Source organism: Ruegeria sp. F12 (assembly GCF_056533885.1).
In genome coordinates this window covers 1-55,477 of sequence record NZ_JBQFOV010000019.1, presented here as the reverse complement: position 1 = coordinate 55,477, position 55,477 = coordinate 1, and the positions used below count along the sequence as shown (strand labels likewise).

Here is a 55,477-nt window from a genome sequence, read left to right as displayed (position 1 = left end):
GCTGCCGGGCCCAAAACCCAAGAAGGGTCGGCGAAGCCGGGCCGCCGCGGGTGCGGGAGCCTCTGCGCTTTCAGACGATCAGGTCAGGTCCTTATAGCTGATCTCACGTGCATCCGCGCCCGGACCGGCCTTTTCGCGTCGCATGATCAGGCGGTTCAGCGCGTGGATATAGGCTTTAGCCGAGGCAACGACGGTATCGGTGTTGGCCGATTGACCGGTTGCAATCATGCCATCCTCTTCCAGCCGCACCGAGACTGTGGCCTGGGCGTCTGTGCCTTCGGTCACCGCGTGCACTTGGTACAATTGCAGATGCGCCTTGTTGGGATAGATCGCACGGATTGCCTTGAAGGTCGCATCAACCGGCCCATCGCCGTGTTCTGTGGCGATGATGTCCTTGCCGTCCATCTCAAGTTCGACCGTCGATTCCGCCTGACCGCCTGTGCCGCAAGTCACTTTCATCGACACCAGTTGCAGATAGTCGTCATGCTCATCCATGGTCATCAGCGCGATGAGATCGTCGTCAAAGACTTCTTTCTTGCGGTCGGCCAGATCCTTGAACCGAACAAAGATGTCCTTCAGCTGGTTGTCGCCCACATCAAAGCCCAGGGTTTCCAGCTTGTCACGCAAGGCCGCGCGGCCCGAGTGTTTGCCCAAGGGCAAAGACGTGCCGGACAAACCGATATCCTCGGGGCGCATGATTTCGAAGTTTTCGCGGTTCTTCAGCATCCCGTCCTGATGGATACCGCTTTCATGTGCAAAGGCGTTCTTGCCGACAATCGCCTTGTTGAACTGCACGTTGAAGCCCGACACCGTCGCCACACGGCGCGAGATATGCATGATCTTGGTGGTGTCGATGCCGGTATGCCAAGGCATGATGTCATTGCGGGTGCGCAGGGCCATGACGACCTCTTCCAGCGCGGTGTTGCCGGCGCGTTCGCCCAGGCCGTTGATGGTGCATTCGATCTGACGCGCACCGCCCGCGACGGCGGCCAGCGAGTTCGCTGTCGCCATCCCGAGGTCGTTGTGGCAGTGTGTGGCGAAGATCACCTCATCCGCGCCCGGTACGGTCTCGATCAGGCGTTTGATCAGGTCGGCGCTTTCCACCGGCGCAGTATAACCTACCGTGTCGGGGATGTTGATCGTGGTCGCGCCCGCCTTGATCGCAATCTCGATCACGCGGCACAGGTAGTCCCACTCGGTCCGCGTGGCATCCATCGGCGACCACTGCACGTTGTCGCACAGATTGCGTGCATGGCTGACCGTTTCGTGGATCTTCTCGGCCATCTCGTCCTGGGTCAGGTTCGGAATGGCGCGGTGCAGCGGAGAGGTGCCGATGAAGGTATGAATGCGGTTCAGGCGTGCGTGTTTCACCGCCTCCCAGCAGCGATCAATGTCTGCGAAATTGGCGCGGGCCAGGCCGCAGATGCGGCTGTTTTTCGACCGCTCGGCAATTTCGCTGACGGCCTTGAAATCACCTTCAGAGGCGATGGGGAAGCCTGCTTCGATGATGTCGACGCCCATCTCGTCAAGCAGTTCGGCAATTTCGAGCTTTTCGTTATGGGTCATGGTTGCGCCGGGGCTTTGTTCGCCGTCGCGCAAAGTGGTGTCAAAGATCAAGACGCGGTCTTGGTCGGTCACATTGGTCATGGGAATCTCTTTCTTCTTCTGTCCTAAAGCCTATGGCGCGCGGGCGTCCTCCTCTGAGCGGGCGCGCCGGATGGCACGCTCAGAGGCGGATTAGGATCAGTAGGCCACGCAGCCACGCACCGCGAAGGGCGGTGTCGGCAACAAGGATATCTGCGTGGTTGATCATGGGATTGAGGTTATACAGAGCGGAACGCGAATGAAAAGACGGAATTTACAGGTCTTACACGCGCAGGGACGTTTTTTGCGATGCGTTGAAGTAAGCGCTTGGGCTGCTAGGTGATTGGCTATGAAAAAAGCACTCATCATTGGCGCGTCGGGCGGGATCGGATCGGCGCTTTGTAGGCGGTTGGAGAAACAATCGGTCGCGGTAACAGGTTTGTCCCGGTCTTCGGATGGGTTTGACCTGACCAAGCCAGACACTGTCAGTACCGCTCTGGCAGCGCTTGAAGGACCCTATGACCTGATCTGCGTCGCCTCGGGTGCGCTTGAAATCAACGGGGCTGAGCCGGAAAAGACGATCCGCGCTTTGTCAGCCAACGCGATGATGGATCAGTTTGCTTTGAACGCGGTGGGGCCAGCTTTGGTTTTGGCACAAGCTGCGCGGTTGTTGCCGCGGGACCGGCGGGCCGTCGTGGCGGTGCTGTCGGCGCGGGTCGGGTCGATTGGCGACAACCGTCTGGGCGGGTGGATCAGCTACCGCGCGGCCAAAGCTGCTGTGAATCAGATCGTTCACACCTCGGCGATCGAACTGGCGCGGACACACAAGCAGGCGGTATGCGTTTCGCTGCATCCCGGCACGGTGCGCACTGAGTTCACTCGAAAATACGCAGGACGCCACGCGACCGTTGAACCAGACGAAGCCGCGCAGAATTTGCTGTCAGTGATCGAGGCGCTGGCCCCGGACGATACAGGTGGTTTTTTCGATTGGGCCGGGCAGCCGGTGCCTTGGTGAACCTAGCCGTCCGAAGGCGCGTCGGATGTGGTGTTTTCGGCCGGTGCAGCCTCGGGCTCGGCGGCGGTTTTGCCCGGTAGGACACCGTTTTCCCACACGCCTGATTCTTCTTGGCCGTTGGCATAGCGCATGGTTCCGTCGCCGTGGCGTTTGTTGTCCAGAAAGCCACCCTCATAGACGTCGCCCGTGGCATAGGTGGCGATCCCAGTGCCGCTGATTTTGCCACCCGCCCAATCGCCGGTATAGGTAAACCCACGGGGAGTGGTGATCGTTCCGAGCCCTTCGCGGACGCCATCTACGAATTCGCCTTCGTACACGGTTCCATCAGGGAAGCTGGCGCGCCCTTTGCCGTGGCGGGCGCCCTCGATCCAATCGCCCTCGTACGTATAGCCGTTGGCAAAGGTCAGAACGCCGGTGCCGTGGCTGAGGCCGTTTTTGAACTGACCCGAATACACGACACCGTTGGGATAGGTTGCTTTGCCGGAGCCTTCGAAGATGCCTGCGATCCAGTCGCCCTCGTAGATGATGCCGTCCGGGTAGGTGTGCAGCCCTTTGCCATGGGGCAGGTCGGCGCTGAAGTCACCCACATAAGTGGAACCGTCGGGATAGGTCATCTCGCCAAAGCCTTCGATCTGCCCGTCCTGCCATTCGCCGGTATATTCAAAACCGTCCGTGCCCACGAACCGGCCTTTGCCGTGGCGGCGGTCGTCGGTGTAGTCGCCCTCATAGGTCGCACCATTGGCGTAGGTGGCCTTGCCCTTGCCCTGACGCCGCCCGTCGACCAGATCGCCTTCGTAGACGTCACCGTTGGCCTGTACCATGCGCCCCTTGCCGGTCATGCGATCCTGCACCCAGTCCCCGGTATAGGTCATGCCGTCGGCCACTGTCAGCGTACCCTGTCCATGGCGCACACCATTGTCGATGTCGCCCTCATAAACGCTGCCTTGGGTCGAGGTGATCTTGGCCTTGCCCTGTTTCGCGCCCTCAACCCAGTCGCCCTCATAGATATATCCGCTGGGGTCGGTCAGAGTTCCTTTGCCGTGGTACTGCGCCTGCTTGAACCCGCCTTCATAACGCGCGCCATTGGCATAGGTGGCAATGCCTTGCCCGTTGATCGTGCCATCAGACCATTCGCCCTCATAGCTGCCACCATCGGGATAGATGATCCGGCCGCGCCCTTCCGGCTGACCCTTTGCAAACGCGCCGTCATAGATTGACCCGTTCGCATAGCGGGCAATACCCCGGCCTTGAATTTCACCTTCGGACCACTCGCCCTCATATTCGAAGCCGTCGGGCAGGCGATAAGTGCCGGTGCCGTGCCGTAGCCCGTTCAGGAAAGTGCCTTCATAGACGCCGCCAACCTCATCATCCGCAATGATGACCTGCCCATCCTGCGCACTGGCGGGCAAGACCAACAGGGCCATCGCGGTAGCGGCGATTGAGGTGCGGATGACGTTCATAGGGTTTTCCTGCCTGCCGGTGGTTGTTCTACAGCGCAAAACTAAGATACCGCCGGGGGCAGGGCAACGGGTTTTGCCGCATTTGCCTTTTCCTCGCGGTGCGATCTGGTAAATGGCATAAGAACTGACGAGGGCAAGAGGGCACCATGGCCGACCGTTTCCGCATCACTCTGGCGCAACTCAACCCTGTTGTAGGGGATATCGAGGGCAACGCGGCCAAGGCCGTCGCGGCATGGGAACAGGCGCGCGACGCAGGTGCCGATATGATTGCCTTCCCCGAGATGTTCATCACTGGCTACAACACGCAGGATCTGGTGATGAAGCCCAGCTTTCACCGCGCCGCCATGGCCGCGGTCGAGGCATTGGCCGCCCAATGCGCTGACGGCCCGGCGCTGGCGATCGGCGGGCCATGGGTCGAGGATGACAACCTGTACAACGCCTACCTAATCCTCAAGGGCGGCAAGGTCGGCAGCAAGGTGCTGAAGCATCATTTGCCGAACGAAACGGTCTTTGACGAGGTTCGCCTGTATGATTCCGGCCCGTTGGGCGGGCCGTATTCGGTGGGCAATACGCGGATCGGCAGCCCGATTTGCGAGGATGGTTGGCATCCGGATGTCGCGGAAACTCTGGAAGAGACCGGGGCCGAGTTTCTGTTGATTCCCAATGGCTCGCCCTATTTCCGCAACAAATACGACGTGCGCCTCAATCATATGGTGGCGCGCGTGGTCGAGACCGGCCTGCCGCTGATTTACCTCAACATGGTCGGTGGGCAGGACGATCAGGTCTTTGACGGCGGCACGTTTGGCCTGAACCCCGGCGGCGCGCTGGCCTTTCGGATGCCTGTGTTTGACGAGGCCGTTACCCATATCGATCTTGAGCGGGGCGATGAGGGGTGGCGGATCGGTCCGGCCGAGGTCGCGCCTCAGCCCGATGAATGGGAGCAGGACTATCGCGCGATGGTGCAGTCTTTGCGCGACTATATGGGGAAAACCGGGTTCAAAAAGGCGCTGCTTGGTCTGTCGGGCGGGGTTGATTCCGCTTTGGTTGCGGCGATTGCGGTGGATGCGATTGGGTCCGAGAATGTCCGCAGTGTGATGTTGCCGTCGGAATATACCAGTCAGGGTTCATTGGACGATGCAGAGGCCGTCGCCAAGGCACTGGGCGTGCATTATGACTACGTGCCTATCTCGGACAGTCGCGCCGCTGTGACGGACACTTTGGCCCCGTTGTTTGCCGGGCGTGACCCAGACTTGACCGAGGAAAACGTCCAGTCGCGTCTACGTGGGCTACTGTTGATGGCGATTTCGAACAAGTTTGGCGAGATGTTGCTGACCACCGGGAACAAATCCGAGGTCGCGGTGGGATATGCCACGATCTATGGCGACATGAATGGCGGGTACAACCCCATCAAGGACCTTTACAAAACCCGTGTCTTTCAGACCTGCCGCTGGCGCAATGAAAACCACCGCGACTGGATGATGGGGCCGGAGGGCGAGGTCATTCGGTCCTCGGTCATCGACAAGCCCCCCAGCGCGGAATTGCGGGCGGATCAGAAAGACAGCGACAGCCTGCCGGACTATCCCGAGCTGGATGCAATCCTTGAAATTCTGGTCGACGGCGAAGGCTCGGTCGCGGATTGCGTTGAGGCCGGGTTTGATGCCGCTACTGCGCGCCGGGTTGAGCATCTGATCTATATCAGCGAATACAAGCGGTTCCAGTCAGCCCCCGGAACGCGGCTGACCAGCCGGGCTTTCTGGCTGGATCGCAGGTATCCAATCGTAAATCGCTGGCGCGACCCGTCCTGAGTCGCCTGCCGCTGCGGCGCCTGCAGATCGTATCGTATCTGTAATCAATGCCGCGGCTAGGGTGGCATTGTCTGCAATTCGTCGTGCGATGGGTTGCAAGTTGATCTTTTCTCAAGGGCTTGCTTGAGCGCGCGCCATTTTTCCGACACATTTTTGCTTGATTATCGCCCTAGCTGGGGCCGGTGTGACACATCCGAGATTGGGTGTCTGTGTTAACGATTTGGTATCGCTATGTATGAGGAATATGACAAACCTCTTCATGCTCCGCCGCCGTGGAAGACAATGGCAGACAAGGGGCAGGATCTGAACGAAGCCGAGGTGGATGCCGCCATCGCCGGTATTTTGAGCGCGGCTGAGCCGCCTCTGCCTAAAGTTACGCCTACCGAGTTGCGCGAAGAACTGGTCGATGTTGACCTGCCCTTGCTCAAAGCTGCGGAGGATGAAGCCGAGACTCCGGTTGTCGGCTTTACCCAGGTTCTGCGTCAGAAATGGGCCGAACTATGCGGTGTGGCTTAGTCTGAATATCCCCGAAAATGGCGTGATTGACACAGGTCGTTTAAATCTGTGATCTGCGCCGAATGTCGTATTGCCTTGGGCCCAATCCCGCGCCTTCATTGCATTTCATAGAATGCAGTATGAGCGGTTGATGCCCGGCCCCAAACCAACCCCCGTTGAACCTGATCTGAAACTTCCCAAAGTGGTAGACGTCGTCGTGATCGGGGGCGGAATCATCGGCGCGGCAACTGCATTGGAGCTGTCCGAACGGGGCGTCTCGGTTCTGTTGTGCGAAAAAGGCCAGATTGCAGGCGAACAGAGCTCGCGCAACTGGGGATGGGTGCGATTGGGGCTGCGTGACCCGCGCGAAATTCCGTTGATGTGCGTGGCGCAAAAGATTTGGGACGGGCTGGACGAGAGGACCGGGCGTAAAACCGGGTTTACGCGATCAGGTATCCTGTTTGGCGCCTCCGGCGCGCGGGATGCGCAAAATCTTGAACGTTGGACGCGACATGTCGATGGGTTGCAGATTGGCGCTCGGATGGTATCGGGGGCAGAACTGGACGACTTACTGCCCAGTCATCGGACCGATCTGGAGTGTGCCCTGCACATGCCCCGCGACGGCCGTGCCGAGCCGCAATGGGCGGCCCCCGCCATCGCCGAGGCCGCGCGCGACAACGGCGCAGTGTTGATGACCAATTGCGCTGTTCGCAGTGTTGATGTGCAGGGCGGGCGCATTGCGGGTGTTTTCACTGAACGCGGTCGTGTCGCCTGTGATCGCGTGGTGTTGGCCGGTGGCGCATGGTCGCGTTTGTTTGCTGGGAATGCGGGCATTGACTTGCCGCAGCTCAAGGTGCTGAACACGGTGCTGCGCACCTCTCCGGTCGAAGGGCCCGAGGCGGCGTTGTGGTCGGATGACTTCGCCGTGCGCAAGCGTGCTGACGGTGGCTATACGATCGCGTCCGGCCATGAAAACACGGTTGATATCGTGCCCGACAGCTTTCGGTTGGCATGGTGGTTCCTGCCCGCATTCCGGCAGGAGTGGCGGTCGCTGCGATTTCGGTGGTCGAAAAGGTGGGCCATTGAAGCCAAGCAGGACCGGAAATGGTTGCCTACGGATGTCACTCCGTTCGAACAGTGTCGCGTTCTGGACCCTGAGCCGTCTGGCAAGGTGCTGCGGCGGGCGTGGGCGAACGCGCGAAAGGGCATACCCGCGTTGCGGAACGCCGAGTTGGTGCAAAGCTGGGCAGGGATGATTGATGTTACGCCGGATGCAATCCCGGTAATCTCGGGCGTCGAAGAAATTCCGGGCATATTCATCGCAACCGGTTTTTCCGGCCACGGATTCGGCATCGGTCCCGGAGCGGGACGGTTGATGGCCGATCTGGTCACAGGGCGATCGCCCTGTGTCGATCCGGCCGCCTTCCGCCTGTCCCGTTTTACGGATGGCTCAAAAGTGCGGCCGGACCCAGGATACTAGAGCTTAGCCTGCCATCTGATAGCTGACGGGGACAAAGCGGAACCCGTCGCCGCGGGTCTCGACATAGCCAGCGGCGGGGAAGGGCATGTGGTAGCCGATCATCGGAACCTTGTCGGCGGCGAGCATACCCAGAACATTGCGACGCGCTGCTGTCGCGGCCGCTTTATCCATATCAAAGCGGACCTCCCACTCGGGGTGTGCGAAGGACCAGACATAGTGGTTGGCAAGGTCGGCGGTCAGTACCAGACGCTGGCCGTTGCTTTCCAGGTGATAGACCGTGTGGCCAGGTGTGTGCCCATAGGCGGCGACGGCGGTGATGCCCGAGGTGACTTCTCCACCATCGGTGAGGAAGGTCATCTTTTCGGCCTGTGGGGTCACTTTGGCGGCAACCAGATCACCGACGCGGTTGCCTGCATCCTGTGCCGCCCAGAAGTCATATTCCGGTGCGGCGGTCACGAAGCGCGCATTGGCAAAGGTTGGTGCATCGTCGGTGGTCATGCCGCCGATATGGTCGGGGTGCATGTGGGTGATCACAACAACGTCGATCTGATCGGGGGTGACGCCTGCATCTGCCAGCGCCGCCTGAATACCGCCCTGACCCAGCCCGGTGTCGAACAGAACCAGTTCGGACCCGGTATTGACCAGCGTCGGGGTAAAGAAGAACTGCGCCTTGTCTGCAGGGATGAAGTTGTCGGCGGATACTTTGGCAAATTCTTCATCCGATGCGCCACCGCCGAAGATCTCCTTGGCACCATCGCGGGGCAGGCTGCCATCCAACAGGGTCGTGACCGTGAAATCACCGAGGTGGTACGATTTGGCGATGGTCGAGTTGGCTTTGGTCTCGGTTCCTGCGGCCAAAAGCGGGGTCGCAGCTGCAGCAAAAGGTAGTGTGGCCGCGGCGCCCAAGGCCGCTCTTCGCGTCAAATTGATGGTCATATCTTAAGTCTCCCTGTCAGAACGCCAGCTTCAAAGCTAGGCCGGTGCGCGTCTCTTGGTAGGTTATAGACCCAAGATATGGGGTGCGTTGTTGAACAATACGTGTGAATTTTTGTTTAGGTTGTGTGTTGGCCATGTTTGAGTTCCTTGGTGGGCCTTTGCCCACGGCTGGACAAAACGCCCATCCTGTGACAAGAGCCGCGCCAACAGGAGACACCTATGACAACCACCCGTTTCGCCCCGTCGCCCACCGGTTACATCCATGTGGGCAACCTGCGTACCGCCTTGATGAACTATTTGATCGCCCGCAAGGCTGGCGGTACGTTCATCCTGCGCATCGACGACACTGATCCTGAGCGGTCGAAAGAAGAATATGTCGATGCGATCAAACAGGATCTGGAGTGGCTTGGGCTGCAATGGGACCGCGTCGAGCGTCAGTCCGACCGTCTGGATCGCTATGCCGAAGCGGCCGACAAGCTGCGCGAGATGGGTCGTTTCTATGAGGCGTTCGAGACGCCGACCGAACTGGACCTGAAGCGCAAGAAGCAGCTGAACATGGGCAAGCCCCCGGTCTATGACCGCGCTGCGCTGAACCTGTCGGAGGCCGAGAAAGAGGCGCTGCGGGCGGAACGCGGAAACGGTGTGTGGCGTTTCAAGCTGGATCACGAGCGGATCGAGTGGAATGACGGCATTCTGGGCGACATCTCGATTGATGCTTCTTCCGTGTCTGATCCGGTATTGATCCGGGGCGATGGGCAGGTTCTCTATACGATCGCATCCGTGGTGGATGATACCGAGATGGGTGTCACGGACGTGGTGCGTGGCTCGGACCATGTGACCAACACGGCGACCCAGATCCAGATTATTGAAGCGCTGGGCGGCGCTTGCCCGCGCTTTGCGCACCACTCGCTGCTGACCGGCCCGCAAGGTGAGGCGCTGTCGAAACGTTTGGGCACGCTGGCGCTGCGCGATCTGCGCGAGCAGGGGGTTCAGCCGATGGCTCTGCTAAGCCTGATGGCGCGTCTGGGCTCGTCCGATCCGGTGGAATTACGTTCGGACATGGCTGAATTGATAGACGGATTCGACATCGGGCGTTTCGGCGCAGCACCGACCAAATTCGACGTGCAGGACCTATTCCCGCTGACCGCGAAACATCTGCAGTCGCTGCCTCTGGCGGATGTTGCAGATGCGGTTGCGGATGCGGGTGTCCCAGCAGATCTGGCCGAGCCCTTCTGGGCCATGGCGCGTGAGAACATCACCACTCTGGCCGATCTGCAGGGTTGGTGGGAATTGTGCCGCGATGGGGCAGAGCCGCTGATCGACGAAGACGATCGTGACTTCATCACCGAAGCCGTGGCATTGCTGCCCGAAGGGCCGTTTGATGGCGAGACCTGGGGTGTTTGGACCAAGGCTGTCAAAGAGGCCACAGGCCGGAAGGGCAAGGGATTGTTCATGCCGCTGCGCAAGGCGCTGACAGGGATGGAGCGTGGGCCCGAGATGGCCGCGCTTTTGCCATTGCTTCAGGTGATCCGCGCGCGAGGGTGAAGGAACGCGCCTCTTGACGCAGACCGGGGTTCCACCCGTTTGGAGCTGAAACTGCCTATCGGACAGTTTCCCGGACGCCACTCACCCTGCGGCGGAGGAATTTTTGAACAGAAGAAGGGCCGGGGTTTGACCTCGGCCTTTTGCTATGAGGTATGGACGATGTTCGCAGCCAACTGTTGCAGGCGGGAGTCCACGAATTCAGTCTCGTGCGGTTTCAACTTCTGGTGTCGCGGATAGCGGGGCTCGGCGCGGTCATTCAGGATCGGAGCCTCCCAGCCGTCAGTGGTGGCAAAGAAGCGATCTGCCCCGGCCTCGCCATAGGCGCGCAGATAGCCCTGCACGACAACGTCGATATAGCTGAGTACCAAGGGGTGGTGGTTCGTGGGCTCGGTGTGGCGGGCATGTGGGACGGCATAGACGGCGATGTCGACGTCGTGGGTCAGCGTATGTGACACAGCCTGAGTTGCCGGGATGCGATCATAGGCCCATTCGCGTTCATCCAGCGCCGCCCAGTCGTTTTTCGGGACATGGGCGATCATCCCCTCAATCTCGCAATCGGTGTCGGGGATGGCTGTCAGAAAGGCCACCGGGCGCAGGTCTGTATGTCTCCAAGAGCGGCGCCAGCCTTTTAGTTTCGCAGGGCGGGGATCGGGGAAATCGTGGGTAGCAAGGTTCACCAAGCTACCGTAGCCAAAGAAATAGGGGTCTGCCATCTGTGCCGCGTCCTTTTCCGCCGATTGATGTATGTCAAACCGCTTTTTAGCCGGACATGCAATAAGGTCGCATCTTGAAATTTGGGAGGCGATCATGCGCATTACCAAACGGACGAATATCGCGGTGCGCTTGCTGATGTATTGCGCTGCACATCAGGACCGGCTTGTGACCAAATCCGAGATTGCCGAAGCGTGCAATATCTCGGAGAACCATCTGGCGCAGGTGATCAATCAACTGAGTCAGTTGGACTATCTCAGCACGCAGCGGGGACGGAATGGTGGCATGACCTTGGCGCGGAGTGCGGATCAGATTCGCATCGGGTCGGTGTTTCGTCATGTTGAGGGCAACCTGCCGCTGGCCGAATGCTTTGCGGATGCGGACAATACCTGCCCCTTGACCGCTGCCTGCCGGTTGCGCCTTGCGCTGCAGGATGCGGCTGAGGTTTTCTACGCGTCGCTGGATGACATCACATTGGATGCTTTGGTCTGTGACAACGACCAGTTGCTGCAAATCCTGCAACCGGTTACTTGCGTCCGGTAGGTCAGTCGCTGGCCCGCAGGATGCGGGCCGGTCGTACCGCCAGCGGGCGCAGTGCAAAGAACAGGCCTGCACCGAGGGTCACGAGGAGGCCGGCGACAATAATTCCCAGCGCCGAACCCCAGATGATGCTGAAATCGGTGTCGAAGATATAGGTCGCCACTGCCCATCCGCCCAATATGCCGGTGAGCAGGGCCACCGCGCCCGCAGCGGCGCCGAGTAGGGCTGCGCGAAGGGCAAAACTCAGCAGGATGCGACCGCGGTCTGCGCCCAGTGTTTTCAGAATCGCTGCTTCATGCCTGCGGGCGGGCTCTCCTGCGGCGGCTGCGCCGATTAGGACAAGGAAGCCGGTCAGCAGCGATACACCTGCGCCATAAGATGTGGCTGCAGCCAACCCTGCCAACAGCCCCGAGATTCGGTCGATGGCGTCGCGGACGCGAATAGCAGTAATGTTGGGAAATTGCTCAGCCAGGTCGCGTTGGATTGCGGCTTCGGCGGGCTCTTCGGCATAGACAGTGGCAATAAAGCTGTGCGGGGCTCCGGCAAGGGCCGATGGGTTCATGGACATGATGAACCCAATCCCCGCCGTCGAGAAATCAACCTCGCGCAGTGAGGTCAGTTCAGCGGTGATGTCGCGCCCCAGAATATTGACCGTCAGGGTGTCGCCCAGTTTCAAGCCCATCTCTTGCGCTTCTTCGGCGGCAAAGCTGACTTGCGGGGTACCGGAATAGTCATCTGCCCACCATTCTCCGGCGGTGACGCGGGTGTTTTGCGGGGGTGCTGCGGAATAGGTTACGCCACGGTCGCCGTCCAGAACCCAGTGGTCCCCGGCGACGTCACGAGCCGGTTGGCCGTTGATCTGCGTGAGGATGCCACGCAGCATCGGCGCGCTTTCGACGCGGGTGACGGCAGGGTCGGTTTCAAGACGTTCGGAAAAGCCGGACATTTGGTCCTTCTGAATGTCGACGAAGAAATACGAGGGCGCGACGTCTGGCAGATTGCCGGATATTGCATTGCGCAGGGTGCCGTCGATTTGCCCAACGGCGGCCAGAACGGACAGGCCCAGACCCAGCGACAACACAACCGAAGACGCACCCTCGCGCGGGTCGGAAATGGCGGAAAAGGCCCAGCGTAGCGCCGGGTGTCCACGCGCGGGGCGCGCGCCGTATCGGGCCAGTCTACGAATTGCCATCGCCGCGACCGAGAGAAGAATCAGCGCGCCAACCAGCCCGCCGCCCGTCCAGAGCGTCAGGCGGGCTGACCCGCTGAACCACGCCGCCGACGCGATCAGCAGCGCCAGCCCCACCCCGGTGGCAACGATGTAGCGCAGGCGAGGCAGGGCGCGGGCCGATGACAGCGCGTCCCGAAATAGGGTGGCAGCGCGGACCTCTTCGGTGCGGGCCAAGGGCCAGAGGGTAAACAGAAAGGCGGTCAGAACGCCATAGAGCGCAGCCTCGGCCAGCGGTTCTGGATACAGCGAAAAGACGGCTGGGATGGGAAGCTGGGCCTCGATCAGCGGGGCGAGCGCCAGTGGGACCAGCCCGCCCAGGGCGATGCCAAGCAGGACGCCTATGCCCGAGAGAATGCCGATCTGGATCAGATAGGTCTGAAAGATCGTTGCGCGGTCTGCGCCCAGGGTGCGCAGGGTTGCGATTGTCTCGGTCTTTTGGGCGAGGAATGCAGATACCGCGGCCGATACGCCGATGCCGCCCACGGCCAGACCCGAAAGCCCGACCAGTACCAGAAAGGCACTGAGACGGGAGACGAATTCGGCGATCCCCGGCGCGCCGTTTCGGGCGTCCGTCCAGCGCATTCCAGTTCCGTCGAACGTTGTGTTTGCCTGCAATGCAAGTTCTGCAAGGTCTGCCGATAGCGGTAGATCCAGCCGGTATTTGGTCGAATACAGGGTGCCCGGTGCCAGCAGGCCAGACGCTTGCAAATCCTGCGTGCGTACCAGAGTACGCGGACCCAGACCGAATCCATCCGCAGCCCCATCCGGTTCATGGATCAGCGCGGCGGTCAGCAGAAACTCTTGCGTGCCCAGAGAAAATCGATCGCCGACAGACAGACCCAGCCGGTCGATCAGTGAAGGGTCCATGACGGCCCCGGGCAGATCGTCAGCCCCGTCAAGTGCGGAGGGCAGGGGTATATCGGGGTCCAGCACCGGCGTTCCCACCAGAGGATAGGCCACGTCCACGGCCTTGACCTGCGTCAACGCACGCTCAGGGGTTTCGCCTTGCCGCGCGACGGCCATTGATCGGAAATCGACGACTTCTGAGACGGCAGAGGCCACTTGGCCCATCCAGTTACGCTCGGTTTCGGTGGCAAAGCGATAGGTAAATTCCAATTGGGCGTCGCCACCCAGCAATGCGGCGCCCTCCTGCGCTAGTCCGGTCTGGATGGCCTGGCGCACGGACCCGACAGCGGCGATGGCGGCAACACCAAGCGCGAGGCAGGCCAGAAAGACACGGAAGCCACGCAGCCCTCCGCGCAGTTCGCGCCGCGCCAGACGTCCGGCGAGGCGCAGGCTCATTCCGCGGCCTCTTGCTGGATATCTTCTGCAATGCGCCCATCGCGCAAGCGGACAACCCGGTCGCATCTGCGCGCAAGGCTGTGACTGTGCGTGACCAGAACCAAAGTTGCGCCGTGACGGTCACGCAGGTCGAACAGCAGATCAACAATCGCGGCCCCGTTGGTTTCATCCAAATTCCCCGTTGGCTCATCTGCCAGCAGGATCTGCGGGCGCGGAGCCGATGCACGCGCAAGTGCCACGCGCTGCTGCTCACCCCCCGAAAGCTGCGCAGGATAGTGATCGCGCCGATGCGATAGGCCGACCGCATCCAGTTCACGTTCAGCCCGGTCAAACGCGTCCCGGTACCCAGCCAATTCCAGCGGCGTGGCGACATTCTCAAGCGCTGTCATCGTGGGGATCAGGTGGAAGTTCTGGAACACGACGCCCATCGCATCGCGTCGAAACCGGGCGAGGTTGTCTTCGTCCAAATCAGTCAGTTCCCGCCCCATCGCTTCGATCTTGCCGCCAGTCGCACGCTCTAACCCGCCCATCAGCATCAACAATGAAGATTTGCCGGACCCAGACGGGCCAACAAGGCCCAAAGTCTCGCCCTTTTGAACCGATAGAGTTATGCCGTGCAGGATTTCCACCCGTCCGGCATTGCCATTCAGCGACAAAGCCGCATCTTGGAGAGAAAGAACAGGTGTCGTCATAGGTCAATCCACACGGAGGCGTTCTTTTGGGATATGGAGCGGTTCGGATATTGCGCAAGGCTTTGGTGTCTGGCCTGTTTATGGTTTGCGGCTTTGCAGCCACAGCCGAACAGGTCGTGATTGCTGCATTGGGGGATTCGCTGACACAGGGTTACGGGCTGCCCGCCCAGGACGGGTTTGTGCCTCAGCTGGAACGTTGGTTACAGGATCAGGGCGTGGATGTGCGCCTGATCAATGCCGGAGTTTCAGGGGATACCACCGCCGGCGGCGCGGCGCGGGTTCACTGGACGCTGACGCCGGATGTGGATGGCATGATCGTGGCTTTGGGCGGGAACGACTTGTTACGTGGGATCGATCCGGCTGTGTCGCGGGCCAATCTTGAGCAAATCATGCAAGCCGCGCGTGCGTCAGAGGTGGATGTGTTGTTGGTTGGGATGCAGGCACCGGGAAATTACGGGCCCGACTACAAAGCGGCCTTCGATGCAATCTATCCCGAACTGGCCGCTGGGTACCAATCCGGCTATGCACCCAGTTTTTTCGCCGGCCTGACCCGAGACGGCGATCCCGATGCAGCCCGCACCTACATGCAACCCGATGGCATCCACCCCAACGTCCAGGGCGTGGCTTTGATCGTCGCCGAAATCGGCCCCTATGTGGTGGAACTGGTCCAAGCAGCGTCGGACTAATCAGATCACAGTCACGACGGTTCCTATCGGCACCCGCGCGTACAGGTCGATGACATGGGCGTTCAACATTCGAATGCAGCCATTCGAGGCGGCGGTTCCGATGGTGCTGGGCTGCGTCGTGCCGTGAATGCGGAAATAAGTGTCTACGCCGTTTTGGAACAAATACAGCGCGCGGGCGCCCAATGGATTGTCGCCTCCGCCCGGCTGGACATAGTCGTTATCCTTGAAGCGGGCATAGGTGATGGGCTCGCGCTCGATCATCTCGTCCGTTGGGCGCCAGGTGGGCCACTCTTTCTTGACGTCGATCGTGGCGGTGCCGGTGAATTCCAGCCCGGCCCGACCAACCCCGCAGCCATAGCGGACAGCCTTGCGCGGCTCGGTCACGAAATACAGGTAGAATGAGCGGGGAACGACCAGTAACTGCCCCGGCAGGAATTCTTTCTTGATCCGCACATATTGCGGCGTGGGGTCGTATTCGGCTGTCTTCGTCTTGGCAGACGCCGCTTGCGGAACAAGGCTTGTCGCGGCGGCGGCCGTCAGGAACGTGCGGCGTGTGAACATATCGGGTCTCTTCAATACAACAGGAAAATCATCACCATAGTGTCGGGATGATAGCTGATCCGGTCAAGCGGAGGCGAAGAGTAACTGAAATGTGATGTTGCGCTGAAAACGCAGCGCAGCTTGGCAAAAGGGCAGGGGATACCCCTGCCCTTGGACCGGCTTACGCCAGCTCGATATTGTCGGCGCTTTCGCGACCGTCACGACCCGAGCGCAGCTCGTAGGTGACTTTCTGGTTGTCTGCCAGACCGGTCAGGCCCGAGCGTTCGACAGCCGAGATATGAACGAAGATGTCTTTGCCGCCATCTTCGGGTGCGATGAAGCCGTAGCCTTTGGTGGTGTTGAACCATTTAACGGTGCCTGCGGGCATATCCGTATTCTCCTGTTTGTTGCTGCCCACGGATTTGCGGCAGCCTGGCGTCGTAGTCTGGATCGAATGACTGAGCGCCGAAAAAGGAGACAGTAGGTCGAAATAGAAAAACGTTAGCCCTTTGGATATGGCATTGGTGTGGGGATGTGGCAAGGGTGATCGTCCTTGTGTACCGCAATTGGTACAAACCGCGACGGGAATGGTTCGAGGGCAACTTCAGGATTGCGAAAAGGTCAAAAAGCACCGTCTGGGATCGGGCGCGTTCAGGCCCATGCGGTTGAAGCATAGAACGTTTGCGTGGAAATCTTGACTTTCAAATCCCGAAACACACCGGAAAACGTCTGCATTGCAGGCGCTGTTGTCTTATTCTCGACCCGAGACGCCAGTCTTGTCGCTATAATGGTCTAGGCTGGGATAACCTTGCATTTGCTCAGGCCGAAGCGGCGTGTGAGCTTTGCGGCCCTCAGCGCTTTGACAAGACGGTCGCTGAGGAAAAGGCTTCGGTGCAAGAGGGGATCATCCACAAATCCGACCCGTCCAAAGCGTCACCCGACACAACGAAATCGAAATCATCCGGTTTACCTCCCAAGTTCATCCAGATTTCAGGTGTGTTCCCTAAGAGTTCGATTCCTTTCGACTGCTTCGGAACAAGTGCTGTTTTCTGCTCTCCCAATGCCAGAGTGAAATACTCCCCCTCAACTGGAGTCACACGATCGTGCTGGCATAGTTTCAATGGGTAAAGCTGCGTCTTCCCAAGGTCCGCTTCCCGAAGAACACCAACAACCGCGCGGGACACAACCAAGCCATATGGCCCGAAGAAAATATCGGGTTGCGCTTTCAGCTTTTGGTTCGGGTACTTCCCAAAAATCGCATCTGGGAACACGTCGGGAGATTGAACAAAACCCTCTAAGTTCTTCTTGCCGACTACTCAAGCTGCCGACAATTCGTTCAATACCTGATCTGATGTGAACGGTTTAATCAACGTTGAGTCGAGCATAACCTGGCTATGCCAGACCCCTGTTTCACGCGTCACTTGCCTACCCTTCCCAACAAATACCTTTAAACCTTAGCAGGTTCTTACTCGGAACTTTCAAAAGCAAGCGAATAGGGGCGTCATCGATCGCCCGAGCTAGCGGGTTTGCGCTGGCCTTCCGCTTTGCATCTAAACCGGAAGCTTGGCGACAATATCAGCGTATTTGGGTGATGCTATAAAACACCTTGGCAGTTCTTCGACAATTTCATCAATCGAATCGTAAACATGGCTTGCCGCCGACCTGAGTTCAGCAGGAATCTCTTTGGGCGCACGCTGTTCACGTTTCGGAAGCTTCATTTTCAGGCCGGTAAATTCCGATATGTCGCTTTGATGATCCCATATCGCATCATAGTGAACACATAAAACGGGGACGTCATCAAATACGGCCCATTCTTTTATCTGCTTGGCTTGTTGCAGAATATCCCGCTGAAACAGATCGCAGTATTCGCCAGTCGCATGAAGGTGATAAAAATGCTGCCGGATCCATTCTTCCCCATACCGTTCTTTTGCCGAATAGACAGAAAAGGCCGAATCTTTGGTGGAACCGAAGCAAAAGATCACTCTGGTATCGGCTGGCCACTTCAACAACGCCTGCGGGAAATCATGGGTTTTGTAAACGAACGGCGCTTTGAATTCGGCGTCCCTGAGACGAGCAACGAAGGCCGAGCGTTCTGACGCTGAAGGGTTTCTTTTTCTAAGTGCCTTGCTAAGAGCAAGATAAGTCACGGTACTTCCGGATCGACCGTTGCTTGCGACTATGACGCAATGGTCGCGGTCCGATGTCTTTCCAAACGGTGCAATGCGTCCAATCGCCTGCAACAGCGATTGGAACACACGTTTGAAAGTTCGGGTTCTCACCGGGCAAACTTCTTATGCTTCAAGCGCTTAGGCTCCAGCGCGTCCGGTCCCAGACGGCGCTTTTTGTCCTCTTCGTAATCCTCGAAGTTGCCCTCAAACCACTCCACATGGGCGTCGCCTTCGAAGGCCAGAATATGCGTGCAGATGCGGTCGAGGAAAAAGCGGTCGTGCGAAATCACAACGGCGCAGCCGGCGAAATCGACCAAAGCGTCTTCCAGCGCGCGCAAGGTTTCGACGTCGAGGTCGTTGGTTGGTTCGTCGAGCAGCAGGACGTTGCCGCCCTCTTTCAGCAGACGCGCCATGTGGACGCGGTTGCGCTCACCACCGGATAGCAGCGAGACCTTCTTCTGCTGGTCACCGCCCTTGAAGTTGAAGGACGAGCAATAGGCGCGGGAATTGACCTGAGCATCGCCCAGCTGGATGATCTCGGCCCCGCCGGTGATCGCCTCCCACACAGTGTCGTTGTCGGCAAGGTCGTCGCGGGACTGGTCGACATAGGACAGCTCGACCGTATCACCCAGCGTGATGGTGCCGCTGTCGGGCTGTTCCTGACCGGTGAGCATCTTGAAGAGCGTCGATTTACCTGCACCGTTGGGGCCGATGACGCCGACGATACCGCCGGGGGGCAGGGCGAAGTCCAGCCCTTCGATCAGTTGCTTGTCGCCCATGTGTTTCGACAGGCCCTCGACCTCGATCACCTTGCCGCCAAGGCGCTGACCGTTGGGGATGACGATTTGGGCGCGGGTCAGTTTTTCGCGCTCGGACTGTTCGGCCAGTTCGTTATAGGCGTTGATCCGGGCTTTGGATTTGGCCTGACGGGCCTTTTGGCCCTGACGCATCCATTCCAGCTCGCGTTGCAGGGTCTTCTGCTTGGATTTGTCCTCGCGGGCCTCCTGCTCCAGCCGTTTGGCTTTTTGTTCCAGCCATGCGGAGTAGTTACCCTCGTAGGGAATGCCACGACCACGGTCGAGTTCGAGGATCCATCCCGTAATGTCATCCAGGAAATAGCGGTCGTGGGTGACGATCAGGATGGTGCCCTTGTAGTCGATCAGGTGCTGTTGCAGCCAGGCGATGGTCTCGGCGTCCAGGTGGTTGGTTGGTTCGTCCAGCAGCAGCATGTCGGGCGCTTCCAGCAGCAGCTTGCACAGCGCAACGCGGCGTTTCTCACCCCCCGAAAGGTTGGCGATGTTGGCATCGTCCGGCGGGCAGCGCAGCGCCTCCATCGAGACGTCGATCTGGCTGTCCAGATCCCAGAGGTTCTGGCTGTCGATTTCGTCCTGAAGCTTGGCCATTTCCTCGGCAGTTTCGTCCGAGTAGTTCATGGCCAGTTCATTATAGCGGTCGAGGATCGCCTTCTTTTCCGCCACGCCCAGCATGACGTTTTCGCGCACGGTCAGGGTTTCGTCCAGCTTTGGTTCCTGCGGAAGGTAACCGACTTTGGCACCTTCGGCCGCCCAGGCCTCGCCGGTGAAATCCTTGTCGAGGCCGGCCATGATCTTCATCAGCGTCGACTTACCCGCGCCGTTGACGCCGACAACACCGATTTTCACGCCGGGCAGAAAGCTCAGGTGGATGTTTTCAAAGCACTTCTTGCCACCGGGATAGGTCTTTGAGACACCCTGCATGTGGTAGACATATTGATAGGCGGCCATGTCGCGTCCTCTGGGTCGGGGAAATTGGGTTGATCCGCTTGATATCCAAGCGGGGCGGGCGGGGCAAGCTGGTGGTTTTGTGAATTTTGCATTCGGATGTGCGGCGGTAGTTGTCCGATTGTAGCAAAGGGGGAAGCATGGCGGATTTGGCGGCACTGATTGCAGGATGGGCCAAGCCGGGTCGGCTAGAATGGATTGGTCTGCGACCTGATCGCAGGGCCGAGGTTCAACCGGTCGATGCCGTTATGATCTCCGCCGATGGTTTGGACGGAGACCGCGCCCGTGCGGGCAAGCGAGCGGTGACTTTGATCCAACAAGAACATCTGGCGGCGATTGGCTCTTATCTGGGGCAGGGACCTGTTACGCCTGAAGTCTTACGGCGCAACGTGGTCGTGTCGGGAATCAATCTGGCTGCGCTCAAAGGACGTGAGGTGCAGGTGGGCGAGGCGATTTTGCGTTTTACCGTGATCTGTGCGCCGTGCAGCCGGATGGAGGAAGCGTTTGGTAAAGGTGGCTATTCCGCCGTGCGCGGCCATGGGGGGTGGTGCGCTGAGGTCGTCAAACCCGGATGGGTTAGGTTGGGTGATGTCGTGCAGCCGGTTGATTGACAAGCCGTCCCAGTTCTGAACATCAGCAGGGTATGGAGCGTTACGCGATACCATATGCGCGGCCCGGTCAGGTGATTGGGCTGTTCGGGGGATCATTTGATCCGCCGCATCAGGGCCATGTGCATGTCACGCGTGAGGCGATGAAGGCCTTTGGGTTGGATCGCGTGTGGTGGCTCGTATCTCCGGGAAATCCGTTGAAGGAGCGCGGGCCTGCACCCATGTCCCAGCGGGTGCAGGCGGCGCGGGATGTGATGCAGCATCCCGGGGTCGAGGTGACGGATATCGAAGCTCTGACGGGGACGCGCGCGACCGCGGATACGTTGGCGGCGCTGCGCAGGTTATACCCGAGGGTCAGGTTCGTGTGGCTCATGGGGGCTGACAATCTGGCGCAGTTTCATCGCTGGAAAGACTGGCGGTTGATCATGGACAGCATCCCGGTGGGCGTGGTCGCGCGGCCGGGAGATCGCATCTCGGCCCGAATGTCACCGGCGGCACGGGTCTATTCCAGCTACAGGATCGACGGGCAGGCGCGGCATTTGCTGGGGCGGGCCGAGGCCCCGGCATGGTGTTTCGTCAACATGCCGATGGTTGACGTCAGTTCAACTGATCTTCGCAATCGCGGCATCTGGGCAAATGGGGTGTTGCCGGAATAACCTTCGTGCGCACATAATCCTTTTTGACTGGTTGTTTGCCTGAACCCTCTGGGATTTTATTGACCCATGGCTGATCGTTTTTCACGACGTGGTTTTCTTGCAAGCCTTGGGGCGATTGTGGCCCCCGGCATTGCGCTGGCGAATGCGCCCTTGGTTTCGTTGCGGCCTCAGATCCGTGGACCACAGAAAAACGGGGCCGAACGGCTGATCCAATCGGCCGGGCTGCGGGGCGAAGTGGCTTTTGCCGTGGCCGACGTCAAGACCGGTGTCGAGTTAGAGGCGGTGGGCGGAGATCTCGGGTTGCCTCCGGCCAGTGTGGCGAAAGCTCTGACCGCGCTTTATGCGCTGGACGTACTGGGGTCAGACTATCGCTTTGAAACCAAACTGATCGCGAATGGGCCGGTCGAGAATGGCATTCTGAACGGAGATCTTATTCTGGTCGGCGGCGGTGACCCGCTGCTGGATACGGATGCGCTGGCCACAATGGCGGCCAATTTGCGAGAGGCCGGGATCACCGAGGTGCGCGGTGCGTTCAAGGTCTATGACGGGGCGTTGCCCTATGTGTTCAGCATTGACGCCGGTCAGCCGGATCATCTGGGATACAGCCCGGCGCTGAGCGGGATTGCGTTGAACTTCAACCGGGTTCACTTTGAATGGAAGCGCGAGGGCACGGATTATACCGTGACGATGGATGCCCGAAGCGCGCGCTACAAGCCGGCTGTAGATGTGGCAACTATGCGGGTCGAAAGCAGGAAAGTCCCGATCTACACCTATGAGCCAAGCGCGCGGCAAGATCGCTGGACCGTTGCCCGCGGGGCGCTGGGCAAAGGTGGCGCCCGGTGGTTGCCGGTACGCAAACCGGCGCTCTACGCCGGGGATGTGTTTCGGACATTGGCGCGGTCGAACGGGATTGTGCTAGACCGCGTGCAGGTCGCGAACCAAGCGCCACAGGGCAGTTTGCTGGTCACGCATTATAGTGACACGCTGGACAATATTTTGCGGGGAATGCTGAAATATTCGACCAATGTGACGGCGGAATTGGTGGGCATGACGGCGTCCAAGGCGCGTGGTGCCGATCTGCACACCCTGCAAGACTCGGCCGACGAAATGAATCGCTGGGCCGCCGAGGCATATGGGGTCAACGGCATTGAGATGGTTGATCATTCGGGGCTGGGGGATGCGTCTCGGGTCGCGCCGGGTGATCTGGTCAAGGCGTTGATCGCAGCGCAGAAAGCCGGAGCGCTGCGGCCTTTATTGAAGAATTTCAGGTTGTTGGACAGTCAGGGAAGACCCGTCAAAGACCACCCGATCAAGGTGGACGCCAAGACAGGGACGTTGAATTTCGTCTCGGGTTTGGGAGGATTCATCACCACGCCGGACGGGTCCGAGTTGGCCTTTGCTATCTTCACAGCAGATGTCGACCACCGGGCCACGATCCCGCGTGCGAACCGGGAGCGCCCGGCGGGCGCACGCAGTTGGAACGCGCGGTCGCGCAGGTTGCAGCGCGCTTTGATCGCACGTTGGGGAACGCTGAGCGGCAGCTAGGATCAGGTGGTGTGACGTGCCCGTGCGCCGCGTTCAATTGCAGCGGCGTGCAGGCGGTCGACGTTCAACTCGTAACGGATTTCTTCCAGCAGGCGCAGTTCGGTCTCGGCCAGGGATCCGTCCGCCGCGGCCACGTCGCAAGCCAGGGCATAGGCGGTTTCGTTCAGCCGCTCGGGCAGGTTTTCCCGGATCAGACCAAACAACGCATCCAGCCCGTCTTCTTGTTCGAACAGGTCGAACACGATCTGCGAGACGCGGCGGGTGCGGTCGATGTCATACTCGGCAAAGACCGGCAGCATGTTCACAGCCGCTTCGATTTTGACCAGTTCAGCCGTGCGAATGGTTTCGTCCGATGCTGAGATCGCCACCATGATCGCAACAAGGCAATCCTGCGGAGACATCGGGTGAGGCACTTGATCGGTCATGGCGTGGTCCTGATAGAGCTGTTCTGAACGCGCACGATAGGAGGGACCGGGATCGGGTTCAACGGATTTCGGCGGCCAAAGCGTCACAGGATGGGCAACGGCCCACGCGTTTTGGTCTGGCGCAGTACGAAATTGCTGCGTGTGTCGCGGACAAGGCCGGATTTCAACAGGCGTTGCATGATGAAATGTTCAAGGTCCTCGGGGGTGCGCGCGTAGACCTTCAAGATGAAATCGTGATCCCCGGTGATCGAGGCGCATTCGACGATCTGGGCTTCGGTCTCAACCAGGCGCAGGAAGGACGCGATGCTGTCCTCTTGGTGGTCTTTCAACGCGATGTGAACGTAGGCGATCGCATTCAGCCCCACCGATTTTGCGGGCACGCGCGCGGCATAGCCTGCGAGGATGCCCGATGCCTCAAGATCTCGCACGCGCCGCCAGCATTGCGAGGCCGAAAGCCCGGTCCGGTCGGCAAGCTCCTGCATGGACAGGCGTCCGTCTGACTGAAGCTCTTGCAGGATAGCGATGTCAGCGGGTTGAAGGATTTGGGTCATGATTGGCGCATTATTGAAATGTTTGGGTCAAAACTCCAGCAATTCCTCACGCCATTAAGTCAAATTTACCACGAGTAAGGGCTAAAATTCTATCAAGGAGGACGTTCCATGCCCAAATCCACCAAATACGTGGCCAAGCAGGCCGACGCGCGCGGCCATATTGTCTATACCGCCGAAGAGGATGCGGTTTGGGCGGACCTTTATGCAGCCCAGCAGAAAAATGTGCAGCGCTACATGGCGCATGAATATCTGGACGGGTTGAATCGGTTGGAGATGCCCAAGACCCGCGTGCCGTCCTGCGCGGATATATCCGAGCGTCTTCTGGACCTGACCGGGTGGCGGGTTCAACCGGTTCCGGCGCTGATCGGGTTCAAGACCTTTTTTGGCATGCTCGCGGATCGGGTTTTTCCTGCTGCATCGTTCATCCGTTCACGCGAGGATTTCGACTATATTGAAGAACCCGATATCTTTCACGAAATCTTTGGCCACACGCCCCTACTGAGCGACCCACGTTTTGCCGCTTTCAGCTATGCGATCGGCAACGCTGGGGTTGAGGCGGGGGACAAAGACTATGCTTGGTTGATCCGGCTATATTGGTTTTCGATTGAATTCGGATTGCGCCGTCAGGATGGGCAGATCAAGGCGCTGGGCTCGGGGCTGGCGTCTTCACCTACAGAGCTGGTTTATGCCGTGGAAAGTGACATACCCGATCGGGACCCGTTCGATGTCATGACGATCTTGCGAACGCCGTATCGGATCGACATGCATCAGATGGGATATTTCGTGCTGGACGATCCCGAAGAGCTGTTTGCCGCTGCCGATCGGGATCTGCTGGCCGATGTGCATCAGGCGCAGCGAATGGGTTTGCTGCCGAACAAGTTCCCGCCGAAAGTGACGGCAGCCGAATAAACCGCAACCGGGGTATCCGCTCAGAAAAACAGCGCGCTTTATTGACACATGCTGCACCGGCACAATAGGAGGGGCCGGACGGGTCGCATGGGGCGTCCGGCGCTGTATTTCCCGATGGAGCACCTAAAAAATGTCTGAACTGCGTGAAACCGCGATGTCGTCCAAGGCTTGGCCTTTCGAAGAGGCGCGCCGGGTCCTCAAACGCTACAGACAAGGTGCGCCGGAAAAGGGGTATGTGCTGTTCCAGACCGGCTATGGCCCGTCGGGCCTGCCGCATATCGGTACCTTTGGCGAGGTCGCGCGGACCTCGATGGTACGGCATGCGTTTGAACAGATCAGCGATATTCCGACCAAGCTGATCTGCTTTTCGGATGATATGGACGGCTTTCGCAAGGTTCCGACCAATGTGCCGATGCAGGACGAGCTGAAAGAAGACCTGCATCTGCCGCTCACCAAAGTGCGCGACCCATTTGGCACGCATGAAGGGTTCGCGCAGCACAACAACGCGATGCTGTGCGATTTTCTGGATAGTTTTGGGTTCGAGTATGAATTTGCCTCGGCCACCGATTACTACACCAGCGGCAAGTTTGATGAGGCGCTGCTGATCGCGCTGGAGCGCTTCGACAAGATACAAGAAATCATGCTGCCGACCCTCGGGCCCGAGCGACGCGAGACCTATTCATGCTTCTTGCCGATCAGCCCGAAAACCGGCCACGTGCTGCAAGTGCCGACGCTGGAACGTAACGTAGCCAAAGGCACGATTGTTTATCAGGAGCCTGATGGCGAAAAGGTCGAAATCCCGGTCACGGGAGGCAACGTCAAGATGCAGTGGAAGCCCGACTGGGCCATGCGTTGGGCCGCGCTGGGCGTGGATTATGAGATGTCGGGTAAAGACCTGATCGATTCAGTCACGCAGTCGTCGAAAATTTGCCGAGCGCTGGGCAAACAGCCGCCCGAAGCGCTCAGCTATGAGCTGTTCAATGATGAGCAAGGGCAGAAGATCTCGAAGTCCAAGGGCAATGGCTTGTCGATGGAAGAGTGGCTGACCTATGCCGCGCCGGAAAGCCTGTCGTATTTCATGTTTCAAAAGCCCAAAACGGCCAAGCGTCTTTACTTTGACGTCATTCCCAAGGCGGTGGATGAGTATCACCAGCAACTGCGCGCCTATCCGGGGCAGGAATTGAAGGCGCAGTTGAACAACCCGGTCTGGCATATCCATGGCGGTGACGTGCCTGCATCCACGCTTATGGTGCCGTTTGCGATGCTACTGAACCTTGCATCAGTGTCTGGTGCCGAGGACAAAGAAGCGCTGTGGGGTTTCATCCGCCGCTATGCGCCCGAGGCGACCGCAGAAACGCATCCCGATCTGGATCAGGCGGCGGGCTTTGCGGTGCGTTACTTCAACGATTTCGTCAAACCCACCCGACAGCACCGCGCACCTACCGATAAGGAACGTGAGGCGCTGGAAGCGTTGAAGGTCGCGTTGCAAGCCTATGATGGTCCGCTTGAGGACGAGGCGCTGCAATCGGTGGTCTATTCCATCGGGCGCGAGCGATTCGACCCGATGCGCGGGTGGTTCACAGCGCTCTACGAGGTGCTGCTAGGGGCCTCGCAAGGGCCGCGCTTTGGTGGGTTTATTGCCCTTTACGGTGTGCCCGAAACGATTGCGCTGATCGACAAGGCTTTGACCGGAGAGCTGGCCTGATTTGACCTGACATGATGTGGGGCTACCCTTGCCAAAGGAGGTAGCCCCATGCGTCGTATCTTGCTTGCCCTTTCGTTGAGTGCCGGTTTGGCCACGGGTGCATTTGCCCAAAGCACCGAGATCGAAGCCAATATCGCGGCGCAGATACAGGCGTTCAAAGCGGATGATTTCGCCACCGCCTTTACCTATGCAAGCCCCAACATCCAGAGCATTTTCCGCACTCCCGAGAATTTCGGGAACATGGTGCGCAACGGCTATCCTATGGTCTGGCGACCCTCTGATATTCGGTTTCTGGAACTGCGCGAGATCGCGGGCGCGCTGTGGCAAAAGGTTCTGATCGTTGATGGTGCCGGACAAACTCATATTCTGGATTATCAGATGATTCAGTTAGAAAATGGCTGGAAGATCAATGGCGTGCAGTTGCTGGGCAACTCGGACCCCGCGGCGTGACGCAACACCACCGTCACGGTGACATGAGTAGCGATTAACACCCTTTCTGTACTCAGGTTTTTGCGCTCGGGGTGGCCCCGAGCCCTGGGTTAATGCGCGCTGATGGGTGCGATTGGGAAAGGGATTTCTATGAATAAGGCAATCACCGACGGCATCGTGTTCATGCCGCCTGCTTTTGCAAACGGCCTGAACGTGTGGTCCAGCGGCGACGGAACGCCCGGCTCGCCGACCTATGAAGGCTCGGGCACCGGCGCTTTTGTTCCGGCGGATGCGGATTTCGGCGGCTGCCTTGAAATCCTCAAAGTCAGCGCCACGCAAAAGCTGCGTTATATGGGGCAGACCCCGTTGCAGCCGGGGTGCTATCTTCAGATCAAGGCGCGGGTGAAGGCAATCAGCGGGCCTTTGCCCGAGGTTCGGATCGCGGCCTGGGCTGGTGGCGCGGGTGAGACACATTTGGATGGGGTGATCGAGCAAGGCCCCGCAACCCAACTGTCGGGCTATGGCGCCGTCCATGAAATCACCGCGATTGTCGGGGCGGGGCAGCGCACCGGCGTGGATATGCCCTGGGGCGTGACCGCGATTTATGGCCATTTCGGACTTGATCTGATCGGAGCGAATGGCTCGATCGTGCGGGTGGATGATATCGAGATCACGGATGTGACCGGTGTTTTTCTGCGCGACATGATTAGCCTTGTGGATGTACGCGATTTTGGCGCGGTCGGTGATGGGGTTGCAGATGACACGTCCGCCTTTGTCGCGGCGGACCAGGCTGCGGGTGGACGCCGGGTTTTTGTGTCTGAAGGCACTTACCTGCTGACTGAAAATACCACCATCGCGTCCGAGATCGAGTTTGAGGGCACCGTCACGATGCCTGACGATAAGATGCTGCTGTTGACCAAGAATTTCGACCTGCCAGCTTATATCACTGCGTTCGGGGATGAGGAGTTGGCATTTAAAAAGGCATTTCAGGCGCTGTTGAACAATGCGGACCATGAATCCCTGGACATGGGTGGACGCAAGATATCGGTAAACGGCCCGATTGACATGGCCGCAGCCGTTCCGAACCGGCAGAGTGGTTTCTCCACCCGTCGCGTCATTCGCAATGGCCAGTTCGATGTCAAAGACAATGCAGCCTGGGATACCGAGACCTTCACTTCGGTCGCAACCTACAACCCATCCGATCCGACTCGGCTGACCAATGTCGCCAATGTTGCGAATATTCCGGTTGGGTCCTTGGTAGGGGGCAATGGTGTCGGGCGCGAGATTTACGTGCGGTCCAAGAATGTTGGTGCGGGCGAAATCACTCTGAACGCCCCGATTTATGATGCGGCGGGCACGCAGTCGTTCTCGTTTTTTTCGTTCAAGTACCTGCTGGATTTCATGGGTTTCAGCACCCTGCGCAAATTTGGCATGGAAGAGATCGAGTTTCAGTGCAACGGGCGATGCAGCGGCATCCGTCTGGCACCGTCTGGCAGTACATTTGCGATTACCAACTGCTTTGTCAGCCGTCCGAAGGATCGCGGGATTACTTCAATCGGTACCGGCTGTCAGGGGATGTTGATCGACAATTGCCAGTTCCTGTCGGCTGAGGAGTCTTTCAACGTCTCGGATCGCAGATCCATCGCCCTGAACGCGACAGCGAATGATATCAAACTGCGCCACAATCGTGCTGTCAGGTTCCTGCATTTTGCCGTTCTGGGTGGGACGAACAACCTGGTGCTGGGCAACCACTTCTTCCAGGGCGACAGCATTGCTCAGGGCGTGCGCAGCGCCGGGTTGGTTATGATCGGGACCTATAACAGCTCGACCATTTCCGAGAACTATGTCGATAATTGCTTCTTGCAGTGGACTAATGAGCGGGACGCCAATCCGGCATACACGGCGGGATTTTCGTTCAGCGCGATGACCATAACCGACAATATATTCTACTGTAACGAGGTCGCACCCTGGTTCAGCAATATTGTCATTCGGCCGCACGGGCCTGGCCATTTCCTGAATGGTGTCGTTGTTGCTGGGAACAAATTTCGCTCCGTCAACGGCGCGATCGACCGGGCCGAGCGGGTGGATACGACTTTCGCGGATTTCAACCATTTCGCGCATCTGAACGTGAGTTTCAGGGACAACACGTTTCATGGCATCTCGGCCAAGGTTGAAAACCCGCTGCGTCTGGTTCACGCGCAAAGCTCGAATTCGTCGGTCTGGAGTATTGGGTCGCAAGCGCGTCTTCCATTTGGCGGAAAAGCCCGTGGGTGTGACGCGGTTACGGTGTTGGGTCCATTGAAGAACGCTTTTGGCGGGACTATCCACGACACACCTTATGTGGAGCTGGAACAGGGCAGCGGGAAGGACGTTATTAACCTGCGCTGGGCGCAATCCTTGCGCGGATCAGTCTCGACCATCATCCGAATGGAGCGCTGAGCGGCGGCGTCAGAACTCGGACCAGATTGCCAGTTTGATGCCCGTGTCATTGCGGGCATCTTTCCGCTCCAGCCCCAGAACCCAGGTTGTCGGGCTGTCCTGCCACCGGATCATGGCCGACGGCCGGACCCGCCAGAACAGAGAGCTTCCGCTGCGATAAGCGGTCTCGACCTGAAGCAAAGGGTTGATCAGCCGCGCTGAATTCAGGCCCGTTGTCAGGTCCAGTTTGCGATAGAGCGCGTCGTGGGTGCGGTATTCCAATGATGCATCCAGGGCCACCCAGCCATTGCCCCATCCGGTCGAGTACCCCTTTCCATAGGACAGGGTTGCCTTGTACAGCGCCCATGCTCCACGATAGCGGTGATGCACACCAACCCCGAACTCTGCGGCAAACCGCCCCTTTTGCTGCAAATCGGCAACCGGGATGCGGGCAAAGACGGTCGCATGACCGTAGAGGTCTCGGTTCTCTTCAAAATCGAACCCAATTGTCAGATTGTCCCGAGCACCCCATTCGGCATAAAGCGCGGATGCATAGTCATACCCCTGGTCGGGTTCCTTGAACACCGTCACCGACGCCGCCGAAAAAGCGGAATCCTTGCCGCGCAACCATGCGCCCGACCACGCAGGCGAGGCCAACAGGATAATGAACAAAAGGTAAAGAGCCCGGTACATGGGCGCAGCATCGGTCAGCATGGTTAACGGATCGTTAGTGAAATGACGAATTCCAGCAGCCGTGGCAAAGTGCTGAATTCGCCAACAAAGGCGGGACCTTTGGAAATCCTATGCTAGGCTGGGCTCAATAACAGGAGATTCCAGATGCCGAACATTGCCAAGAACACCAGCGTCCAAACCGTGATCACGACCTTCGAGATGACGCCCGGTACCTGTCAAGACCTGCTTGAGGCGCTGACTGACGCCTATGCCGATTTCATCTCGAAGCAGCCCGGCTTTGTGGCGGCGGGGCTGCATGTCAATGACGCTCAGACGCGGATCGCCAATTACTCGCAATGGGAACGGCGCGAGGATTTTCTGGCGATGCTGCGCACCCCGGAAATGCGCGACCGGAATCGCAAGATCAACGAGCTGTGCAAAAGCTTTGAACCGGTGATGTATGATGTTGCCGAAACTTTTAGCGGATCGTGACCTAAATCAAAGCCGTGCCTTGCGAATTGGCGCATCCTGACCGCGAAATGAACGGAGGTGCGCGTCATGTATCACAATATTCTGGTCCCGATTTCCTTTGATGCCGAGCGGGATATTTCCGGCCCGCTGAAACTGGCCAAGGTGTTGGCAACCCCGGATGCACAGGTCACGCTGCTGCATGTGGTCGAGCATATCCCGAACTACGCGATTTCCTATATGCCGCCCGAATATCTGCGCGAAGCCCGCAAGGCTCTGCAAACCGAATTGGACAGCTTGGCCGCCAAACTTCCCAATGCCAAAGGTGTGGTTGTCGAAGGGCATTCCGGGCGCACCATTCTGGATTGGTCCGAAGAACATAAACCCGACCTGATCATCATGGCCTCGCACCGACCGGGGATGCAGGATCTGCTGCTGGGATCGACCGCCAACCACGTGGTTAGGCACGCCGCTTGCGCGGTGCATGTGGTGCGCTAGCTGCGCCGCGGATCGGGCATATCCGTCCGGACGAAATAATCGACCGTATTCGACGCGGAATTCCGCACACATACGTGAGGGCGGGAACTCGGGTCTCGATATTGCCACAAAACGGTATTAGCCTTTTGTTATGTCAACACATGCGCCTGAGCGGCGTCCACTTCTTACTGATCCGAATGCACCGGCCCGCATCCGACGGGCTGAGGCGCTGCGCAGGCGGGCGCTGTCTCCGATACGTATCCTGCTGATGATCCTGATGCTGCCGGTGACAACCGCCGTGATTGGATTCAGTGTTTATTTGCGCACCTCGGATTTCGAACAGGAAGAGGCGGTGCTGCATCTGATTGCCATGGCTGGATGTCCGACAGCGTTGAAAGTGATTCCCGGCCCCTATTATGCGGGTGAGCTCGGCTATCACTTGCGTAACGACCCCGATGGGAATGGTGTTGCCTGCGAAACGCCTCAGCAGCTTGCCGTTCCGGTCACGGCCGAAGCCCCGCAACTGGCGCAACCGGTCGAGCGCTCTGTCGGCAGCGCCAAATTCCTGCGGCCCTAGTTCAATCCGCGATGATGACCCGAGATGCGTTTAACGCGTTCTGCGCCAGCCTCAAAGCCACAACCCATGTGGTGCAATGGGGCAATGCGGATGTGTGGAAGGTAGGCGGCAAGGTGTTTGCGATCTGTGGCTGGCATGAAGGGCGCGACGCCGTCACCTTTAAAGCCACCGATCTGACGTTTGAGGTCCTGAGCGACGTTCCCGGCATCCGCCCCGCGCCCTATCTGGCCTCACGCGGGATGAAGTGGTTGCAGGTCTATGAGGAACGCGGGATGAGCGATGCCTCGCTGCGCGAGCATATCGTGACGTCCTATGATCTGGTGGTGGCGAAGCTGACCAAGAAGGTACGGGCGGAGTTGGGCGTTTAACCTACGCGCTAGCCCCGCAACGTCTCAGTTCTATGCGCTGGGTTGCAACTTTGGAGTGTCAGTCAGCATGCTCGGGTAAGGCGCATAGTTGAAAATGTGCTGAATTCGTAAGTATCAATACGAGATTTGTGCCTGCCATGCTACCTTCTGCGCGGCGAGATTTCTTTGATCGCGCCCTACGGCAATTTCGCCAGACGAGGGAGGAAAGTCATGTTTGCACGTATTACTCAATTCAAAATGAAGCCAGGCACGCGCGAGGCCGCGACGGCGAAAATGAACGCGTTGAAGTCAGAAATCATGAGCATGCCCGGCATGCACAGCTTTACCAATGTGATGAACGAAGACGGCTCGGGCTATGTGATTTCGGTGGTCGAGAGCGAGGCGACCTCGAACGCGAATGCCCCGAAAGTGGCCGAACTGTGGGGCCATTTCGCCGAGTTCATGGAAGGGCCGCCGACACCGGTTGGGTATGATGTGATTGCCCATTGGGATAAGGGGTGAACGCTGACGTGAGCGAGAAAAACTCGCTCGGGTTCAAACCGATTGAGATTTGCTCACTTAGTCCACATTGCCGTGAAAACGCGGTGAAATCTATGTCAGGGATGGTTGCGTTCCGGATGACTTAGGATAGTTGAGCTCCCGCACATTCGCGAAAAACCCGCACTGGGTCAGCAGCGCCGACCAGCGAGAATGTGGCCACATGATCCTGCGTGAATGCGTAGGCTATTTGGTTGTACTCCAACCCATCAAGCACGTTTCCGAAGCCTGTATTCGTGACGGTCAAAGACGTTGCGCCGTTGGAAAGAACATGGTGCGATGTAGAAATCTCGATCGGTGACGAGCCTTCAAAACGCATTGCAAACCACGGGGCTTGTTTCCAAACAGAGTTCGTTTGGGTCACGGTGATTGAATAAAGCGGTTTAGACGGGTCGTAGGTGAGAAATATTTTCGCTGCGTCAGTCTCGTGCGAAAGCGTGCAAATTTGACCAACGGTTGCATCCCACGCAAAGGCAGGCGTGCTAAGGATCAGTGATATCAGAACGGCTCGCATACTTTGAACCTAGCCACGGAATGCGGTTAGGCAAGGCGGCTGAAGCAAACAACGCCATGTGCTGCAACTTTGTATTGCGTCGCCAACAGTCTAACGCTTCCGTCGCTTCACATTCCCACCGCGTTGCCCCGGACGTCCAGCCGTTGACCGACCACGCGATTTCACCGCATCCTCGGATGCTTTCTCGACCGCCCATTGGCGCGCCATGGGGTCGTCGGCGACGGCCAGATCGACCGCCTCCAGACGTTTGATCTCATCCCGAATATTGGCGGCCTCTTCGAATTCAAGGTTCTCGGCGGCTTTGCGCATCTGTTCGCGCAACCCGTCCAGATGGGCCTCAAGGTTGGCGCCGTGCATCGGTTTGTCGATGGTGGCGGTGACGCGGTTCATGTCGACGTCGCCCTCATACAACCCGGCCAGAACGTCCTCGACATTCTTTTTCACCGTCTCGGGGGTGATCCCGTGTTCCTCGTTATAGGCGATCTGCTTGGCGCGGCGGCGGTTGGTCTCGTTCAACGCGCGTTCCATGGAACCGGTGATCTTGTCGGCATACATGATAACCCGGCCCTCGGCATTCCGCGCGGCGCGGCCGATGGTCTGGACCAGAGAGGTCTCGGACCGCAGGAACCCTTCTTTGTCGGCGTCCAGAATGGCGACTAGCCCGCATTCGGGAATGTCGAGCCCCTCGCGCAGCAGGTTTATGCCGACCAGCACGTCAAACGCGCCCAGCCGCAGGTCGCGCAGGATTTCGATCCGTTCGATCGTGTCGATATCCGAGTGCATGTAGCGCACCTTGATGCCCTGTTCGTGCAGGTATTCGGTCAGGTCTTCGGCCATGCGTTTGGTCAGGGTCGTGACCAACGTGCGGAAGCCATCGGCGGCCACCTTGCGCACCTCATCCAGCAGGTCGTCCACTTGCATCGAAACGGGGCGGATTTCGACCTCGGGGTCCAGCAGGCCGGTAGGGCGGATGACCTGTTCGGTGAAAACGCCACCCGATTGGTCCAGCTCCCACGCCGCCGGGGTGGCTGAAACAAAGACGGATTGTGGGCGCATGGCGTCCCATTCTTCGAACTTCAGGGGGCGGTTGTCCATGCAGGACGGCAGGCGGAACCCGTGTTCGGCCAGTGTGAATTTACGACGATAGTCGCCCCGGTACATGCCGCCGATCTGCGGGACAGACACGTGAGATTCGTCGGCAAACACGATGGCGTTGTCGGGGATGAATTCGAACAGGGTCGGGGGCGGTTCGCCCGGCGCACGGCCGGTTAGATAGCGCGAGTAGTTCTCGATCCCGTTGCAGACGCCGGTCGCCTCAAGCATTTCCAGATCGAAATTGGTACGCTGTTCCAGTCGCTGGGCTTCCAGCAATTTGCCTTCGCCGACCAGTTGGTCCAGCCGGATGCGCAACTCTTTTTTGATGCCGATGATCGCCTGCTGCATCGTGGGCTTCGGCGTCACGTAGTGCGAGTTTGCGTAGACCCGGATCTGCTCCATCGTATCAGTTTTCTCACCGGTCAGAGGATCAAACTCGGTGATTTGTTCCAATTCTTCACCGAAGAATGACAGCTTCCACGCACGGTCCTCAAGGTGGGCAGGCCAGATCTCCAAGCTGTCCCCGCGAACCCGAAAGGACCCACGCTGAAACGCCTGGTCGTTGCGGCGGTATTGCTGTGCCACCAGATCTGCCATCACCTGCCGCTGGTCATATTCGCTGCCGACTTTCAGGTCTTGCGTCATCGCCCCGTAGGTTTCGACTGAGCCGATGCCGTAGATACAAGACACCGACGCCACGATGATCACATCATCACGCTCCAACAACGCGCGGGTGGCCGAGTGGCGCATCCGGTCGATCTGTTCGTTGATCTGGGATTCTTTTTCTATGTAGGTGTCGCTGCGCGGCACATAGGCCTCGGGCTGGTAGTAGTCATAGTAGCTGACGAAATACTCGACCGAGTTTTCGGGGAAGAAGCCTTTGAACTCACCATAGAGCTGCGCGGCCAGCGTCTTGTTGGGCGCAAGGATGATGGCGGGACGCTGGGTTTCTTCGATCACCTTGGCCATAGTGAAGGTCTTGCCCGTGCCGGTCGCGCCCAGCAGAACCTGATCCCGCTCGCCGTCCTGAACGCCGCCTGCCAGTTCCGTGATGGCCGTTGGCTGATCCCCTGCGGGGGAAAAATCGGTATGCATGACAAACGCCTTGCCGCCTTCCAGTTTCAGGCGAGCGCGAACGTCTTCGGAAGTCAGCTGGGTCTTGTCGGAATGTGCATAGGCCATAAGGGGAGATTCCTTTCGGGCCTGATTTTGATCTGTTTTTGTTCTTGTTCAAGAGGCCATTTCAATCACACCAAATTGCGACATTTACGGACTTGTCCGCGCAGCAGCTCTGGCGCATAAACATGCCCAGCCAAGTGAGTACGGAGAGGCGACATGCGCGCACGGATTTACCAGCCTTCGCGAAATGCGATGACCTCGGGGATGGCCAAAACCCGCAAGTGGGTTCTGGAATATGCCCCTGCTTCGTCGCGTGAGGTTGATCCGTTGATGGGTTGGACGTCCTCCAGCGACACGCAAACTCAGGTGCGCCTGAAATTCGACACCAAGGAAGAGGCGTTGGACTACGCCAAGGACCATGGAATTGAAGTGCAGGTCAGCGAACCGCATAAGCGCAAACCCAACGTTCGAGCAGGCGGCTATGGTGAAAATTTCGCCACCAACCGGCGCGCACCCTGGACGCACTGAATTGATCGACATCCGCGAAGCTGACCCAACATCGGAGGCGCTGCGCCCGGTGATCGAGGCGCATTCTGCCCATAGTGAAACCGCGGGACCGGCGGAAAGCAATCATACGATGGATGCCAGCGGTCTTGCGGGGCCTGGTATCCGGTTCTGGGCGATGTTCGACGCCGAACAGGCCATCGGCTGTGGTGCGCTCAAGGCGTTGCCGGATGGCACGGCCGAAGTTAAATCCGTGCATGTCGTCGCAGCGGCGCGCGGCCGGGGTCTGGCGCGCGCCATGATGGCGCATCTGGCGGATGTCGCGCGGTCTGAAGGGATGCAGGCACTGGTTCTGGAAACCGGGGCAGCCCATTTGTCCGATTATGACGCGGCGCGTAAGCTGTACGAGACGCTGGGCTATTCCTATTGCGGCCCGATCTTTGGTTACTCCGAAGACCCAAACAGTGCCTTCATGCGCTTGGCCCTTGAACCCCGCGCATAAAAACCGCAAGAAGGGCGCAGCGGTCCCTTAGCTCAACTGGATAGAGCAGCTGACTTCTAATCAGCAGGTTGAGGGTTCGAGTCCTTCAGGGATCGCCATTTCTCACCGGTTTGGCCCGACAGGCCCGAGCATCGCGCGATCACCGCGCCAGAACATACCGCGCGACCAGAAAGATGCCGACAAGTGCGGCGATCATGATCTCGGGGTTCTGTTCGAAATATCCGACCCAGTACGAGATATTCGACCCTCCGCCACCACCTCCGCCGCGGTAGCCACCGCCACCGCCGACAGAACCGCCAACCGTACCCGTGGCAATTCCATATTCAACCATTGCAACACCCCCCGGAACTCGCAAACAGGGCTGCATCTTATCATGAAACTCAAGAAAAATCCTCTGTCGGTCGAACCGGGTGCTGACACTGGAATACGCAACAGCAAAAAAATTCTTGCAACCGGTTGCAAAAACCAACACTGTGGCTTGGAGTAAGGATTCGAGGAACCCTCATGCTGAACGTCGGATTGATTGGCGCGGGACGGATTGGCCGTGTTCATGCTGAGGCTGTAGCCGGGCATGCGCAATCCAAGTTGAGCGCCGTGTCTGACGCTGTGGCCGAGGCCGCCGAAGCTCTGGCAAGCGCATATGGGGCGCAGGCATGCACCTCCGAGGCGGTGATCAATGACCCGGCGATTGATGCGGTGCTGATCGCGTCACCGACGGACACCCATTCGGACCTGATCGAAGCGGCGACCCGTGCCGGAAAGGCGGTTTTGTGCGAGAAACCGGTTGATCTGGACCTGAAACGGGCAATTTCCTGCCAACAGGTCGCGGCCGCAACGGGCCAGCCCGTGATGGTCGGGTTCAATCGCCGCTTCGATCCCAGTTTCGCGTCTTTGAAGCAGGCTTACACCAGCGGAGATATCGGCAAGGCCGAGTTATTATCGATCACCTCTTTCGATCCAGCCCCGCCGCCCGTCAGCTATGTCAAAACCTCTGGCGGGTTGTTTCGGGACATGATGATCCATGATTTCGATATGGCGAATTACCTGATGGGGCAGGCGCCGATCACGATTTCTGCGGTTGGATCCTCGGTTGTGGATCCCGAAATCGGGGCTGTTGGAGACGTGGATACCGCTGTAACCACAATGACTTACGCCAATGGTGCCATCGCGGTGATCAAGAATTCGCGGCGTGCAGCCTATGGTTATGATCAGCGGGTTGAATTGCTTGGGGCCGCTGGGTTGCTTCAGGCCCATAACGTTCTGGAAAACACGGTCGTCAAATCCACGGTCGATGGCGTGGTTGGAGCAAAGCCAACGTATTTTTTCCTGGAGCGCTACATGCCAGCCTACCGGGCCGAATGGGATGCGTTTGTCGGCGCGGTGCAAACCGGCATGGCGATGCCCGTCACGTTGGAGGATGGCGTGACCGCCTTGGCAATGGCCGAGGCTGCGACCCGCTCGGCAAAAACCGGGCAACCGGTCGCTTTGGAGGATGTGTTTTGAAACCGGTTGCAAAATTGCCGGATATCCTCAAACTGAGGAAAGCCCGGTGCCGAACCGGGGCAGAGGAGATTCGGTTTAACCGAATGGCCGGGCAAACCCGGCACACAGATTGACTGTTCTATTGGGAGGAATGGAAATGAAGAAGTTTGTAAAGGGCGTGCTGATGGCCAGCGCCGTTGCGTTCGCGGGCGTCACTGGCGCTGCGGCCGAGGGCGAGAAGTACATTCTGGTCAGCCACGCTCCGGACAGTGACAGCTGGTGGAACACCATCAAGAACGGGATCGCTCTGGCGGGCGAGCAGATGGGTGTCGAGGTTGAATATCGCAATCCGCCTACCGGTGACTTGGCCGACATGGCGCGGATCATTGATCAGGCCGCTGCTTCGGGTCCGAACGGGATTATCACGACGCTGGCGGACCCTGACATTCTGGAAGGCCCGATCAAAGCCGCCGTGGATTCGGGCATCGACGTTATCATCATGAACACCGGCACGCCGGAAAAGGCGCGGGAAGTGGGTGCGTTGATGTATGTCGGCCAGCCTGAATATGACGCAGGCTACGCCGCCGGTCTGCGCGCCAAGGGCGACGGTATCGGCTCGTTCCTATGTGTGAACCATTATATCGTACAGCCCTCCAGCCAGGAGCGGTGTCAGGGTTTTGCCGACGGTCTGGGGATCGAACTGGGTGAGCAGATGATCGACGCTGGTCAGGACCCGGCCGAGATCAAGAACCGCGTTCTGGCTTATCTTTCGGCCAACCCCGATACGGATGCCGTGCTGACGCTGGGGCCGACCTCGGCTGATCCGACCATTCTGGCGCTGGAAGAGAACGGCATGGCCGGTGACATCTATTTCGGTACCTTCGATCTGGGTGGTGAGATCGTGAAAGGTATCAAAAGCGGTGTGATCCAGTGGGGCATCGACCAGCAGCCTTTCCTTCAGGCCTATCTGCCGGTTGTTGTGATGGCCAACTACCACCGCTATGGCGTTCTGCCGGGTAACAACATCAACTCGGGCCCCGGTTTCGTGACCGCAGACGGTCTAGGTAAAATCGAAGAGTTCGCGGGCGAATACCGCTGATCTTCAATTTCGGTGCGGACGCGGTTGCTGCGTCCGCACCCTAGCAAAATCTAAGCATTCTATAGAGCGCGAGGGGAGGCACCTATGGCTGAATCAGCGCAATCCGCAATGGGCGGTGACGAACGGATCAAAGAGATCTCGCCGTTGCGTCGTGCCCTGATCCGTCCAGAACTGGGTGGCATGGTCGGCACCGTCGCCGTGTTCACATTCTTCCTGCTATTCGCCTTTGACAGTGGGATGTTCAACGCGCAGGGCGTAATGAACTGGTCAATTGTCTCGGCTCAATTCATGATCATTGCCGTGGGCGCCTGCCTACTAATGATTGCAGGTGAGTTTGACCTGTCCGTAGGCTCGATGATCGGGTTCGCGGGGATGATGATCGCAATCTTCTCGGTCACGCTCAGTTGGCCGGTCTGGATGGCGATCATTGTGACCTTCGCGCTATGCATCTTTATCGGTGCGGTGAACGGCTACATCGTTGTGCGCACCGGATTGCCCAGCTTTATCGTAACGCTGGCCTTTCTTTTTATTCTGCGCGGCTTCACCATCTACTTGCCCCAAACCATCGAGCGTAAAACCATCATAGGTGGCATTCGCGACGTGGCCGAAGGCGACTGGCTGGCTGCAGTCTTTGGTGGCAAGGTCGGGCAGGGTCTGTTCGTCTGGTTGGGTGATGCGGGCATTATCGAGACCTTCGAGCGCGGCACACGCGCCGGTCAGCCTGTGGTCGACGGCATTCCGATGCTGATCATTTGGGCGCTTGCAATCATCCTTTTTGGTCACATCCTTCTGACCAAGACAAAGTTCGGCAATTGGATTTTTGCTGCGGGCGGCGATGCCGAGGCGGCGCGGAATTCTGGTGTACCGGTGAACCGGGTCAAGATTCTGATGTTCATGTTCACCGCCTTTTGCGCCACGGTTTTCGCCACCTGTCAGGTGATGGAGTTCGGATCAGCCGGGGCGGATCGCGGCCTGCTGAAAGAGTTTGAGGCGATCATTGCTGTGGTCATTGGCGGTGCGCTGCTGACCGGAGGTTATGGTTCGGTTTTGGGTGCGGCACTGGGCGCGCTGATCTTTGGCGTGGTGCAGCAGGGGCTGTTCTTTGCGGGAGTCGAAAGCTCACTCTTCCGGGTGTTCTTGGGTGTGATCTTGCTGGGTGCGGTGATCCTGAACACCTATATCCGCCGCATCATCACAGGAGAACGCTGAGATGACCGAAGATACCAAGTTCCATCACGGCGATGCGCAGGCGCAGGCTCCAATCATTCGGATGGTCGATATCCAGAAACACTTTGGCTCGGTGATCGCTCTGGCCGGGGTCAGCTTTGATCTTAAACCGGGCGAGTGTCATTGCCTGCTGGGCGACAACGGTGCAGGCAAATCGACCTTCATCAAGACCATGTCAGGGGTGCATAAACCAACGGCGGGTGAGATCTTTTTCGAAGACAGGCCGATGCATTTCGAAGACCCGCGCGATGCGATTGCGGCGGGGATTGCGACGGTGCATCAGCATCTTGCGATGATCCCTTTGATGAGCGTCAGCCGAAACTTCTTCATGGGCAATGAACCGACGAAGAAAGTCGCAGGCATCAACTTCTTCGACAAAAAACTGGCCGATGAGATCACTATGGAGGAGATGCGTAAGATGGGCATCAACCTGCGTGGGCCTGATCAGGCGGTCGGCACCTTGTCAGGGGGGGAACGCCAGACGGTTGCCATCGCCCGTGCGGTGCATTTCGGCGCGAAGATTCTGATTTTGGACGAACCGACCTCGGCCCTTGGGGTGCGCCAGACCTCGAATGTTTTGGCCACGATCGACAAGGTGCGCAGTCAGGGCGTCGGCGTTGTTTTCATCAGCCATAACGTGCGCCATGCCTTGGCGGTTGGCGACAGGTTCACTGTGCTGAACAGGGGACAGACGCTTGGTACTGCTAAACGCGGTGCAATCTCGCCCGAAGAGTTGCAGGATCTCATGGCCGGTGGACAGGAACTGGCCGAACTGGAAGGGTCGCTGGGCGGGACCGTCTGACACGGACCCGTCACGCATATTGGTAAAACTGAAATTCAACGGATCGCCCATAAGGGCCTTGTGTTCAAAGGAAACACGAATGAGCAAGACAATCCGACTGACCGCGGCGCAGGCTCTGGTCCGCTATCTTGGCGCGCAGATGAACGAGGCTGGAGAACCGTTTATCGCAGGCGTCTGGGCCATCTTTGGCCATGGGAATGTGGCTGGGCTGGGCGAGGCGCTGCATGCCGTCAAAGACAGCTTGCCCACCTATCGCGGCCACAACGAGCAGACCATGGCCCATTGCGCGATTGCCTATGCCAAGCAAAAGCGGCGGACGCAGACGATGGCGGTGACGTCCTCGATCGGGCCGGGAGCCACGAATATGGTGACGGCGGCGGCGCTGGCCTATGTGAACCGGCTGCCGGTCTTGCTGTTGCCGGGTGATGTGTTTGCGACGCGCGGGCCCGATCCTGTTCTGCAACAGCCCGAGAATTTCAGCGACGGTACAGTCAGCGCCAACGACTGCTTCCGCCCGGTCAGCCGCTATTTCGACCGCATCACTCGGCCTGAACACCTGCTGACCGCCCTGCCGCGCGCCTTCCGCACCATGACGGACCCCGCCGATTGCGGGCCGGTCACACTCTCCTTCTGTCAGGATGTGCAGGCCGAAGCCTATGACTATCCCGAAAGCTTCTTTGAGCCCCGAGTCTGGTATCAGCGCCGCATCCGCCCGGATGAAGGTGAGCTGGCCCGCGCGGCGGCGGCGCTCAAGGCGGCCAAACGGCCGGTGATCATCGCCGGGGGCGGCGTGCACTATTCGGATGCGACAGAAGCGTTGCAAAGCTTTGCTGAAATGCACAACATTCCCGTCACCGAAACGCAGGCGGGCAAGTCCGCGTTGGCCTGGGACCATCCGTTGAACCTGGGCCCCGTTGGCGTGACCGGGGGCGAACCGGCCAATGAGGTCTGCGCCGAAGCTGATCTGGTTTTGGCAGTAGGGACGCGGTTGCAGGATTTCACCACCGGATCATGGGGCCTGTTCTCGAACCCGGATCGCGAGATGGTGTGTCTGAACACCAACGCCTATGACGCTGAGAAACACAGCGCGATGCCGTTGCAATCGGACGCGCGAGTCGGATTGACCGAGCTGGGCGCTGCCCTTCAAGGCTATCGCGCCGATCCTGTTTCGGACACGCTCAAGGCGGATTGGTACGGTAAGGTCGACAAGCTCACGGACGCGCCCGGCGACGGGAATGCTCTGCCGACGGATATGCAGGTGGTGGGCGCAGTCCAGCGCGCCTCGCATAACGATACGGTGGTGATGTGCGCGGCCGGGACCATGCCGGGTGAACTGCACAAACTATGGAAAGCCCCGCGCCCTGGCGCATATCACATGGAATACGGCTTCAGCTGCATGGGGTACGAGATCGCGGGCGCCATGGGCATCAAGATGGCCGAGCCCGAGCGCGACGTGATCTGCTTTACCGGCGACGGCACCTATATGATGGCCAATTCCGAGATGGCCTCGGCCGCGATGATGGGCGTGTCCTTCACCGTGGTGATCACCGACAACCGGGGCTTTGGCTGCATCAACCGCCTGCAGATGGGCACCGGTGGAGCCGAGTTTAACAACCTGTTGGACCACGCGGTGCATGAGAACCCGTCCAGTATCGACTTTGCGGCTCATGCGGCAGCGATGGGGGCGACTTCGGTCAAGGCCGGCTCGATTGCCGAGCTCGAGGACGCGCTTGCCAAACGCGCCGATATCAAGGGGCCGTATGTGGTTGTCATCGACACCGATCCCTACCCCTCGACCGAATATGGTGGCACGTGGTGGGAAGTGGCGGTGCCCGAAGTCAGCATCCGCCCTGAAGTGAACGAAAAACGCGCGGCTTACGAGTTGGCGATCAAGGAAAGAAATACCAAATGAGCGTGAAAATCGGAATCTCTCCGATCGCGTGGCAGAATGATGATCTGCCGGATCTGACGGCCGCGTACACCATGGAGCAGGCGCTGAAGGAGTCGCGTGAGATTGGCTATACCGGCGTCGAACGCGGCCAGCGGATGCCCGGCGATACCGAAGGTCTGCGCGCTTATCTTGAGGCGAATGACATTGCGCTTTGCGGTGGTTGGTGCTCGGGCGCGTCGCTGGTGAATGATTTTGCCACCGAACGCGAGGCCGTGCGCGAACAGGTCGAACAATTCGTGGCGCTGAACAGCCCCTGTATCGTATACGCCGAATGCTCGAACACCGTTCAGGGTCAGATCGGAACGCCGGTGAACGACCGCCCGAAATTGTCGAAGGATGAGGTTCTGGCCTACGCCGCCAAGATCACCGAATTGGCCAAGTGGATGGCGGATCAGGGTATGCCAATGGCCTATCACCATCACATGGGCACGATCATCGAAAGCGAAGATGACGTGAACTGGCTGATGGAAGGGTCGGGCCCCGAGGTGAAGCTGTGCTTTGACACCGGTCACCTGCTGTTCGGGGGTGGCGATGTGCTGGCCACTCTGAACCGTTGGGGCGACCGGGTGCATCACGTGCATTTCAAGGATATCCGCCCGCAGGTCGTGCAGGAAACGCGCGAGAACAATGGCAGCTTTCTGGATGCCGTCATTGCCGGCGCCTTCACCGTGCCCGGTGATGGCTGCATCGACTTCCAAGCCGTCGCAAACGCGCTGAAGACGATGGATTACCGCGGCTGGATCGTGGTTGAGGCCGAACAGGACCCCGCCAAAGCGCCACCCTACGAGTATTCGAAGAAGGGTTACGAACACATTGTCGAAGTCTGTGAGGAGGCTGGGCTGACGATCACTGCATGACTCACCGCCCGATGGGCAACACCAAAGCCATGAGAAAGGAGAAAATCATGGTAAGCCAAGAGCTTGGATATGTCGGATATTTTGACCGGGAATCCTGTGATCTGGATGAATTCAAGGTGTTGACCTCTCAGGCCCTACAGGCGTCAGCGGTGCCGCATGCGGCGGGCATTGAAAAGAACGTACCCGTTTATGACATGAGTGCCCTACGGCCTGCGCTAGAGGATGGCGCGCGGCGTCAAGCTCTGCTTGCGGAATGGGGGCAGGTGTTGAACAGCTCGGCCGGGGTGATCGCGCTGAAAGGTGCTTATGCGGATACCACCGTGATCGACCGGGCGACGGAGGTGTTTCAACAGATCATCGACGAAGAGCGCGAAGGCGGGGCAGGCGAAGGCGATCACTTTGCGGCCTCGGGTGCCAATGACCGGGTGTGGAATGCGCTGCAAAAGCAATGCATGAAGGATCCCGAGGGCTTTGCGCTTTACTTCGGCAACACCTCGATTGCGGCCGTGTGTGAGGCGTGGCTGGGACCGAATTATCAGATGACCGCACAGGTCAATCAGGTCCGCCCCGGCGGCAAGGCACAGCAAGCGCATCGGGATTATCACCTAGGCTTTCAAAGCGCCGAAAGCGCCGCGCGGTATCCGGCCCATGCGCATTTGGTGACAGCGTCTCTGACCTTGCAGGGCGCTGTGGCTCATTGCGATATGCCGGTCGAAAGTGGTCCGACCAAGCTGTTGCCGTTTTCGCAGCTTTATGCTCGGGGCTATCTGGCGTTTCACGATGAGGCGCATCGCGACCATTTCGAAGCCAACTATATCCAGTTGCCATTGGACAAAGGTGACGCTGTTTTCTTCAACCCGGCGCTGTTTCATGCGGCGGGCGAGAACTGCAGAGCGGATATCAACAGGATGGCGAACCTGCTTCAGGTCTCTTCAGCCTTTGGGCGCGCGATGGAGGCCATCGACCGGCGCGCCATGTCGCTGAGGGCGTTCCCGGCGCTGGTGGCGCTGAAGCAGCGTGGCGATCTGTCGGGGCCGGAACTGGATGCGGCCATTTCTGCCACTGCCGAGGGGTATCCGTTTCCAACCAATCTGGATACGGACCCACCGGTTGGCGGGAACGCCCCCGCCAGCCAAGCCGATATCCTGCGCGGCGCGGTATCCGAAGGGTGGACAGAAGAACAACTGGCACAAGCGCTTGCAGCGCTGGAAACCCGACAGGCAGCATAAGGCAATATCGGGCGGGCGAACGTGCCCGCCCAATACGGAGAACACGAGATGGCAGACCTTTTGAAAAAACCTTTTGGCACGCGCGGAAAGGTGCATGACATCACCCCGGCAAATGCCGGATGGCGCTATGTCGGGTTTGGCCTCTACCATCTGCGCGCGGGCGACACAGCTTCCGAGGTGGCCGGTGATCGCGAGGTCATCCTGGTCATGGTCGAAGGTAAGGCGCAGATCACCGGGGCGGGGCAGGATTGGGGCGTGCTGGGCGACCGGATGGATGTGTTCGAAAAGACCCCTCCGCATTGCCTTTATTTGCCCAACGGGACCGATTGGCTGGCGGTTGCGGAAACTGATTGCGTTCTGGCCGTGTGTTCCGCCCCCGGTCAAGGCGGACATCAAGCGCGTCGTATCGGGCCGGACGGCATTACTTTGACTGAACGGGGCAAGGGCACCAACACGCGCCATATCAACAACATCGCGATGGAGGCGGAAGACTACGCCGACAGCCTGCTTGTGACCGAGGTTTTTACGCCAAACGGCAACTGGTCATCCTATCCAAGCCATCGCCATGACGAGGATGACTATCCCCGCATCACCTATCTGGAAGAAACCTATTATCACCGCCTGAACCCCGCCAACGGGTTTGGCATTCAGCGAGTCTACACGGATGACGGCCAATTGGATGAAACCATGGCCGTTTCAGATGGCGACGTGGTCTGTGTCCCGCGGGGCCACCATCCCTGCGGCGCGCCCTATGGGTTCGAGATGTATTATCTGAACGTCATGGCCGGGCCCTTACGCAAATGGCGCTTTGTCCCGGCCCCTGAGGTCGAATGGATCATGGAACGCGACGCCTGAGCTTAGCGCTGAGGTGGTGCGCCAAAGGCCCGAATGACGGTACGAGCGGCGGCCTCGACCGGGTCATGGGTCTCTTTTAGGATGGTCACGCGGTCGAACCGCTCGGGGTCGCGGTTCACTGCTTTTCGCATGGCGGTGCCAAAGGCCATGCGCAGCTCGGTTCCGATGTTGAACTTGCAGATCGACGTCTCGCGGGCCAGACGCGCGCGTTGCTCGATCGGCACGCCCGAGCCACCATGGATCACCAGCGGCACCTCGGTCATCGCGTCAATCTCGGCGATACGGGCCTCATCCAACCCGCCCTCTTTGTCTTGTTGCAGATGCACATTGCCGACCGAGATTGCCATCGCGTCGACACCGCTTTGCCGGGCGAATTGGGCGGCCTCGGCAGGATCGGTTCCGTTTGACCCCTCACCCCCAGAATAACCGACAAAGCCAATCTCACCCTCGCAGGAAATCCCTGCGGAATGGGCCATTTCGGCGATGGCAGCGGTCTCATCGATATTCTGCTGCAAGGGCTTGCGCGAGCCGTCAAACATCAGCGAGGTAAAGCCGCTGTCCAGTGCGATCTTGCAGTCCTCATACGTATAGCCGTGATCCAGATGCGCCACGACCGGGACTGAGGCATTTTCCGCCAGATGCCGGAACATCTTGCCCAGAACGGGCAAAGGGGTGTGCTCACGACAGCTTGGGCCCGCCTGCAGAATAACCGGGGCGTTTTCCGCCTCGGCCGCGGCCACATAGGCGCGCATGTCCTCCCATCCCAGTGTCACCAGCCCGGCGACGGCATAGCCCTGTTCATAGGCCGGTTGCAGGACGTCTTTCAGCGTAACGAGGGTCATTTGAACTTGGCGATCATGTCTTTGATGCCCGGAATCGTCTCGATCTGATAGGCATGGGTGGGTTGAAAATACTGCACCAGAGACCGCTGGGTCAGACCGCCAAGGATGGTGAAATAATACATCTCATAGCCCGGCAGGACGCAGCAGGGGTGATACCCTGTATCAATGCAAACGGTCGAGCCATCGACGATGTGATAAGCATCCCCCGGTTCGTTATCCTCGCGCTGCAACATCTGCAGGCCCGAGCCCCAGTTGGGTTTGAATCGGAAATTATAGGTCTCATCATGCCGCGTCTCATCGGGCAGGCGGTTGGTGTCGTGCTTGTGGCTGGGGAACCCGGACCAGCCGCCCTGACCGACGGTGAACAGCTCGCTCACCAACAGACGGCCCACTTTGTCGTGCTGCTTTTGACCCAGAATGTGCTTGATCTTGCGATGAGTTTTGGTGTCGTCACTGCCATATTGCACAAGGTCATGCTCGCGCACATCGAACGGGTCCAGCACCTTGTCATATTTGGCTCCGGCCACGAAGACCTCAGCACTATTGGACAGGCAGACCATCTGCGCCTTGGCGCCTACCGGCACATAGGCCCCTTCGGGCTCGCCGTCCCAAACATCCTCGCCCCGGTTTCCCAGCGCCGGGAATTGTACGCCCTCGACCTCGATGTCGACACTACCGGTGGCGGGCACGATGCAGGTCTCATAGCCGGGCACCTGGTATTCGAACGCCTCGCCCTTTTTCAGTTTGACGATGTTGAAATAGTTCAGCGGCACCGTCGGATCGTCGACATCCACGATGGGTTTGTTCTGGTTGTCAAAAGGGGCGATATGCATGGAACCTCCTAGGTCGTCGGACCGGGGTGGGACGCAAGAAAGGCGTCCAGTTGAGCCGTGGTGGGCATGGCGGGCGCACAGCCGGGTTGTGAGACCACGATGGATGCACAGGCTGATCCCCGCATCACCGCGACGCGCAGCGAATGGCCCGCCGCGATCGATGCCAGTAAACCGGCCATGAAACTGTCGCCTGCGCCCACGGGTTTGATGGCGTCAACAGCATAGATGCCGGTTTTGTATTCCTGCCCATCCGCCAGCGTGATCGCACCCTTTTCACCCATTTTATAGATGACGACGCGCCCCGGCTTGCGGGCCAATTCCTGAGCTTTAGCAAAACCTTTCTCGATACCGCCAGCCATGAATCCGAACTCTTCGTCGTTGCCCACGATCAGATCGCTGGCTTCGCCCGCGCGGGACAGCACGTCAGCGGCCACTTCGGGCGAGGGCCAACTATAAGGTCGGTAGTCAATGTCAAAGATGATCGGCAGCCCGGCGGCGCGCGCATTGTCGAACGCGCGGAACGTCGCGCTGCGCGAGGGTTCGGCGGCAAAGACTGTTCCGGCCGAGATTGCGGCGGAAAATCGGCCATAGTCCACCCGGTCCATGTCCTCTTCGGTAACTTGAAAATCGACGGCACCGTTGCGGTAGATGACGTTCTGGAAATTCTCAACACAGCTTTCATAGACCGCCAGCGAAATCCGATATTCACCGCCAATCACGCGAATGAACGAGATATCCACCCCATAGTGCGCCAGCCGGTTCAGGCAGAACCGCCCCACCGCGTCATCCGAGACCGAAGTGATCAGCGACGCCTGGCTGCCCAGCTTGACCAGCCCGGCGCAGATATTGGCGGACGAGCCGCCCAGATCAGCGCGAAAGGTTTCGGCATGTTCGCTTTTGGTGCCGATGGGGTCGGCAAACATATCCATGCCTGCGCGTCCGAAAACGGCAAATCGGTTTCCTTTGATCCCATCCATCAAAGTGCTCACGTCTTGTCCTCCGGCGAAAAGGGGCGGGCAGGGATCGTTGGTCCTTGCGTTAAATCGATTCTCACGATACTGATTTTGCAACCGGTTGCAAATATATTGTTCGGAGCCGTTGCAAATGCCTGAAATCGGAATTGGAATTGTCGGTGGCGGCTATATGGGCAAGGCCCATTCCGTTGCGATGGCCGCAGTTGGCGCCGTGTTCAACACAGCCTTGCGGCCTCGGCTTGAGATGATCTGCGCCTCGACCCCCGCCAGCGCGGAACGCTACCGCGCAGCTTACGGGTTCGCTCGTGCGACGGATGACTGGCAGGTACTGGTCAACGACCCAAAGGTCGAAGCGGTCGTGATCGCCTCACCCCAGTCCACGCATCGCCAGATCGCCGAGGCGGCCTTTGCGCTGGGCAAGCCGGTGTTGTGCGAAAAACCCCTGGGGGCGTCTTTGGAGGACAGCCAAGCGATGGTGGCGGCAGCCGAGGCGGCGGGCACGATCAACATGGTTGGCTTCAACTATATCCGAACACCTGCCAGCCAATATGCACGGCAGTTGATCGCGGATGGTGAGATCGGGGACATCACCTGGTTTCGGGGCGAGCATACCGAGGATTTCTATGCCGATCCCCAAGCCCCAGCGACCTGGCGCACGACTGGCATGGCGAATGGCACTATCGGTGATCTGGCCCCACACATGGTCAACGGTGCGATGGCCCTGATCGGGCCGATTACGCAGGTGATGGCTGATGTGGAAACCGTCCACCGCCACCGACCGGGCGGAGAGGTCACGAATGACGACCATGCCCAGATGATGTGCCGGTTCGAAAACGGCGTCATGGGGAACCTCTATTTCAGCCGCGTCGCGACGGGGCGAAAGATGGGTTACGCCTATGAGATCTCTGGCACCAAGGGTGCGATCCGCTTTGATCAAGAGGATCAGAATGCCCTGTGGCTGTATTACCGGGAAGGCCCCGAGGCATCTCGGGGTTTCACCAAGATCCTGACCGGCCCGGCGCACCCGGATTATGAACCCTTCTGTCAGGGACCGGGCCATGGAACTGGCTATCAGGACCAGATCATCATCGAAGCGAAGGATTTCCTGCAGGCCATCCATACAGGCCAAAACATCTGGCCGACCTTCCGCGACGGGCATGAGGTGAACCGTGTTCTGGCGGCGGTGCTGGCGTCTTCGGACCAGCGGCAATGGCAGGACGTCAGTGATTTCTGATCGAACACAAAACAAGACAACAGAGAGACTAAGATCATGGCAAAGCTGAAATGGGGCATGATTGGTGGAGGCGAGGGCAGTCAGATCGGGCCCGCGCACCGATTGGGCGCGCTGGCCGACGGGATGTTCGAATTCGCCGCGGGCGCGTTGGACCATCGCCCGGAAGTCGGGCGAGAATATGCGCAACGTCTGGGCGTGGCGCAGGACCGGGCATATGGCGATTGGCAAGAGATGCTGGCTGGTGAAAAAGATCGCCCCGACCGAATTGATCTAGTGACGATTGCCACCCCGAACGCGACCCATTTCGAGATCGCCAAAGCCTTTCTCGAGGCCGGTTTCCACGTGTTATGCGAGAAGCCGATGACTATGACCGTGGAAGAGGGCGAGGAGATCGTGCGTGTGGCCAAAGCATCGGGCAAAATCTGCGCGGTGAACTATTGCTATTCCGCCTATCCGATGGTGCGGCAGGCGCGTGCGATGGTGCGGGCGGGCGATATTGGCAAGGTGCGTCTGGTAGTGACAAATTTCAGCCATGGCCACCACGGTGACGCGACCGACGCGGATAACCCTCGTGTGCGCTGGCGCTATGATCCAGCGATGGCGGGCGTATCCGGGCAGTTCGCCGATTGCGGCATCCACGCACTGCACATGGCAAGCTTCATCAGCGACGATGAGGTAAAAACCCTGTCTGCCGACATGGCCTCGACCATCGTCAGCCGTGAGCTGGAGGATGACGCCATGATCAACTTCCGCACCGAGGGCGGCGCGGTTGGTCGGCTGTGGACGTCATCTGTGGCTATCGGGCGGCAGCATGGGTTTGATATTCAGGTCTTTGGTGAAACCGGAGGTCTGCGCTGGGCGTCCGAGCAGCCCAATCAGTTGGTCTATACCCCGGTCGGAGGGCGCACGCAGATCATCGAAAAAGGCGAAGGCGGGTTGCATGACGACGCGCAGCGCCTGTCGCGCGTAGCGATTGCTCACCCCGAAGGATTCCCGCTGGCGGTGGCCAATATCTACTGCGATCTGGCCGATGCCATTCAAGGAGAGGTCCGAGACGGGCTGCCAACCCCCGCCGACGGCGTGCGGTCGATTGCCGCCGTTCACGCGGCGGTCGCGTCGTCCAAAAATCATGGTGCCTGGACCGACGCGCGCCCGCCAATGTTTCGCTGATCAGGGGCGGGGCCGTAACGTGCCCCGCTCGATCACCCGGCAGGGAAAGATACGGGCCTCGGGGTAACGCTCGGGGTCTTTCAGCATCTCTTCGACCAGATCGACGGATGCGGTGATGATCTGCTTGATCGGCTGGTGAATCGTCGTCAGATCGACGCTTTCCCAGCGCGACATCTCCATATCATTCAGACCAATAATACCAATATCTTTGCCGGGTTGCAGGCCGTGGTCGGACAGGGCCGACAGCGCACCGATCGACAGGATGTCGTCGCCGCAGAAATACCCTTCGGCCGGGGTGCCGGCCAGCAGGCGCAGCATTTCGGCGCGGCCAGCCTCGAACGAATATCCGGTCGCGAAAGAATGTGAGACTTTCAGGTTTGGGTGTTTTTCAACCTCTTCCATGAACCCGTGATAGCGATCCATTGCCGATGTAGCATCCTTGGGACCACCCAGATAGCCGACGTGCCGATATCCCCGCGCCAGCAATTCCCGCGCCGCCATCCGCCCGCATTCGACGTTGTCGATCCCGACCACATGAACCTCGGGCGAGGTGGCCGACCGTCCGAATGTGTGCACCACCGGAACGCCCGCATCATGAAACGCCTTTGCAAAGCTGGGCGGCAGGGTGGATGAGGCCACAATGACGGCATCCACCGAATATTGCCGCAGCATTCTGACCGAGTTTGCGGGCTCGGTCTCATCCGTCAGGTTCACGATCAACGGGCGCAAGCCGCGTTCTTGCAGGGCGCGGGTAAATTGATCAAACACCTCCAGGAAGATCGGGTTGTGGAAGTTGTTCGAGATCAGCCCGATCAGTTTGGTCCTCCCGGTGGTCAGGCTGGAGGCCAGCGCGTTCGGGCTGTAGCCCAGCTCGGCTGCAGCCTTTTCGACTTTGCTGCGGGTTTTGGCAGAAACCGACGCGCCTTCGGTAAAGGTGCGCGACACGGCGGACCGCGAAACCCCAGCAAGTGCGGCAACGTCTTTTAGTGTGACACTCATGAACGGGGCCAGTGAGCAAGTAAGGTGGTATTCGACATTTTCATGGGCAAATACTACGCCCCGTTGCACCCATTTTGCAATCGGTTGCAACAAGGTCGCATCACCGCAGGCCTGGATTGAGGGGATGGTGGGTGATGAAAGACACGGCCTTCCGGCAAACTCGGAGCCAACGAAGCGTTTTAACTCAAACCGCACGTGCAATAAGGTGCTGTTTTCCTCTGCCGCGACCAGTGCTATCTTGGAGAGAAGCCTTGCGTTGTTAGTGGCTTGGGGGTCGCACCGTTTTCCCAACGGTTCAATAGCGCATGACAACTTGCTTCAATCAGAATTGCTGCCGATCGAACTTAATCAGAGGTTTGCTGAAGCGGAAGCGTAGCACTGTAAGAGCTGCCGTAGGGGCTATGGGGAAATTGTTCCCCTGCGATCCTAAGATAGGGGCTTCAAAAAATGTGCTGCGAATACTTGTTGGTCCCCACTTGTAAAGAAGTGGAAAAGCAGTCCAGCAATTATGCACCAAGGCGGAACTTGGTCGGTGTCATTCCGGTTTGACCTCGAAAAAAGCGGGTGAAATGGGACTTGTCAGAATAGCCGAGCATCAGACCGATCTCTGCAATTGTCATCTGGTCTTCTTTTAGGTGCTCCTTTGCCACATCGACACGCAGCCGCTTGATTTCGCGGGGTAGCGTTGTGCCTTGTTGCTGAAGGGCCTTCAGAAACCGTTCCGGCTGTATCCCCAGCAACCCAGCCACTACATTTGGTCCCAAATCGATTTCATCTAGCTTGTCACGTAAAACAGATCGCAAAGCTGCCACCACGGTTACTTCTTCATCTTGTCGCGGTGCGGCTACGGGTTTGCCAGAACACTCAGAGACATGGTGCAAAAACAACCATTCCACAGGAAAGCTAATTTGCATTCCGGGATAGGTTCCCAAGCCAACCTCGATCCCCTTATAGTCGATAGGTAGACCATTGATGTATCTGCTTTCCCATCGCACGCGCGAAGAATCCCAGGAATCGCCGACGACGGTCTGCAATAGGCGCACATAGATTGCGGCTCCAAAGCCGGTGACCTGAACGGGTGGAACAGTCGGTTCTTGCTGCCTTTCGATTCGATAGGTCGCTTTGTCCGCTTCAATGATAAGGCTGTGCCGCACAGAATTGGACTCCTGCGGTACAAGCCGGACAAATCGGGTAAAAAACTCGAATAATGTCTTTGTCGATTGCAAGGCCTGGGCGAAAGGTGGCCATGCTTGCAGGTCAAACGTCTCCCCAACATTCAGTCCAAGATACCGATCCCTTGAAACTTCTGAGAAGGTATTAACCAACCCGTAGACCAACTCTGAATGAACGAACACGGATGGGTCAGACAACAGTTCTGCCTTCAACCCGACCTGATCCAAAGCTGGTTGCGGATCGATCTCGCGGTCGATGAGATACTGCAAAAACGGGGCAGCCAAAGAGAGGCGAATAAAGCCCTCGCTATGCTCTTGAGAGGTGGTGTTGAAAGGCAATCTCTTCACCATTTTTAGGATTGAATGCGCTGTCCAGTGGCCATTTTTACCATCACATTCGAACATTATAATTCGAAACTGGCAACCGCGGTAAAGTTTTCCGGACTACAGTTGGTAAAATAAGAATATGAAGGGAGTACCTATGTCCGGTCTACGAATGTCGCTTTACTCGGCGGTAATCGCCGCTGCCGGTCTTTCTTTTTCTGCGTCCGCGCACGCTCAGGATCAGGAAGAACCCCAAACGCTTTTCACCAACGTGCATGTCTTCGACGGCGTCAATGAACAGCGTATCGAAAATGCGAGCGTTCTGGTTGAGGGCAACCTTATCAAGGCCGTCTCAACTGATGCGATCGATGCCCCCAATGCCACGGTCATTGACGGAGAGGGACGGACACTGACCCCCGGGTTTATCGAACTGCACGCGCATCTGATGCTGATGGGGCCGACCTTGCCCGCGATGGAGGCCAACACAACGTGGGAAGACTTTGCCATACACGGTGCGCGGATGGCCGAGATGTATTTGATGCAGGGCTTCACCACAGTTAGGGACGCGGGTGGGGCCAATGGCGGGTTACGCCGCGCAATTGACGCAGGCCAAATTGACGGACCGCGTTACTTTCCGTCCGGTGCATTTATCGGAACGCGCGGCGGTCATGCTGACTTTGCGAATTTCACCGCTCCTCCGGGTTCAGAGACAAACATGAGCCGTCTGAACTTGGCGCAGGAGGTGAGCGGAGTGGACGACGTTTACAGGTTCGCGCGCAACAACTTCCGCATGGGTGCTACTCAGTTGAAGTTCATGCAATCCGGGGGTGTCGTTTCGGCCTTCGACCCATGGCAATTGCTGGCTGGATCGCCCGAGGAGATCAGGGCCGCCGTGCAAGTGGCCAATGAATACGGCAGCTATGTCATGGCGCATTCCTATCGCAAGGAAGCGATCCTGAGTGCGCTGGACGCAGGTGTCATGTCCATCGAACATGGCTTTTCGTTTGACTGTGAAATTGCCCAAATCATGAACGAAAAAGGGGCGTATATCACCACCAACCTGACGGCCTTCGATCCCGGACTGCTCGATATTCCAGCGGTAGCAAACGTCCCGTCGAGCCTTGCCAAAGCCAAGTCCGCTTCGGCCACGTTTGCAGGCTACATCGACAATATGAAGGAATGTCCGGTGAAGCGAGGGTTCCAGACCGACTGTGTTGGTTCGGTCGAGGCCTGCAATATCCAGATTGCCTATGAAAAACACCTGAACAACGAGTTTTTCGGGCCCTACACATCTATGGTCACGCTGACATCGACAGGTGGCGAGGTGGTCGCTTTGTCAGGTGACTTCATGAACCCGTATACCGCCGGGAAACTGGGTGTGATCGAAGAAGGTGCCTATGCGGATATCCTGCTGATCGACGGTAACCCGCTCGAAGATTTCTCGGTCGTTGGTACGGGCGATCAGTGGTTCGGTGCCGACCCGAGGCCCGAAAGCCCCGAGACGATCCGCCTAATCATGAAGGACGGCGTCATCTACAAAAACACACTGGATTGACACCTCTAAAGAGCCGGAGAGCATCTATGCACCATGTGTTTCGCACCGTAGTATTGGCAGGGTTGATTTGGTGTGGACAGTCTGCCATGGCGACGCCCGATACCGCGTTGGACTGGGCAGACCTGCCGGACCCATCCTCGCAGATCTTTGAAGACCCCTACCGTGATCTCAGTCCCGAACAATTCGATGATGTCCTCTACGTCGTGCGATTGCGTGGCAGGCTGCAGCAGAATGATGGCAGTGAAGACGAGCGGCAAAAGTGGCAAGCGCTTTTAGCCGAGACTGAGGATGCCTTGGCAGCTGATGGAATTGATATCGACTGGCTACTCGATCAGCGGGAGGTGGTAACGGAACGTCGGAGAAAGGCTGGGACCAACGGAAATCCACAATTCGACGGTCAAACAATCACATTGGCGGGCTTTGCCATTCCTGCTCCGAATGATCCGGACGGGCGGCCTGTCGCGTATTTAGTGCCGGAACGAGGGATGTGCAGTCATATGCCTCCACCTCCGCCGAACCAGATGATCCGCGTGCGGTTGAACGGGGACTGGACGCCCAGCTATGTCCACGAACCCGTTCGGCTGACCGGTAAGCTGACTATCGATCCTTCCGTTCAAAATATGATGGTTGTGGATGGTCTCATGCCGATGAATGCGACCTTCCAGCTAGAGACGGAACGTGTCGAAACTCTGGAAACTGAAGCAGATAGGCTGGAATGGAAGCAGCGTGCCGCTGATCGCATCCGGGCGGCGGGAAATCGCAAGACCGGCGGAGCAAGGGCGCCTGAATGATAAGACTTTTGGTTGTCGCAATGAGCATTGCCTTCGCTGACGCAGCGTCGGC

Annotated in this window: 54 protein-coding genes, 1 tRNA gene and 1 pseudogene; 34 read left to right on the top strand and 22 right to left on the bottom strand. The window is 58.7% G+C overall.

Features of this window, described 5'->3' with window-relative positions:
* Positions 1-78: 78 nt before the first annotated feature.
* A complete protein-coding gene (locus tag ACR0CA_RS19380; protein ID WP_480900793.1) occupies positions 79-1,647 on the bottom strand; it encodes a 2-isopropylmalate synthase in 1,569 nt (522 codons plus the stop codon).
* A gap of 286 nt (positions 1,648-1,933) precedes the next feature.
* On the opposite strand from ACR0CA_RS19380, the gene ACR0CA_RS19375 reads away from it, so the two are divergent.
* On the top strand, positions 1,934-2,599 hold the full coding sequence (locus tag ACR0CA_RS19375) for an SDR family NAD(P)-dependent oxidoreductase (protein WP_480900790.1): 666 nt from the start codon (positions 1,934-1,936) through the stop codon (positions 2,597-2,599).
* A gap of 2 nt (positions 2,600-2,601) precedes the next feature.
* Here ACR0CA_RS19375 and ACR0CA_RS19370 read toward each other — a convergent pair whose 3' ends face one another.
* Positions 2,602-4,059 (bottom strand): MORN repeat-containing protein, encoded by a 1,458-nt coding sequence (locus ACR0CA_RS19370; RefSeq protein ID WP_480900788.1) that lies wholly within the window; start codon positions 4,057-4,059, stop codon positions 2,602-2,604.
* A 146-nt stretch (positions 4,060-4,205) separates the two neighbouring features.
* Between ACR0CA_RS19370 and ACR0CA_RS19365 the strand changes: the two genes are divergently transcribed.
* From ACR0CA_RS19365 to ACR0CA_RS19355, 3 genes are all read left to right on the top strand, one after another.
* Positions 4,206-5,864 carry an NAD+ synthase gene (locus ACR0CA_RS19365; protein ID WP_480900786.1) on the top strand — a complete coding sequence of 553 codons (1,659 nt, stop codon included), beginning with the start codon at positions 4,206-4,208 and terminating at the stop codon, positions 5,862-5,864.
* Positions 5,865-6,095: 231 nt separating this feature from the next.
* Positions 6,096-6,380: a hypothetical protein gene (locus ACR0CA_RS19360; protein WP_480900785.1), complete on the top strand. Its 285-nt coding sequence runs from the start codon at positions 6,096-6,098 to the stop codon at positions 6,378-6,380.
* Between the two features lie 130 nt (positions 6,381-6,510).
* On the top strand, positions 6,511-7,839 hold the full coding sequence (locus tag ACR0CA_RS19355; RefSeq protein ID WP_480900783.1) for an NAD(P)/FAD-dependent oxidoreductase: 1,329 nt from the start codon (positions 6,511-6,513) through the stop codon (positions 7,837-7,839).
* Positions 7,840-7,842: 3 nt separating this feature from the next.
* Here the strand turns inward: ACR0CA_RS19355 and ACR0CA_RS19350 are convergent, their stop codons facing one another.
* The gene (locus tag ACR0CA_RS19350; RefSeq protein ID WP_170784802.1) at positions 7,843-8,775 is read right to left on the bottom strand and encodes an MBL fold metallo-hydrolase; all 933 of its coding nucleotides are present in this window, start codon (positions 8,773-8,775) and stop codon (positions 7,843-7,845) included.
* Positions 8,776-8,994: 219 nt separating this feature from the next.
* On the opposite strand from ACR0CA_RS19350, the gene gltX reads away from it, so the two are divergent.
* Positions 8,995-10,320, top strand: a complete 1,326-nt coding sequence (gene gltX, locus ACR0CA_RS19345; protein WP_170772428.1) for a glutamate--tRNA ligase — start codon at positions 8,995-8,997, stop codon at positions 10,318-10,320.
* A gap of 143 nt (positions 10,321-10,463) precedes the next feature.
* Here gltX and ACR0CA_RS19340 read toward each other — a convergent pair whose 3' ends face one another.
* The gene (locus ACR0CA_RS19340) at positions 10,464-11,033 is read right to left on the bottom strand and encodes a gamma-glutamylcyclotransferase family protein (protein ID WP_480900780.1); all 570 of its coding nucleotides are present in this window, start codon (positions 11,031-11,033) and stop codon (positions 10,464-10,466) included.
* A gap of 94 nt (positions 11,034-11,127) precedes the next feature.
* Here ACR0CA_RS19340 and ACR0CA_RS19335 point away from each other — a divergent pair, with 94 nt between their 5' ends.
* Positions 11,128-11,574 (top strand): RrF2 family transcriptional regulator, encoded by a 447-nt coding sequence (locus tag ACR0CA_RS19335; RefSeq protein WP_480900778.1) that lies wholly within the window; start codon positions 11,128-11,130, stop codon positions 11,572-11,574.
* A 1-nt stretch (position 11,575) separates the two neighbouring features.
* Here ACR0CA_RS19335 and ACR0CA_RS19330 read toward each other — a convergent pair whose 3' ends face one another.
* Together ACR0CA_RS19330 and ACR0CA_RS19325 are read right to left on the bottom strand one after the other, a co-directional pair.
* Positions 11,576-14,104: an ABC transporter permease gene (locus tag ACR0CA_RS19330; protein WP_480900775.1), complete on the bottom strand. Its 2,529-nt coding sequence runs from the start codon at positions 14,102-14,104 to the stop codon at positions 11,576-11,578.
* Complete coding sequence (locus ACR0CA_RS19325) at positions 14,101-14,796, bottom strand: ABC transporter ATP-binding protein (protein ID WP_480900773.1); 696 nt, start codon at positions 14,794-14,796, stop codon at positions 14,101-14,103. Before ACR0CA_RS19325 ends, ACR0CA_RS19330 begins: the two co-directional genes overlap by 4 nt.
* 50 nt (positions 14,797-14,846) lie before the next feature.
* Here ACR0CA_RS19325 and ACR0CA_RS19320 point away from each other — a divergent pair, with 50 nt between their 5' ends.
* Positions 14,847-15,482: an arylesterase gene (locus ACR0CA_RS19320; protein ID WP_480900798.1), complete on the top strand. Its 636-nt coding sequence runs from the start codon at positions 14,847-14,849 to the stop codon at positions 15,480-15,482.
* Here ACR0CA_RS19320 and ACR0CA_RS19315 read toward each other — a convergent pair whose 3' ends face one another.
* From ACR0CA_RS19315 to ettA, 5 genes are all read right to left on the bottom strand, one after another.
* The gene (locus ACR0CA_RS19315) at positions 15,483-16,043 is read right to left on the bottom strand and encodes a L,D-transpeptidase (RefSeq protein ID WP_480900772.1); all 561 of its coding nucleotides are present in this window, start codon (positions 16,041-16,043) and stop codon (positions 15,483-15,485) included.
* A 160-nt stretch (positions 16,044-16,203) separates the two neighbouring features.
* Positions 16,204-16,410 carry a cold-shock protein gene (locus ACR0CA_RS19310; protein ID WP_170378838.1) on the bottom strand — a complete coding sequence of 69 codons (207 nt, stop codon included), beginning with the start codon at positions 16,408-16,410 and terminating at the stop codon, positions 16,204-16,206.
* 463 nt (positions 16,411-16,873) lie between these two features.
* Positions 16,874-17,119, bottom strand: coding sequence for a hypothetical protein (locus ACR0CA_RS19305; protein ID WP_480900770.1), 246 nt, complete (start codon positions 17,117-17,119; stop codon positions 16,874-16,876).
* Between the two features lie 453 nt (positions 17,120-17,572).
* Positions 17,573-18,169, bottom strand: a complete 597-nt coding sequence (locus tag ACR0CA_RS19300) for a hypothetical protein (RefSeq protein WP_480900768.1) — start codon at positions 18,167-18,169, stop codon at positions 17,573-17,575.
* Positions 18,170-18,297: 128 nt separating this feature from the next.
* Positions 18,298-19,953: an energy-dependent translational throttle protein EttA gene (gene ettA, locus ACR0CA_RS19295; RefSeq protein WP_480552760.1), complete on the bottom strand. Its 1,656-nt coding sequence runs from the start codon at positions 19,951-19,953 to the stop codon at positions 18,298-18,300.
* A gap of 137 nt (positions 19,954-20,090) precedes the next feature.
* Between ettA and ACR0CA_RS19290 the strand changes: the two genes are divergently transcribed.
* From ACR0CA_RS19290 to dacB, 3 genes are all read left to right on the top strand, one after another.
* Entirely contained in the window at positions 20,091-20,561 is a 471-nt protein-coding gene (locus ACR0CA_RS19290; protein WP_170789776.1) for an MOSC domain-containing protein, read from the top strand.
* A 32-nt stretch (positions 20,562-20,593) separates the two neighbouring features.
* A complete protein-coding gene (locus ACR0CA_RS19285) occupies positions 20,594-21,214 on the top strand; it encodes a nicotinate-nucleotide adenylyltransferase (protein ID WP_480900766.1) in 621 nt (206 codons plus the stop codon).
* Positions 21,215-21,280: 66 nt separating this feature from the next.
* Complete coding sequence (dacB, locus tag ACR0CA_RS19280) at positions 21,281-22,759, top strand: D-alanyl-D-alanine carboxypeptidase/D-alanyl-D-alanine endopeptidase (protein ID WP_480900764.1); 1,479 nt, start codon at positions 21,281-21,283, stop codon at positions 22,757-22,759.
* 2 nt (positions 22,760-22,761) lie between these two features.
* On the opposite strand, the gene ACR0CA_RS19275 is transcribed toward dacB, so the two are convergent.
* Positions 22,762-23,184: a tellurite resistance TerB family protein gene (locus tag ACR0CA_RS19275; RefSeq protein WP_170772402.1), complete on the bottom strand. Its 423-nt coding sequence runs from the start codon at positions 23,182-23,184 to the stop codon at positions 22,762-22,764.
* An 83-nt stretch (positions 23,185-23,267) separates the two neighbouring features.
* Entirely contained in the window at positions 23,268-23,735 is a 468-nt protein-coding gene (locus ACR0CA_RS19270) for an Lrp/AsnC family transcriptional regulator (RefSeq protein WP_170772400.1), read from the bottom strand.
* Positions 23,736-23,837: 102 nt separating this feature from the next.
* Between ACR0CA_RS19270 and phhA the strand changes: the two are divergent.
* The 4 genes and pseudogenes from phhA to ACR0CA_RS19250 form a co-directional block, all read left to right on the top strand.
* A pseudogene (gene phhA / locus ACR0CA_RS19265) lies at positions 23,838-24,644 on the top strand (phenylalanine 4-monooxygenase); the annotation flags it as partial.
* Between the two features lie 130 nt (positions 24,645-24,774).
* Positions 24,775-26,349 carry a lysine--tRNA ligase gene (locus ACR0CA_RS19260; RefSeq protein ID WP_480900762.1) on the top strand — a complete coding sequence of 525 codons (1,575 nt, stop codon included), beginning with the start codon at positions 24,775-24,777 and terminating at the stop codon, positions 26,347-26,349.
* 48 nt (positions 26,350-26,397) lie between these two features.
* Entirely contained in the window at positions 26,398-26,799 is a 402-nt protein-coding gene (locus ACR0CA_RS19255; protein ID WP_480900760.1) for a DUF4864 domain-containing protein, read from the top strand.
* Positions 26,800-26,928: 129 nt separating this feature from the next.
* Positions 26,929-29,217, top strand: coding sequence for a glycosyl hydrolase family 28-related protein (locus tag ACR0CA_RS19250; RefSeq protein ID WP_480900757.1), 2,289 nt, complete (start codon positions 26,929-26,931; stop codon positions 29,215-29,217).
* A gap of 9 nt (positions 29,218-29,226) precedes the next feature.
* Here ACR0CA_RS19250 and ACR0CA_RS19245 read toward each other — a convergent pair whose 3' ends face one another.
* Positions 29,227-29,910, bottom strand: coding sequence for a hypothetical protein (locus tag ACR0CA_RS19245; RefSeq protein WP_480900755.1), 684 nt, complete (start codon positions 29,908-29,910; stop codon positions 29,227-29,229).
* A gap of 123 nt (positions 29,911-30,033) precedes the next feature.
* Here ACR0CA_RS19245 and ACR0CA_RS19240 point away from each other — a divergent pair, with 123 nt between their 5' ends.
* The 5 genes from ACR0CA_RS19240 (at position 30,034) to ACR0CA_RS19220 (ending at position 32,259) form a co-directional block, all read left to right on the top strand.
* Positions 30,034-30,360, top strand: coding sequence for an antibiotic biosynthesis monooxygenase family protein (locus tag ACR0CA_RS19240; RefSeq protein WP_170772389.1), 327 nt, complete (start codon positions 30,034-30,036; stop codon positions 30,358-30,360).
* A 66-nt stretch (positions 30,361-30,426) separates the two neighbouring features.
* Positions 30,427-30,834 carry a universal stress protein gene (locus ACR0CA_RS19235; protein WP_170784769.1) on the top strand — a complete coding sequence of 136 codons (408 nt, stop codon included), beginning with the start codon at positions 30,427-30,429 and terminating at the stop codon, positions 30,832-30,834.
* Between the two features lie 130 nt (positions 30,835-30,964).
* On the top strand, positions 30,965-31,390 hold the full coding sequence (locus ACR0CA_RS19230; RefSeq protein WP_237215804.1) for an excalibur calcium-binding domain-containing protein: 426 nt from the start codon (positions 30,965-30,967) through the stop codon (positions 31,388-31,390).
* Between the two features lie 14 nt (positions 31,391-31,404).
* On the top strand, positions 31,405-31,758 hold the full coding sequence (locus tag ACR0CA_RS19225; RefSeq protein WP_170785470.1) for an MmcQ/YjbR family DNA-binding protein: 354 nt from the start codon (positions 31,405-31,407) through the stop codon (positions 31,756-31,758).
* A 210-nt stretch (positions 31,759-31,968) separates the two neighbouring features.
* Complete coding sequence (locus ACR0CA_RS19220; RefSeq protein WP_170784767.1) at positions 31,969-32,259, top strand: antibiotic biosynthesis monooxygenase family protein; 291 nt, start codon at positions 31,969-31,971, stop codon at positions 32,257-32,259.
* A 121-nt stretch (positions 32,260-32,380) separates the two neighbouring features.
* On the opposite strand, the gene ACR0CA_RS19215 is transcribed toward ACR0CA_RS19220, so the two are convergent.
* Both ACR0CA_RS19215 and uvrB read right to left on the bottom strand, forming a co-directional pair.
* Positions 32,381-32,809 carry a hypothetical protein gene (locus ACR0CA_RS19215; RefSeq protein ID WP_480505800.1) on the bottom strand — a complete coding sequence of 143 codons (429 nt, stop codon included), beginning with the start codon at positions 32,807-32,809 and terminating at the stop codon, positions 32,381-32,383.
* A 90-nt stretch (positions 32,810-32,899) separates the two neighbouring features.
* Positions 32,900-35,086, bottom strand: coding sequence for an excinuclease ABC subunit UvrB (gene uvrB, locus ACR0CA_RS19210; protein WP_480900751.1), 2,187 nt, complete (start codon positions 35,084-35,086; stop codon positions 32,900-32,902).
* Between the two features lie 153 nt (positions 35,087-35,239).
* On the opposite strand from uvrB, the gene ACR0CA_RS19205 reads away from it, so the two are divergent.
* The 3 genes from ACR0CA_RS19205 to ACR0CA_RS19195 all read left to right on the top strand — a co-directional run bounded on the left by ACR0CA_RS19205 (position 35,240) and on the right by ACR0CA_RS19195 (position 36,127).
* On the top strand, positions 35,240-35,551 hold the full coding sequence (locus tag ACR0CA_RS19205; protein ID WP_480505804.1) for an ETC complex I subunit: 312 nt from the start codon (positions 35,240-35,242) through the stop codon (positions 35,549-35,551).
* A gap of 1 nt (position 35,552) precedes the next feature.
* Positions 35,553-36,029 carry a GNAT family N-acetyltransferase gene (locus ACR0CA_RS19200; RefSeq protein WP_480900749.1) on the top strand — a complete coding sequence of 159 codons (477 nt, stop codon included), beginning with the start codon at positions 35,553-35,555 and terminating at the stop codon, positions 36,027-36,029.
* A gap of 21 nt (positions 36,030-36,050) precedes the next feature.
* Positions 36,051-36,127 (top strand) — tRNA-Arg (locus tag ACR0CA_RS19195).
* A 41-nt stretch (positions 36,128-36,168) separates the two neighbouring features.
* On the opposite strand, the gene ACR0CA_RS19190 is transcribed toward ACR0CA_RS19195, so the two are convergent.
* Positions 36,169-36,360, bottom strand: a complete 192-nt coding sequence (locus ACR0CA_RS19190) for a hypothetical protein (protein WP_170772373.1) — start codon at positions 36,358-36,360, stop codon at positions 36,169-36,171.
* Between the two features lie 173 nt (positions 36,361-36,533).
* Between ACR0CA_RS19190 and iolG the strand changes: the two genes are divergently transcribed.
* The 8 genes from iolG (at position 36,534) to iolB (ending at position 45,531) form a co-directional block, all read left to right on the top strand.
* A complete protein-coding gene (gene iolG / locus ACR0CA_RS19185) occupies positions 36,534-37,532 on the top strand; it encodes an inositol 2-dehydrogenase (RefSeq protein ID WP_480900747.1) in 999 nt (332 codons plus the stop codon).
* A 163-nt stretch (positions 37,533-37,695) separates the two neighbouring features.
* Positions 37,696-38,610 (top strand): sugar ABC transporter substrate-binding protein, encoded by a 915-nt coding sequence (locus tag ACR0CA_RS19180; protein WP_237215832.1) that lies wholly within the window; start codon positions 37,696-37,698, stop codon positions 38,608-38,610.
* An 84-nt stretch (positions 38,611-38,694) separates the two neighbouring features.
* Positions 38,695-39,819: an ABC transporter permease gene (locus ACR0CA_RS19175; RefSeq protein WP_170784759.1), complete on the top strand. Its 1,125-nt coding sequence runs from the start codon at positions 38,695-38,697 to the stop codon at positions 39,817-39,819.
* A gap of 1 nt (position 39,820) precedes the next feature.
* Positions 39,821-40,639 (top strand): ATP-binding cassette domain-containing protein, encoded by an 819-nt coding sequence (locus ACR0CA_RS19170; RefSeq protein ID WP_480900744.1) that lies wholly within the window; start codon positions 39,821-39,823, stop codon positions 40,637-40,639.
* Positions 40,640-40,718: 79 nt separating this feature from the next.
* A complete protein-coding gene (gene iolD, locus ACR0CA_RS19165; protein WP_480505812.1) occupies positions 40,719-42,551 on the top strand; it encodes a 3D-(3,5/4)-trihydroxycyclohexane-1,2-dione acylhydrolase (decyclizing) in 1,833 nt (610 codons plus the stop codon).
* Positions 42,548-43,447, top strand: coding sequence for a myo-inosose-2 dehydratase (gene iolE, locus ACR0CA_RS19160; protein WP_480505814.1), 900 nt, complete (start codon positions 42,548-42,550; stop codon positions 43,445-43,447). The genes iolD and iolE overlap by 4 nt, the downstream gene beginning before the upstream one ends.
* Before the next feature lie 47 nt (positions 43,448-43,494).
* Positions 43,495-44,676, top strand: coding sequence for a phytanoyl-CoA dioxygenase family protein (locus ACR0CA_RS19155; protein ID WP_480900742.1), 1,182 nt, complete (start codon positions 43,495-43,497; stop codon positions 44,674-44,676).
* Between the two features lie 48 nt (positions 44,677-44,724).
* Entirely contained in the window at positions 44,725-45,531 is an 807-nt protein-coding gene (gene iolB, locus ACR0CA_RS19150) for a 5-deoxy-glucuronate isomerase (protein ID WP_480900740.1), read from the top strand.
* A gap of 2 nt (positions 45,532-45,533) precedes the next feature.
* Here iolB and ACR0CA_RS19145 read toward each other — a convergent pair whose 3' ends face one another.
* Genes ACR0CA_RS19145 through ACR0CA_RS19135 form a run of 3 tightly spaced genes read right to left on the bottom strand, consistent with a single transcriptional unit; the run spans position 45,534 to position 48,183 of the window.
* Complete coding sequence (locus tag ACR0CA_RS19145) at positions 45,534-46,373, bottom strand: class II fructose-bisphosphate aldolase (RefSeq protein ID WP_480900737.1); 840 nt, start codon at positions 46,371-46,373, stop codon at positions 45,534-45,536.
* Positions 46,370-47,206, bottom strand: coding sequence for a 5-deoxy-glucuronate isomerase (locus tag ACR0CA_RS19140; protein ID WP_170789793.1), 837 nt, complete (start codon positions 47,204-47,206; stop codon positions 46,370-46,372). Before ACR0CA_RS19140 ends, ACR0CA_RS19145 begins: the two co-directional genes overlap by 4 nt.
* 8 nt (positions 47,207-47,214) lie before the next feature.
* Entirely contained in the window at positions 47,215-48,183 is a 969-nt protein-coding gene (locus ACR0CA_RS19135) for a PfkB family carbohydrate kinase (RefSeq protein ID WP_480900795.1), read from the bottom strand.
* A 127-nt stretch (positions 48,184-48,310) separates the two neighbouring features.
* Between ACR0CA_RS19135 and ACR0CA_RS19130 the strand changes: the two genes are divergently transcribed.
* Positions 48,311-49,414, top strand: coding sequence for a Gfo/Idh/MocA family protein (locus ACR0CA_RS19130; protein ID WP_480900735.1), 1,104 nt, complete (start codon positions 48,311-48,313; stop codon positions 49,412-49,414).
* Between the two features lie 36 nt (positions 49,415-49,450).
* Positions 49,451-50,584, top strand: a complete 1,134-nt coding sequence (locus ACR0CA_RS19125) for a Gfo/Idh/MocA family protein (protein ID WP_170772348.1) — start codon at positions 49,451-49,453, stop codon at positions 50,582-50,584.
* Here ACR0CA_RS19125 and ACR0CA_RS19120 read toward each other — a convergent pair whose 3' ends face one another.
* Positions 50,585-51,583, bottom strand: a complete 999-nt coding sequence (locus ACR0CA_RS19120; RefSeq protein WP_170784741.1) for a LacI family DNA-binding transcriptional regulator — start codon at positions 51,581-51,583, stop codon at positions 50,585-50,587.
* 506 nt (positions 51,584-52,089) lie between these two features.
* On the bottom strand, positions 52,090-53,160 hold the full coding sequence (locus tag ACR0CA_RS19115; RefSeq protein WP_480900732.1) for an AraC family transcriptional regulator: 1,071 nt from the start codon (positions 53,158-53,160) through the stop codon (positions 52,090-52,092).
* 76 nt (positions 53,161-53,236) lie between these two features.
* Between ACR0CA_RS19115 and ACR0CA_RS19110 the strand changes: the two genes are divergently transcribed.
* Both ACR0CA_RS19110 and ACR0CA_RS19105 read left to right on the top strand, forming a co-directional pair.
* A complete protein-coding gene (locus ACR0CA_RS19110; RefSeq protein ID WP_480900730.1) occupies positions 53,237-54,634 on the top strand; it encodes an amidohydrolase family protein in 1,398 nt (465 codons plus the stop codon).
* 26 nt (positions 54,635-54,660) lie between these two features.
* The gene (locus ACR0CA_RS19105) at positions 54,661-55,425 is read left to right on the top strand and encodes a DUF3299 domain-containing protein (protein WP_480900728.1); all 765 of its coding nucleotides are present in this window, start codon (positions 54,661-54,663) and stop codon (positions 55,423-55,425) included.
* Positions 55,426-55,477: the final 52 nt, after the last annotated feature.

What these genes read in the sequence shown, in the direction of transcription:
- ACR0CA_RS19125 (WP_170772348.1), top strand. Translation starts at nt 49,451, where the DNA reads ATGGCAAAGCTGAAATGGGGCATGATTGGTGGAGGCGAGGGCAGTCAG.
- ACR0CA_RS19115 (WP_480900732.1), bottom strand. Translation starts at nt 53,160, where the DNA reads ATGTTCGAATGTGATGGTAAAAATGGCCACTGGACAGCGCATTCAATC.
- gltX (WP_170772428.1), top strand. Translation starts at nt 8,995, where the DNA reads ATGACAACCACCCGTTTCGCCCCGTCGCCCACCGGTTACATCCATGTG.
- ACR0CA_RS19225 (WP_170785470.1), top strand. Translation starts at nt 31,405, where the DNA reads ATGACCCGAGATGCGTTTAACGCGTTCTGCGCCAGCCTCAAAGCCACA.
- ACR0CA_RS19120 (WP_170784741.1), bottom strand. Translation starts at nt 51,583, where the DNA reads ATGAGTGTCACACTAAAAGACGTTGCCGCACTTGCTGGGGTTTCGCGG.
- ACR0CA_RS19315 (WP_480900772.1), bottom strand. Translation starts at nt 16,043, where the DNA reads ATGTTCACACGCCGCACGTTCCTGACGGCCGCCGCCGCGACAAGCCTT.
- ACR0CA_RS19130 (WP_480900735.1), top strand. Translation starts at nt 48,311, where the DNA reads ATGCCTGAAATCGGAATTGGAATTGTCGGTGGCGGCTATATGGGCAAG.
- ACR0CA_RS19370 (WP_480900788.1), bottom strand. Translation starts at nt 4,059, where the DNA reads ATGAACGTCATCCGCACCTCAATCGCCGCTACCGCGATGGCCCTGTTG.
- ACR0CA_RS19240 (WP_170772389.1), top strand. Translation starts at nt 30,034, where the DNA reads ATGCCGAACATTGCCAAGAACACCAGCGTCCAAACCGTGATCACGACC.
- iolE (WP_480505814.1), top strand. Translation starts at nt 42,548, where the DNA reads ATGAGCGTGAAAATCGGAATCTCTCCGATCGCGTGGCAGAATGATGAT.
- ACR0CA_RS19260 (WP_480900762.1), top strand. Translation starts at nt 24,775, where the DNA reads ATGTCTGAACTGCGTGAAACCGCGATGTCGTCCAAGGCTTGGCCTTTC.
- ACR0CA_RS19105 (WP_480900728.1), top strand. Translation starts at nt 54,661, where the DNA reads ATGCACCATGTGTTTCGCACCGTAGTATTGGCAGGGTTGATTTGGTGT.
- ACR0CA_RS19310 (WP_170378838.1), bottom strand. Translation starts at nt 16,410, where the DNA reads ATGCCCGCAGGCACCGTTAAATGGTTCAACACCACCAAAGGCTACGGC.
- ACR0CA_RS19365 (WP_480900786.1), top strand. Translation starts at nt 4,206, where the DNA reads ATGGCCGACCGTTTCCGCATCACTCTGGCGCAACTCAACCCTGTTGTA.
- ACR0CA_RS19350 (WP_170784802.1), bottom strand. Translation starts at nt 8,775, where the DNA reads ATGACCATCAATTTGACGCGAAGAGCGGCCTTGGGCGCCGCGGCCACA.
- ACR0CA_RS19330 (WP_480900775.1), bottom strand. Translation starts at nt 14,104, where the DNA reads ATGAGCCTGCGCCTCGCCGGACGTCTGGCGCGGCGCGAACTGCGCGGA.
- ACR0CA_RS19325 (WP_480900773.1), bottom strand. Translation starts at nt 14,796, where the DNA reads ATGACGACACCTGTTCTTTCTCTCCAAGATGCGGCTTTGTCGCTGAAT.
- ACR0CA_RS19145 (WP_480900737.1), bottom strand. Translation starts at nt 46,373, where the DNA reads ATGACCCTCGTTACGCTGAAAGACGTCCTGCAACCGGCCTATGAACAG.
- ACR0CA_RS19220 (WP_170784767.1), top strand. Translation starts at nt 31,969, where the DNA reads ATGTTTGCACGTATTACTCAATTCAAAATGAAGCCAGGCACGCGCGAG.
- iolD (WP_480505812.1), top strand. Translation starts at nt 40,719, where the DNA reads ATGAGCAAGACAATCCGACTGACCGCGGCGCAGGCTCTGGTCCGCTAT.
- ACR0CA_RS19375 (WP_480900790.1), top strand. Translation starts at nt 1,934, where the DNA reads ATGAAAAAAGCACTCATCATTGGCGCGTCGGGCGGGATCGGATCGGCG.
- ettA (WP_480552760.1), bottom strand. Translation starts at nt 19,953, where the DNA reads ATGGCCGCCTATCAATATGTCTACCACATGCAGGGTGTCTCAAAGACC.
- ACR0CA_RS19180 (WP_237215832.1), top strand. Translation starts at nt 37,696, where the DNA reads ATGGCCAGCGCCGTTGCGTTCGCGGGCGTCACTGGCGCTGCGGCCGAG.
- ACR0CA_RS19110 (WP_480900730.1), top strand. Translation starts at nt 53,237, where the DNA reads ATGTCCGGTCTACGAATGTCGCTTTACTCGGCGGTAATCGCCGCTGCC.
- uvrB (WP_480900751.1), bottom strand. Translation starts at nt 35,086, where the DNA reads ATGGCCTATGCACATTCCGACAAGACCCAGCTGACTTCCGAAGACGTT.
- ACR0CA_RS19380 (WP_480900793.1), bottom strand. Translation starts at nt 1,647, where the DNA reads ATGACCAATGTGACCGACCAAGACCGCGTCTTGATCTTTGACACCACT.
- ACR0CA_RS19360 (WP_480900785.1), top strand. Translation starts at nt 6,096, where the DNA reads ATGTATGAGGAATATGACAAACCTCTTCATGCTCCGCCGCCGTGGAAG.
- ACR0CA_RS19140 (WP_170789793.1), bottom strand. Translation starts at nt 47,206, where the DNA reads ATGCATATCGCCCCTTTTGACAACCAGAACAAACCCATCGTGGATGTC.
- dacB (WP_480900764.1), top strand. Translation starts at nt 21,281, where the DNA reads ATGGCTGATCGTTTTTCACGACGTGGTTTTCTTGCAAGCCTTGGGGCG.
- ACR0CA_RS19230 (WP_237215804.1), top strand. Translation starts at nt 30,965, where the DNA reads ATGTCAACACATGCGCCTGAGCGGCGTCCACTTCTTACTGATCCGAAT.
- ACR0CA_RS19170 (WP_480900744.1), top strand. Translation starts at nt 39,821, where the DNA reads ATGACCGAAGATACCAAGTTCCATCACGGCGATGCGCAGGCGCAGGCT.
- ACR0CA_RS19335 (WP_480900778.1), top strand. Translation starts at nt 11,128, where the DNA reads ATGCGCATTACCAAACGGACGAATATCGCGGTGCGCTTGCTGATGTAT.
- iolB (WP_480900740.1), top strand. Translation starts at nt 44,725, where the DNA reads ATGGCAGACCTTTTGAAAAAACCTTTTGGCACGCGCGGAAAGGTGCAT.
- ACR0CA_RS19155 (WP_480900742.1), top strand. Translation starts at nt 43,495, where the DNA reads ATGGTAAGCCAAGAGCTTGGATATGTCGGATATTTTGACCGGGAATCC.
- ACR0CA_RS19340 (WP_480900780.1), bottom strand. Translation starts at nt 11,033, where the DNA reads ATGGCAGACCCCTATTTCTTTGGCTACGGTAGCTTGGTGAACCTTGCT.
- ACR0CA_RS19235 (WP_170784769.1), top strand. Translation starts at nt 30,427, where the DNA reads ATGTATCACAATATTCTGGTCCCGATTTCCTTTGATGCCGAGCGGGAT.
- ACR0CA_RS19290 (WP_170789776.1), top strand. Translation starts at nt 20,091, where the DNA reads ATGGCGGATTTGGCGGCACTGATTGCAGGATGGGCCAAGCCGGGTCGG.
- ACR0CA_RS19270 (WP_170772400.1), bottom strand. Translation starts at nt 23,735, where the DNA reads ATGACCCAAATCCTTCAACCCGCTGACATCGCTATCCTGCAAGAGCTT.
- ACR0CA_RS19190 (WP_170772373.1), bottom strand. Translation starts at nt 36,360, where the DNA reads ATGGTTGAATATGGAATTGCCACGGGTACGGTTGGCGGTTCTGTCGGC.
- ACR0CA_RS19215 (WP_480505800.1), bottom strand. Translation starts at nt 32,809, where the DNA reads ATGCGAGCCGTTCTGATATCACTGATCCTTAGCACGCCTGCCTTTGCG.
- ACR0CA_RS19135 (WP_480900795.1), bottom strand. Translation starts at nt 48,183, where the DNA reads ATGGATGGGATCAAAGGAAACCGATTTGCCGTTTTCGGACGCGCAGGC.
- ACR0CA_RS19355 (WP_480900783.1), top strand. Translation starts at nt 6,511, where the DNA reads ATGCCCGGCCCCAAACCAACCCCCGTTGAACCTGATCTGAAACTTCCC.
- ACR0CA_RS19205 (WP_480505804.1), top strand. Translation starts at nt 35,240, where the DNA reads ATGCGCGCACGGATTTACCAGCCTTCGCGAAATGCGATGACCTCGGGG.
- ACR0CA_RS19275 (WP_170772402.1), bottom strand. Translation starts at nt 23,184, where the DNA reads ATGACCGATCAAGTGCCTCACCCGATGTCTCCGCAGGATTGCCTTGTT.
- ACR0CA_RS19250 (WP_480900757.1), top strand. Translation starts at nt 26,929, where the DNA reads ATGAATAAGGCAATCACCGACGGCATCGTGTTCATGCCGCCTGCTTTT.
- ACR0CA_RS19245 (WP_480900755.1), bottom strand. Translation starts at nt 29,910, where the DNA reads ATGCTGACCGATGCTGCGCCCATGTACCGGGCTCTTTACCTTTTGTTC.
- ACR0CA_RS19175 (WP_170784759.1), top strand. Translation starts at nt 38,695, where the DNA reads ATGGCTGAATCAGCGCAATCCGCAATGGGCGGTGACGAACGGATCAAA.
- ACR0CA_RS19285 (WP_480900766.1), top strand. Translation starts at nt 20,594, where the DNA reads ATGGAGCGTTACGCGATACCATATGCGCGGCCCGGTCAGGTGATTGGG.
- iolG (WP_480900747.1), top strand. Translation starts at nt 36,534, where the DNA reads ATGCTGAACGTCGGATTGATTGGCGCGGGACGGATTGGCCGTGTTCAT.
- ACR0CA_RS19255 (WP_480900760.1), top strand. Translation starts at nt 26,398, where the DNA reads ATGCGTCGTATCTTGCTTGCCCTTTCGTTGAGTGCCGGTTTGGCCACG.